Source organism: Candidatus Thermoplasmatota archaeon (genome assembly GCA_030018475.1).
Lineage (GTDB): Archaea > Thermoplasmatota > JASEFT01 > JASEFT01 > JASEFT01 > JASEFT01.
Genome location: JASEFT010000004.1, coordinates 1 through 46,559 on the forward strand (window position 1 = coordinate 1; position 46,559 = coordinate 46,559).

A 46,559-nucleotide genomic window follows, 5' to 3' on the forward strand; every position below is an offset into this window, starting at 1 on the left:
CCTAACGATTTAGTAGTTTTTCCAGATAACTGAACAGCTCCCATTGTAGAGAGAAGAAGCATTGATATTATTAAAACAAAGCATAAGGTAGCAACGATGAATCTCAGCTTTTTTTGATAACTCTTCATTAATTTGATTATTGGTTTTAGTATGTAATAAACATTTCCGCAAAAGTACACCATATTTTTCTCTCGTCACCATATTTTTTCAGATGCTTTGTTGCACAATTAAGCGATTTTTAGTCTTTCACTTAATCTGAGTTAGAGTGGGCGTATATCGAGATACCGTACGATCCGAATACTCCGCCTGCGGGTATAAAGAAGCAGAGCTTAGAATGTACTATTGGACTGGCTCAGAATGGAAGAAATGCAATAATACAAATGTTGACACAGAACGAAATGTTGTATGGGCAAATGTGACCCATCTAACAATATTCGCACCAATGGCTGAGAAAATATCCGCCGAACCTATGGCACCAGCTTGGATGCTCTACACAGGTATCGTGGCGATTATAGTACTATTAGCAGTATCTTTTGCAGTGATTGCGAAGAAGAGAAAGAAATTAAAAGGAACAAAACAGTAAACCATCTGACCGCCCACAAGTTGTATAGAAAGTTTGAACTTTTTATATGTATAAAAAATTAGTAAGTTTCTGCCCAGAGATGTATAGTTATTCTGTGAACAATATATACCAATCTGAAAGTTAAATTTAATAACCAAAAAGAAGATTTACGAACATGCCAGAAATTTCTAAACTTGAAGAAAAGCTAGCTTTGAGAAAGGAGAGCATTTGGCTGAAGGCGGACAAAGCGAAAAAGAATAAGATATTCGAGTTTGCAGAGTGCTATAAAAAATTTATTGATGAATGCAAGACAGAGCGTCAAGCAGTAAAATATATTGTTGAGCTTATAAGAAAGAAAGGTTTTAGAGCTTTGAATGAATTAAAAGAATTAAAGCATGGCGATAGAATTTATGAAGTCAATCGTCATAAAAATATCATTCTAGCAGTTATTGGTACTGAAAGTTTAGAAAAAGGTCTTAATATAATAGTTGCTCATTTAGACGCCCCCAGATTGGATTTGAAGCCAAATCCTCTTTACGAAGATAAAGATTCTTATCTAGGGCTTTTCAAAACCCACTACTATGGTGGTATAAAAAAATATCACTGGGTGAATATACCGCTTGCTTTGTATGGTAAAGTAATTAAAAAAGACGGTAAAGAGCTAAATATCAAAATAGGCGAGGATAATGACGAGCCTGTACTTGTCATTCCTGATTTATTACCTCATCTGTCTAAAAAAATTCAAGATGAGCGCAAACTTAGTGAGGGTATAAAAGGTGAGGAGCTTAATATAATTGTAGGCAGTATTCCTGTGAAAGATAAAAAGGTAAAAGAGAAAATCAAGTTGCAATTGCTCAACGAGCTAAACAAAAAATACGGCTTGGTTGAAGAGGATTTTGTATCTGCTGAGTTAGAGTTTGTACCCGCAGGCAAATCTAAAGATGTGGGATTCGATTGCTCTTTAATAGGCGCTTATGGGCAGGATGACAGAATATGCGCTTATACTTCATTACAAGCTATTCTTGAACTGAAAAGCCCTAAAAGAACTTGTATTGGTTTGTTTGTAGAGAAGGAAGAGATAGGCAGTGAAGGCGCTACAGGTATGAAATCAATGTTCTTTGAGGATTTTGTGAGTAGACTATTAAGCCTAACCGGAAAATATGACGAATATATTTTGAAAAATGCGCTTGCAAACTCAAAAGCAATTTCTGCAGATGTAAATGGGGCACTTGACCCTTCTTTCAAAGAAGTGCATGAAATTGCAAATGCAGCCAAACTTGGCTTAGGAGTTGTTATTACAAAATATACGGGTGCCGGTGGCAAGTTCATGGCTAGCGAAGCTACTGCAGAATATGTTGGCGCAGTTCGTAACTTGCTAAACAGAGAGAAAATCGCTTGGCAGGCAAGCGAACTTGGTAAGGTAGATGAAGGCGGTGGTGGCACAGTAGCTAAATACCTTGCAGAATATAATATGGACGTTATAGATATGGGGCCACCTATTTTGAGCATGCATTCGCCATTCGAGATTTCTAGTAAAGCAGATATTTACGAAAGTTATAGAGCTTACAGAGCTTTTTTCAGTTCGATGGAGTAGAAAGGTGACTGATTATTACAAGCGAATAATTCCATGTCTTGACACGCACCATGGTAAATTGGTTAAAGGTGTGAGATTCAAAAGTTTAATAGAAATAGGCGATCCTGTAGAATATGCCGAGCTATATGAAGAGCAAGGAGCTGACGAACTCGTGCTTTTAGACATAGCTTCAACTCCTGAAGGCAAGCCTACATTGTTAGAACTCGTTCGAAAAGTAGCAAGCATAATTTCAATACCATTAACAGTGGGCGGTGGTATAAGGAGCATAGAGGATGCTAGAGCGATTCTAGACTGCGGGGCATCTAAAATCTCAGTTAACACTGCCGCAGTAAAAAGGCCCGAATTAATAAGAGAACTTTCTGACGAGTTTGGCACACGCTCTGTGGTTTGCGCTATTGACGGCAAACTTGTAAGGGAAGGCAAGTGGGAGGTATATATCTCAGGAGGCTCAGAGGGTACAGGTATAGATATGCTCGAGTGGGGTAAGCAAGTTAAAACTTTAGGCGCTGGTGAGATTCTTTATACAGGTATACATACAGACGGCACTGAGGAAGGCTACGATGTAGAAGGTACTCGTGCGCTGGCAGTATTTACAAATCTGCCTATAACCGCCTCGGGCGGCGCAGGTAGTTTAGAGCATATTTTTGAAGTTTTAAGTGAAGGCAAAGCATCAGCGGCACTTGCAGCTAGCATTTTCCATCACAGAAAATACACTGTAAAAGAAGCAAAGGAATACTTGCACAAACGAGGAATTCCAGTTAGACTCTAGGAACGAAAAACTTAAACTCTTTCAAATTGATATTTCCTAAACATGAGAGTTAAAGAGCCAGAAAATTTAGATATAGAAGATTTTATAAAAAGGAAGGTGGAGGAAATTTCTTCTGCTGTTGGAAACGGTATTGCGATTAGTGCACTCTCAGGAGGCGTAGATTCTTCAACAGCTACTTTATTAGGCTATAGAGCTTTGGGCGAAAGACTTAAAACTTATTTTATTGACAGTGGTTTAATGCGCGAGAACGAGCCTCAAAAAGTAGCTGAGCTTTTCAGAAAGCTTGGCGTGAAAGTTGAAATAATAGATGCGAAAGAGCAATTTTTTAAAGCTTTAAAAGGGGTAGTGGACCCAGAAGCTAAAAGGGAATGTATCACACAAACTTTTTACAAAAATGTATTTGCCAAGCTCATAAAAGAAAGCGGCGCTAAATATCTTCTGCAAGGTACTATACTCACAGATATAGAGGAGACTGTAGCAGGTATAAAGCGCCAGCATAACGTTTTCGAGCAGTTGGGCATAAATCCCAAAGAGGCTTTTGGATACAAAATCGCAGAGCCTCTTAAAGAGCTTCGTAAAGATGGCGTAATAAAAGTAGCTAAAGCTTTAGGGCTGCCTGAAGAATTATATGCAAGAATACCTTTTCCAGGACCAGGCTTGGCTGCAAGAGTTATAGGCGAAGTTACTCCTCAAAGAATAGAGCTTGTAAGGAAGGCAACGAGCATTGTCGAAGAAGAGTTAGCACATACAAAAGCATTCCAGTATCTAGCAATCTTGCATGAAGATAGAGTTACAGGAATAAAAGAAGGCAAAAGAAAATTTGGCTATCAGATTGAGGTAAGATGCTGGGAAAGTAAAGATGCAAGAGTGGCAGCGCCTACAAAAATTAAGTTTGAAACTTTAGAAAAACTAGCTAAAAGAATAGTAACCGAACTGCCTGAGATAGTTTCCGTCACCTATAACATAACTCCCAAACCACCTTCAACTATAGAGGCAGTATAGGAGCTTAAAAATGACCGGATTGTTTGGAGTTGTTAGTAAAGAAGACTGCGCTAAAACGCTGTTTTATGGTACTGACTATCACACTCATTTAGGCGCAGGCTACGGGGGATTAGCGATATGGAGCGACAAACTCTACAGAAGTATTCATAACATATCACAAGCGCAATTCAAATCTAAATTCGTTGATGAATATAAAGAAATGAAGGGCAATATAGGGATAGGTGTTATTAGTGATAGAGATGTACAACCGATAACTCTAGCTTCACAATTCGGTACTTTCGCAATAGCTACCGCAGGATTGGTTGAGAACGCTGACGAGCTAGCCCAGTCTCTTCTAAAAAAGGGCGAAGCTTTTGCAGAAGTTGGTGAAGGTGTTATTAATACTACAGAGCTTGTTGGAAGGTTAATAGTTCAAAGCGATAGCATTGTAGAGGGCATTGAAAAAGCGCTCTCTTCAATTAAAGGCTCAATATCACTTTTAATTCTTGCTGAAGAAGGTATTTATGCGGCAAGAGACGAGAGAGGGCGCTTGCCATTAGTAATAGGAGAAAGAGGAAAAGACATTGCCATAGCTTCAGAATCCTGCTCTTTTTCAAATTTAGGGTTTAAAATAAAAAAATACATTCAGCCTGGTGAAACAATATTGGCAACTAAAGAAGGACTTAAAACTAAAAAAGGTGGTAGTGGCGAAGGCAAGCTTTGCGCGTTTTTGTGGATCTATACAGGCTATCCAGCCTCCAGTTATGAAGATGTGTGTGTAGAGTCAGTAAGGGAAAGGTGCGGAAGAGCGCTAGCAAAAAAAGATAATTTCAAGGCAGACCTTGTTGCAGGAGTGCCTGACTCAGGCACTGCCCACGCTATAGGCTATGCAATGGAATCAAAGCTACCTTTTAGAAGACCTTTAGTTAAATATTCGCCAAGTTGGGATAGGAGCTATACTCCGCCTTCGCAAGAAATCAGAGAGCTAGTTGCTAAAATGAAGTTAATTCCTATCAGAGAAATAATCGATGGTAATAGAATAGTATTATGTGAAGATTCTATTGTTAGGGGTACACAGCTAAAAAATCTAGCAATTCAAAAGCTCTGGGAGAACGGCGCTAAGGAGATACATTTAAGACCTGCATGCCCTCCTTTGCTCTATCCTTGCAAATTTTCACTTACTACTAGAACAATCCAAGAGCTTGTAGCTCGTAGAGCTATAAGAGCTATTGAGGGTAAGGATATAGAAGATATAACAGAATATTTAAATCCAGCCTCCAAAAAATATTATCAAATGGTAGAATGGATTAGAAATGAACTTAACGTTACTACTCTGAGATATCAAACTTTAGATGACATGGTAGAAGCAATAGGCTTACCAAAAGACAAATTATGCCTTTATTGCTGGTGTGGAGAGGAATAATTAGATATCTTAAAATATCGAGCTAGCTCTTGCTATACTCAATAATTCTAAGAGCGCACTCTATCCATCTCAAATATGAATTGATTGCAGCTCTTAAAGCGCTTGTATCATGCGCCTCTATTCTCACTAAAAATTTATTTTTTTCAGCTTTTATTTCTATTTTAGTTCTTGGAATCTCGCGTCTGCCTTCTGGTATTAGAGCTTGCCTTAAAATCTGAGCTTTATTATTGTCAAGCTCCAAAACAAAGTTTGCAATTTTCATATCTAATTTGTCTTGATCTTCTTCGTTCCGCTAGGTCTCTCTTTATAAAAAATTCTAGATCCGCATTTATCGCACTGTATACCAGGAATGTTTAAATCTATCTCTATAGGGTTTTTGCAAATAGCGCATTTATATCTATCCATTTTTATTTCCTCTCCTGCTCTTCTTCAACCTTTGCCATAGTTATTGGTGTATAGGCAGCGCCGGCAAATTTAGTATTGCAATGCCTGCACTTCCAAATGCCACTTGCCAATCTTTTGACTGCAATATAGTTGCAGGAAGGGCATAGATATTTTGAACGTGTTTTTTGCTCTATATCTTTAACTCGCAGTCTAACGCTGACGCCGTAGCGTGCTCCAAACCTAGCCACAGAACCTACTTTTTTAGCTGCACTCATTTTATTAACTTTCTAACCTCATTACTTCTTCGTTTAGAAATTTCAAGTATTTTATTGACTTCTTCTTGAGTGAAACTTCCTTTTAAGCCCTTCTGGGTAGCGCATATATTGTTATTTTCGTCTAGTACTACAGTAATTCTTGCTGAGGCAGCTCTTTCTTCGTCTAAGCAAGGGTCGAGCATTATTGCCTCACCCAATTTTATAGAGGTGCATGAAATTGGGAAATGCTCTAAAGGGAGATTAAAAGGTTCGCCGAGCCCGAATCTGTCGGCAGGTACGCGAGTAGTGGTTAGAGCTGCAATAGCTGCTAAAGCACTTGCATCGAAAAGGTTGCCGTCATAATCCAGCACATGGATATCTACAAACACTATCCAAACTTTTTCTTTGGGAGTTATGCAAAGCTTAGCTAAGTTTATACTTTCACTCTCTCTTATCCCTCTATCTACTACACGCGCAAGCTCTATAGCTTCCGGCGAGGGCGGACCAGACTCGAACGCCGGCGAAGCTATAGGTACCAGCTCTGCAGAGGTAGTCAACACTCCTTTTTCTGGTGCGTCTGGATAAGGCTCGCCCAACTCTAATTTTATTCCTACCAGTACGTCTGTATTGCCCAGCCCAACTCTTGCAGACCCTTCAGCATTAGCTATCAGGTTTTTTTCTAACGAAATTTTTCTGTACTCATCAAATTTTCTACCGTCCGCTCTTTTCCCACCCTCTACGAGTTCGTACAGATAATCTTTTTTAAGTTCTGCAATAGCCATTTTTATATTCCACTTGAGTACTTTTTTCTTAATGACTGCTTCTGTAGCTCGTATATTTTGCTGCAAGCCTCAAAGCCCATTTTCAATGCTCTATCAAATTCTTCAAAACTTAATTTTCCATCCATTTGCAGTAATAATATTTCTTTAGTTCTGGGAATTATTGCAAGTGGCATATCTGCTTCGCCATTATTATCTTCTTCTTTACAAAGGTCAACGACTAGCTTGCCATCTACTTTACCTACTGCGCAAGCAGGAATTAAATCGCGCATTGGCACACCAGCATCTGCTAGCGCAACACTAGCTGCAGTAATACCACTGCAACGAGTACCTGCATCTGCTTGTAAAACCTCTATAAAGAAGTCTATAGTAGTTCTAGGAAACTGCTCTGTAAATATCACGTTTTCAAAAACCTCAGAAATAATCTTAGAAATTTCTACAGAGCGTCTATCAGGTCCTGGCTTCTTGCGCTCTGTAACAGAGAAAGGTGCCATATTGTAGCGGCATTGCACCAAAGCCTTAGTAGGGTCTTGTAAATGCCTTGGATGCACCTCTCTAGGCCCGTAAACAGCTGCTAGTATTTTGTTTTTACCCCACTCTATGTATGCGGAGCCATCTGCACGCTTTAAAATTCCAGCCTCTATTTTAATAGGGCGAAGTTCGTCTAAATTACGGCCATCCAATCTTTTACCGTCTTTTATTAGCTCCATTTTTCACCTTTTACAGAAATTTCTAAAAATTTCTGTATTCTCTCCGTAAGCCCTGTTGTATAAGACTCTTTCTCTATTTTCTTTATCGCCATAACAGCAAGCCTTACGTTCTCAGCCCCTCCTTCAAGCCATATTCTACCGTTTTGAGCTACGAAAATCCTGCATTTAGTATAATTTTTAATAAGTGTGAGCATTGAAGCGCTTTTACCTATTACTCTAGGCACTCTAGAAGGCGCCACTTCTATAATCTGTCCTCCAACGAGCTTTTTACTGCCTTTAGTCATAGTAACTTGCACTCTTTTAGCTTCGTCTACAGAAAGTACATCGCAAAGTATTGTATCGTTAATATTCAAAAATTTTGCTGTATTGCCAAACTCGACTCGCCAAGGCACTTCAGTAATATACAAAACTGCAGTATAAGGTGAATTAATATCTACAATCCATAGATTTGGAGTAACATCTATAATTTTGCCTACCAAAGAATCGCCTACTTTAGGTATGTATCTGCCCTCTAAAGGTATAACACTCACATAATTCGCTCTTATATTTTTTATCCCTACTATAGAAGCATATATATTGTTTGCTACTTTATACGTGCCTGAGCCGTGCATGAGCTGCTCATTACCAATGAGTTCGCCGGGAAGTACAATTTCACGGCTCTTAAACTCTTTATCCTTATCACCCTCTTCTTCTGAAACTATCATTTTATAATCTTAGTCTCTATATTTCCTTTAGTGAACTGATTTAACTTATCATAGAACTCAGTTTGCAACCCAGCAGGTATTTCTATATGACAAATCAAAAACCCATCTTTAGTCCACTCTTCCTTCTTTATTGCTCCGCTTGCTTTTATATAGTTGTAAATTTTACCGTAGCTTGCAGCTTCTACTTTTATCTCAACAGTGATTTTTTCAAATCTTATCGGCAGTATTGGCTTTAGCGCATCTAGCACATCTTTTAGTTGCACTTCTGTAGCCTTAAAAGGGTCTATCCTAACTTTCGCCTGCTCGAATGCTAGCTCTATCCTTTGAATTGGATGCGGTAGATTCGTTCTAGGATCTATAGCATTTCTAGCAATTGTAGCTATAATCTCCTTTCTTTTGGTCTCTATCATTTTTCTTCTCTGCTCCGTTGTAATTTGCAACTCGCCCTTCAAAACTATTTCTCTAGCTACTTTCTCTATGTCCGTAGTCCCAAATATTTTTGCTAAAGATTCTTCAGAAGCTCTTGTGCCTTTGCTCGAATCTCTGAACACAGTATCAATCACAAGATTTTCAAGTATGTTGACAGACTCGTTGTTCCTTAATTTCTGAGCAGCTTCAGGCGCTATTAAAATTTCAAACTTTTCACCTTTAGCTTCATATCTTGCGATAACTGAGTCTTCTAACCTCACCATTTTTGGTTTATTCGCTCTTCTTTTTCAGTTTTGCGATGTACTCATGAACTTCTTCTGGGCTAAATTTTCTGAAAACCTCACCTTTCCTAATAATACCTATCTCTATTGTATGCGGCAAAAGCTCGCCTTCAGTTGCTTTACGCAAAGCTTCTAAAGCTAACAATATAACTTCTTCTTCACTTATTTCATCTCTATATTTCTTTTCGAAAATTTCTAGTACTGTATTTCTTCCCTCGCCTATAGCTCCAGCTTTGTAAGCCATTAGCGCTCCACTGGGGTCTGTCTCAAAAAGCTGTACACCTTGATCGTCAATACCTGCGATGAGGAGAGCTGTGCCGAAAGGCCTTACACCGCCAAACTGTGTATAAGTCTGCTTGAAGTCGCACAGCCTTTTCACTAGTAGTTCTACCGGTATTTTTTCATCGTAATAAATTTTGTTGATTTGCGCTTCTATTCTAGCCCTATCCACGAGCACTCTGGCATCTGCAACTAAGCCTGAGGTTGCGCATCCTATATGGTCATCAATTTGATAAATTTTTTCAATAGAGACAGGCTCTATAAGTCTTGAAGTTACTCTTTTATCTATTATGAGCACAGCACCGTCTTTGAATTTAGCACCTACTGCTGTTGTACCTCTTTTTACAGCTTCTCTTGCATACTCTACTTGAAATAGTCTACCGTCTGGCGAAAACACAGTTATAGCCCTATCATAGGCCAAATTTGCAGGTTGCATTTTCTATCACCTTTTTCAGTATCTATAAACACTGATTGGAATATAAAGGTTTTTGCCCCCTTTTAAGATATTTTCTAGTAGCGCATTTAATAGTTCCTGAAGTACCTATAGTCTTTATTTTAATTTCTTCGCTACCTAGACACCCTATCGAAGTTAGTATCTTTATGGCTTCTTCCTTTTTTGTATGCTTGCATCTAAGCAGGCCTTTGTTAGCTCTATATTTTACTACCCAAGGATTTATTTCATGCGCAAGTTTACCGAAAGCAGAGGCAACAAGCCTAACAATTTCCGCTTTACCTATCTTTCTAGCAGCAATAACTTCAAATGCAATGTATCTTTTCCTGCCTACTTTGTCTTTTACAACCACAAAAATATTAATAGTCTTCGAGGTTATTTATTTGTTTAGGCAAGCGAGAAATGAGAAAAATCATAATGCTAATGCTTACCACCGCTTTGATTTTTAGCTCCTGCACTTTTGTTTCTGATAAAGTGGAAGGAGCAGAGCAACAGCAAAGAACTGTTTTAGCAGAACTGTTTACAGGCACTTGGTGCACGTATTGTCAGGGTGGAGAAGGTGCTATGGACAGACTTGCAAAAGAGTATCCAAGAACAAAGCTAACGATCATTGAGTGGCATAATGGCGATGATTATGTTACTGCAGACAACTCAGGCAGTGAGAGGGAAGACTTCTATGACCCACGTATGTCATTTCCAACTGCATATTTCGATGGCACGAGTAGAGTTGTTGGAGGCTCAGAAGATCCTGATAATGGGACGGTATATAACAATTACAAAAGCAAAATAGAGGAGAGACTAGCCATACCCTCACCACTGGTTATAACTTCTACAGGCTATATTGAGGGAGCCAAGGCGGTAATAGCTGTAGAAATAAAGGCGATAGGCGATATAGGGCTAAGCAATCTTTATGCCCACTTTGTACTTTATAGTGATCATAATGAGACTGCATACGTTGATGGGAGAGAGTATAGATTAAGGTACACGGCGTTAAAAAGTGTAGCCGAGCCAATTTCGCTGTCAAAAGGAATGAGTTTAGCAATTTCGAAGAATTTCACGCTCCAAGTAGGTTGGGATAGAGACAAACTCGGTGTTGTAACATTCGTTCAAACACATGATAGGGAGACACACTCAGAGACAGATTTGCCACCATATTATTACACCGCAGAGATTTTACAATCAAACGATTTCAGATACATTAATGTTGAGCTTAAGCCTGACCAAACAGTTACTGAAGTTAGTATAGGAGGCACTGCTAATTTTAATGTAGTATTGAAGAATACCAGAAATGAGGCTGATACTTATACATTACGCTTATTAAAGTCTTTACCGCAGGGATGGAGCGCTAATCTCTGTATTGACGGCACTTGCTACCAATCTGTAGCATCTATATCTCTTGAGAGGCAAGCAAGTAAATCGATAAATATCAGCGTGATAAGCGCTTCCGATGCGGAAAGGGGGGCAATAGGTATTGTAGAGCTGATTGTAACTTCTAGCTTAATGCCTGAAGGTAAAAGCTCTGTTGTTTTAAAAGCTCTTACAGTTTCTGCACCTACACCTGTAGTACTTGAGTGCAAGTCAACATATAAAACGTCAGTAACTCTTTCTTGGAGCAGGAATACAGATGCCAATTTTCTTAGATATGAGATTCATAAAGGAACTGTACAGAACTTTACCATCAGCGATAATACTTTGGTAACTGCTATAACTACGCAGAGTAAAACTTCTTACGACGTTACAGGACTGCTTCCAAATACAGACTATTACTTCAAAATTAGAGTTGTAAATGATTATGGTTATAGCGATTCCGAGGAGGTTCATGCTAAAACTTTGCTTTCACCGAAAGGCGAAGTTGCTCTACCATTAACTATTTGGATAGTTGTAATAGCGATGGTCGCAATTCCTGTTATTGTAATACCAATTGTTTTAGTTAAAGTAATGAAAGGTACTAAAAGATAAAAAAAGAGTGAGCTAACGATATTTTCGCAGCAATAAAATTGCTGCTGCGCTGAGAATAATTGCTATCGCAGCTATTGCAACAGTCACAATAGTTTTGTCATCGAAATATATTAGATCTGTAGTTCACTTAATTTAGAACAGCTTCACCTCTACCTCTTCTCCCTTTTCTAAAACATCTACGTTTTCAGGTATTTCGATATAGCCTTGCGCTTCACTCATACTCGTAATCGCGCCTGACTCTTTGAATACAGGTATTGCAAGCCCTTTTTCTAATCTCACAGTTAAAAAGAATCTTCTCCCTAAACTGCCATGGACTCTTTTAGCCAGCTTAGCTTTTACAACAATTTCCTCTTTCTTAGGCAATCTAGCAAGCTTTCTTAGCGCGGGTGCGAGGAGAAGATAGGCGTTAAGTAAGCAAGAGGTAGGATAGCCCGGCATACCGAAAATAGGTTTTCCTTTAATTATACCAAAGAGTGTAGGCTTGCCAGGCTTCATCTGAATACCGTGAAATTTTATTTCGCCAAGCTCTTGCACTACATTTACGAGGAGGTCGCGCTCGCCTACAGAAGACCCTCCTGAGAATACTATCAAATCGCACTTCAAACTCTTAATTACTGCTTTTCTTAGAGCTTCAAGTTTATCAGGTATTATTGGAAATATCAAGCTCTTGCATCCGTTATTTTTTACAATAGCAGAAATTGTATGCGTATTAATATCATAAACTTGCCCTTCTTTTAGCTCTTTGCCAACTTCACAAACTTCTTCCCCAGTAGGTATTATTGCAACTTTTGGCTTTTGCCAGACTTTTATTTTACTAATACCTAATCCTGCAACTACTCCAATTTTGCTTGCAGTAATAAAATCCTCTTCCTTTATTACCAAAGAGCCTCTCTTTATATCTTCTCCTCTCAGCCCAATATTTTCTTTAGGCGCTACAGACTTGAAAATCTTTAATTTTTTATTTTTCTCCTCAGCGTTTTCAGCCATTACCACGGCATCTGTACCCTGAGGCAATTTAGCTCCTGTAGCTATTCTAACAGCCTCTCCCTTCATTACTTTGATGCCAAGAGTTTTTCCCACCTCTGCAGTCCCAACAATTTTCAAAATTTTAGGTCTGTATTGCAATGCCCCGAAAGTATCTTTTGCTCTTACTGCATAGCCATCCATAGCAGCGCGGTCGAATGACGGCAGATCAAAATTTGCATAGATATTTTCTGCATTTACTCTATCAAGTGCTTGAGAAATGGGAATGTTAGTTTTACTTTTTATTGGGTTGATATTTTCTAGAATTATTTTCTTTGAATCTTTAAAGCTTACTAAATAACCGAACAATTTCATCTTTGTAACGACCAAATCAAATGTTTCGCTTGCGGTAGAATTAATTTTTCTATTGCAAGCTTTACAGCTTTCTTGCTACCGGGTAGGCAGAAAATAAGCTTTTTATTTGCAACCCCTGCGAAAGCTCTAGATAGCATGCTTGCACTACCTATCTCTTGATAGCTTAACATTCTAAAAAGCTCTCCGAAGCCCGGAAGCTCTTTTTCGAGTAACGGCTTTATAGCTTCAACAGCAATATCTCTACTTCCTATACCTGTGCTGCCGTTCGTAATTATTATTTGGATTTTGTTAAAACTCAATAGCTTCTTTATTTCATCCTTAACATCTTTTATGTCATCTTTAACAATATTGTAATACTCAGTTTTATTGTTAGTATCCTCTACACTCTTCATAATTATCTCACCTGATTCATCGTTTTCTTTAGTTCTCGTATCGCTTATTGTAACTACTGCAAACCCCATGCTACTTAGTTTTAGAGCTTCATTTTCATGCTCTTTATAACTCATCTTTTCTTTTCCTTCCTTGTAACCTCTATGTTAGTTATTCTAGTAAATGGATATTGACCTTCTTTATCCTTTTCTAGATATTTCACAAGATCCCAAATAGTGAGAAGAGCTGTGGTAACACCTACTAGCGCTTCAAGCTCCACGCCTGTTTTGTATTCAGCTTTCACCTCGCATTTGCAGATTATTGAGCTTTCTTTCAAATCAAAATCAACTTTTACAGAGCTTAATGGTATTTGATGGCAGAATGGAATGAGTTGAGAGGTGTTTTTTACAGCGCTAATGCAAGCTACTTTTGCGCACGTTAATACATCACCTTTCTTTACAGTTTTTTTACTAATTGCTTCTATAGTTTCTTTTCTCAGTTTGATTTCGCCCTTTGCAACAGCGCATCTTGATACAATCGGCTTCTCAGAGATATCTATCATTTTGTTTCTTCCTTCCAAATAGGCACAACTTTCTTTAACTCATCGATAAGCCATTCACAGGCTTTAAAAGCTTGCTCTCTGTGCTCTGAGGCTACTGCTATAAGTGCAATATTATCAGAAACTTTTAGTTTGCCTATCCTGTGCACAATAGAAATCTTATGAATATCAAATCTCTTCTCAGCTTCTTGCACTAATTTTCTGAGCTCCTTTTTCGCCATTTTTTTATAACACTCTATCTTCATCGATCTTATTTTATCGTTTCTAACAATGCCTAAAAAGCAGACAATAGCGCCTGCTCTTGAAGATTTTATTTTTTCTATTATTTTTTCAACTGAAAATTTCTCGGCTGTGATTTTTATCATGACTTAATTATATCTAGCTCAAAAACTATCAATTTAACGTTTTATTGTAGTTTGCCTAAACTCGAGTAAAATTTAATTTTAACTCCGCAACTCTTGCACTTAGCGAACCTTTTTCCAATCATAAAATCTCCTTTGCATCTCAAGCATTTAGCGCTTTTAAAAAATTCTTCTAACCAAACTCTTCTTATCTCTTCCAAATCTTCAGCTTTTATTTTAGCAATAAGGTTTCTAAGCTCCTCTTGCATTTCAGCTATTTTCTCCAACTCTGCGAATTTTATTCCTTTCAGTTGAGCAGCCAATTTAAATTTAAGTACTGGTGCTATACAAATACCTGCAATTGCGCCGCCGAGATGTGCAATATGACCGATACTATCTGAGACGCGCATGACTGTATACAAGGTTTCTATTCCAAAATAAAGAGCTGCAACTATAATTATAGGAACTCTAGGAAGCCATACAAAGCCCAAAGGAGCTGCAACTTCATCTTTAGGATAGAGAAATGCGTAAGAGCACATAATTCCAAATATAGCGCCACTCGCTCCTATACCGAGATCGTCTTGCGCAATACTGCCTTGCGAAAGATAGAAAATTAATGCGTTGAACAATACCGCAAAAATACCTGATACAAAATATACGAATGCAAATCGTGGAGAGCCAACTCTTTCTTCAAAAGGCAACCCTATAAAAATCAAAAAAAGCATGTTTATCAGTATATGGAAAATACTGCCGTGTAAATATAAATGTGTTAACACAGTATAGAATTTAGCGCTTGAAATATAGCTAGGTTTGCAACCCAAAGTTAGTATAGCATCGTTTAAAAGCTCGTAATATTGTAAAAAATTTGCTGAGATTAAAATTAAAAAAATAATGAAATTTGCAATTACTATTGTAAGTGGGAGCGACAGCCTCTTTATTGCTGAGTAGATAAAGCTTCCAATTATTACTAAAATTATTGCTAAGAGTAGAGCATTCATTTTTATTTTTTCAAATCTCTGATTACGGAGAGAGTTATTATTACTATTAAAATTATCGTAATCGAGTAAGGCAGCGAAATTTTTTCGTTGTAATTGCTATCATTATCATTATTATGCTCTATTGTCCAATCGAAAATAAAAACATCTTCAAAATATTTTGCTGTATCTCTATTCTCTATAATCACACCTGCTTCTCTATTCTTAGCTACTGAGTTGTAATTCCAATTGATACTTGAAATCAAGACTTTTTCTCCATCCACAACTATACCTTTATTGTGAATTTTAGCTAAATAATTTTTTTCAAATACCAGTGCTTTCGCCTCTAAATTCAGATTTTCTCGCCGTGCAATTCCATTTACATACGCTACAGTATCTAAATTATCTTGCTTGTTTATTTCATTGCTTACATATTTTCCGTCAAGTAAAATTTTAACTTCGCAACCACGCCTTGCAGCATCAATTACGCTTTCTAAATATAAGTTTGGATAAGAGCTCCAATTAAGTTTGCACGATAGTAGCTCAATATAGATATATTTTTTAGCTGAATTGATTAGCCCAAGAACTGAGCTGTTTTCAAGTAACGAGCTGTCTGGCGAAAGTACGGGCGAGATATTAAATGAAGAGTTGGTTATTTTAACTCCAAATTTAGGTTTGTAGTGGGTAGTAGGTCTTCCTTCCTCGCTTACTACGAACCAGTTGGGGGGCAAGTAGCGCTCATCGTTTAAATTCATCTGGATAATATCGTTCTTGCTCAAATTAAAATCTTCAAAGAACACATCTGCAAAATATCTTGCTACTTGCGAGCTTTTTATAACAACTCCCCAGCCCCTATCGCCATAAGTATTATCCATAGGAATACCAGTAGGCTTCCAGTTTTCAGAAGAAATTATTAGTGTGTGATTATCGATAACAGCATATTTCGAGTGTAGATAATTGTAGCGTGTAGGAATATTTCTCTCGCTATCTGATACCATAAATCTAATCTCGCAACCTTTTTCGAGGAGCATGCTACAAATGTACTTCTCCAGATATGCCTCTCTATAAGCGTTTATTCCCTCGTAATACTCCTGCTCATCTACATTACTAAAATTCCAGCCGACTGGCGAGCCCTCAAGAAGTATTTTTATATCTACATTTCTTTCGCTTGCGTTAATTAAATATTTCGCTAGCTGATAGTTTGTCAACTGATAGAGGCTCAAATATACAGATTCTTTTGCTTTTTCTAACTCTTCTTTGACTACTTGGAAGCTACTATCAGGCGATACGAAAGCTACAACGGTAGTATTAAGTTGAAAAGTTTTATATTCGAAATTTGACTGCCCAACCTTATAAATTCTTGGGCTATCCCAATCGGACGCGCTATCGCTGTCTAAATATAGCCCAGAGACCTCAGAAATTTTCCTTTTCAGTATAGTGCCTTCACTAACCGCTCTAGCAGGCTTGCCAACCCAGCCTTCGCCATTATAATTTGAATTTCCATAAATGATAGCATCAATAACATTTCCACGTGCATCTTTGAGTATAACATCATCGCCAGAATTTGCAAGCTGAAATTTATTATTGACCTCGAAGTTTGCTGTAAAACCAAGCTCGCTGTTGAAAGCGCTACTATTCCTTGTAACGTAGATACTTTCTTTTGATTTTAAAATAGTACAGTTTGGAAATACAAAATTTCCTTCTAAATCAGTTAATTCCCAGTTACTAATATCAATATTATTCTCAGTAGGATTGTAAATTTTAATGTATTCTTCAGGCTCGTAAGGAAGATAAGTATCGTAATAGATTTCTATTATGAGAATTGAGCTCGTAGGATTTTGCAAATTAGCTTTAATACTGTAGGCAGAGCTTAAAGTAAAAAAGAGAATAACAATGCTGTAGATGGCTAATGAAGCTTTAGTCATTTAATAGCTGGATTTCTCACAAATGACAATTTAAACCTATCGTGTACAGAACTCTAGCAGAACATTGTATACCAATAAAAGCCCGAAGTGGAGATGGACCCGTCGGGAATCTCGATCTCCAGATGAAATACGATTTATTCTGCACAAAAATGCTTGCGCATTTTTGTGATTCGGATGAGAGCGGAGCTCTCATCCTCTCTCGCATTTCCTTCGGAAATGCTCGAACCCGAGTCCTCCACATATCTGGGAAAAGAATGGATTAACCACCGTTTTTCTTTCTTCCCCTGAAAGGTTCCTTTCTTGCAAGTGTGGCGATCTTCCACTGATCTACGGGCCCGAGCCCTTTCTTTCTCTTTTTCAAAGAGAAAGAAAGCGTTCACGGAAAGAAAGAGAAACTAGGTTATCCTGTAAGGGATAACCTTAACCATCGTTTGTTGCTACGCAATCAGTATTCGCAGTTGCATTAACAACCTTCGTATTCTCAAGGGTTACAAAGTAACCCTTGCTTCTCTTCTTTTTCCGTCAACGCTTTTTCTTCTCTTCTCAAGAGAAGAAAAAGGGCTGTAGCTGATAAAGATTTTCTAATATTAAATAGGTTTCTAGAAAAATATTTTAGTGGGCCCGATGAGATTTTCAAGCCGCAACTACGGGTTGAAAATGTAGTGGACGTAGTCCACGGCATTCGAACTCATGACCTCCCGGTCACTCACAGCCCTTTCTTACTAAGGAGTGGGAAGCACTCCTTACGTTCCTAGGAATTGCCTTAGGCAATTCCTGCGGATCTTTTTCACAAAAAGAAAGAAACTGACTGGCGTTTTTCTTTTCTCTTCCAGAGAAAAGAAAAAGGCTGCTATCAGCCGGGCGCTCCAACCATGCTAAGCTACGGGCCCACGTTAGCAGGTATGTATGCTATATATTACTAAGTTCTTTTAAACATTCTGTCAAGCTCTTTTCTACTCAGTTCTATAATTGTAGGTCTGCCGTGAGCACATGTATAAGGCTCTTCTAAAGAGCCCAGCTCTTTTATTAATTTCTCAATTTCTTGAATGCCTAGCTTTTCGTTAGCTTTAATTGCAGATTTACATGCCAATAGCTCTATTAGTTTGCGTCTCGTCCCTTCACCCGCTTCCAATTTGCCAGCACTTGCAAGTTCGTCAATAACATCTACAAAATCTTCTTTCTTCTTCAATTTTCCTAAGAGAATTGGCACTGTACTTAACTTATACATAGCTCTACCGAAATTTTCTATTTTAAAGCCAAGCTCTTCAAATATTCCTAAATTGTTTCTCAGTACAAACTCTTCCTTAGGGTTGAGTTCCAGGACCAAAGGCTCAAGTAACTCTTGAATCTCAATATTCTCACTTTGAGCTTTCAATTTCTCCAGCATTATTCTTTCATGAGCTGCATGCTGGTCTATAACTAAAATAGCGTTTCGAGCCTCTGCAACTATAAAACTATCCAAAGCCTGTCCAACAATTCTAAGTTCAGGCAGTTTGCGACCCTCTTTTAAAACAGTAATTCTTTCTTCCTGCAAATATTGTGGCTTGATAAGCTTTACACCTTCTTTGGGCAAGTGCGGCAATGGCTTTAGCTCAGGTGCTTTGTAAATTTCACTTATCAGTTTAATTTCTTCTCTTTTAGGCTCAGGAATTAATTTTTCATGGCTCAATGCTTCCCTAACGCAAGCGACTACAGAACCGTAAATTTCAATTTCATTGCTGAACTTGAGCTGGCTTTTTGTAGGATGTATGTTCACATCAACTAGTTTGGGATCAATTTTAATAGCCACTACTGCTACTGGGTATCTATCTTTAGTTACCAGTCTGAAATAGGCATCTTTAATTGCATCGCTAACTATCCTGCTCGTTATATACCTCCTATTTACATAAATAGATTGGTGCGAAGGAGTAGCTCTTGTAAGCGAAGGTTTTGATATATAACCTGAGATTGCAATTGTTTCTGTCTTGTAACTCAAAGGTATCAAAGCTCTTCCATACTCTTTTCCATAAATTGCAGTAATAGTTTCTAGCATGCTTTTAGAGCTTGGTGAGAATAGAAGCTCTTCATTGTTACTAACTAATTTAAATGTTTTATGGTAATGTATAAGCGCATATCTAGTAACAACATCAATTATATGACTCAACTCTATCCTTCTGGATTTCAAGAATTTTCTTCTTACAGGTACATTATAGAATAGATTTTTTACGGTAACAGTTGTGCCAACTGGCGAGCCTATATCTTTTGTTTCCTTCGGTTTGCCATATTCTACTGCAATGTAAGTGCCGACTTCGCATTCTTGCGTTTTAGTTACCATTTCCGTAAAACTCACAGATGCAATACTTGGTAAAGCTTCTCCTCTAAACCCTAAAGTTTCAAGTTTCTCTAAATCTTCTATTTTTTCTAGTTTGCTTGTAGAATGCCTTTCAAAAGCAAGCTTTGCGTCTTCTCTACTCATTCCGCAACCGTCATCGCGAACCAATATTTTTTTCAGTCCCGCATCTTCTACCTCAATATAAATTTTACTCGCGCCTGCGTCAAGGGCGTTTTCTACAAGCTCTTTCACGACACTTGCAGGTCTTTCTATAACTTCTCCGGCAGCAATTTTAGAAATTGTCTCGCTATCAAGGATTTTTATTTTCTGCATTTCTTTTTTAGCTCCCCAATTTTTATAAGAGCTTCTAAAGGCGTTAGTTTATTAATATCAAGCTCTTTCAACTCTTTGATTACTTCGCTATCTTCGCTACTAAGTGAAGGTAGTATAAGCTGGGTATATCTAGGAGAAATAGTCCTTATTTTTTTATCTTCGCTAACAACATCTATCATACTTTCATACTCTAATTTTTTTAATATCTCTTCAGCATGCTTTACTAATTCTTTAGGTAAGCCTGCAAGCGCAGCTACCTTTACTCCATAACTTTTATTTGTACCTCCTGGTATGAGCTTTCTCAGAAATATTATTTCGTCTTTCTCTTCTTTAACTGCAATATTGTAATTCACTACGCCATGGAGAACTTCTGCAAGCTCTGTTAAATGATGATAATGTGTGGCGAACATTGTTTTTGCACCTATTTTTTTGCTATGAATATACTCCGCAACAGCCCATGCAATGCTCAAGCCATCAAAAGTACTAGTTCCTCTACCTATCTCGTCAAGTAGAATCAAAGATTTAGAAGTTGCATTCTTTAAAATATTAGCAACTTCTGTCATTTCTACCATGAAAGTAGATTGCCCTCTAACTAAATCATCGAAAGCGCCAACCCTTGTGAATATTCTGTCCACAATTCCAATGCTGGCATATTTAGCAGGAACGAAACTACCTATCTGCGCAAGTAAAGTTATAAGAGCTACCTGGCGCATGTATGTAGATTTTCCAGACATGTTAGGCCCCGTGATAATCATCATTTTGTTCCCTCTGCAATCTAGCAAAGTATCATTAGGTACAAAGCTCTGAGTAGCACGCTCCACTACAGGATGTCTTCCATCTACAATTTTAATAATATCATCTTCGGTAATCTCAGGCTTGGTATAATTATTTGCAACTGCAGTAACTGCTAAAGAGTAAATAGTATCTATTACCCCGACAGCTTTTGCAGTCTCTAACACTCTATTAGCTTGCTCTGCTATACTTTTACGCACTTTCTGAAAAAGCTCAGCTTCTAAATTTTTCACACGCTCTTCTGCAGTTATTATGAGGGCTTCTTTCGCCTTTAGCTCTTCAGTTGTAAATCTTTCTGCGTTAGCTAGAGTTTGCTTTCTAATATAATCTTGAGGCACTAATTTTAAATTAGCCCTACTCACTTCAATATAATATCCGAAAATACTTGTATAGCCCACTTTAAGCGATTTTATGCCTGTTCTTGCTCTTTCCCTTGCTTCTAGCGTGGTTATCCAATTCTTGCCTCCTTGAAGCTCGTTCCTTAAGCTATCAAGCTCTTTATCATAACCTTTTCTGATAATACCAATTACTTCTTTGATGTGCGTGGGGGGCTCTTCAACGATAGCATTTTCTATAAGCTCAGCAATATCTTCAAGGCTATCTATTCGCTCAGCTAACTCCTTTAGAATGCTAACCGCCAATAAATTATCAGGAATGCTAAGAACGAGCTTTTTCAGCTCTTTCGAAAACTTAACTGAGTTTTTTAAGTTTATAATATCTCTAGGAGTAGCATTACCGTAAGAAATTCTAGTGATGAGCCTCTCTAAATCTTTTATTTTGCTCAACCGCTCTTCTAAATCCTTTCTTAAAAAAATATCTTTAACTAAAATTTCAACTGCATTCAAACGCTTTATGATTTCAGATTTGTCTATTAAAGGACAGAGAAGCCACCTTCTTAGAGTTCTTGCACCCATTCCTGTGAGAGTGCTATCTAAAACAGCAACTAACGTATTATTCTCGCTGCCGTCGCGCACATTTTGCAAAAGCTCTAAATTCCTTGCTGTGGTAGCGTCTAGCCCCATGTATTGAGTTGATAAATAATGTTTTATTTTAGCGATATGTGGAATTGATTTTTGAGTCTCTTCTAAATATGAAAGTACAGCTCCTGAAGCTCTTATAGCAAGCTCCAGATTCTCAATTTCCAAAATCTCTCCTTTAAAAAGCTCTTTTAGCTTTCTTAGCGCTTTCTCATACTCAAATTCTTTCTCAGAATATTCTGTTATGTATATGCTACGAGCTACGAAAAGCTCCTTCAACTTACTGTTCTCAATTATTGTGTGAGGTGCTATAACCTCAGAGGGCTTAAATCTAGAAATCTCAGAGCTTAGCTTCTCATAGCTACTATCTAGCTCTAGTTGAGTAGTTAGAAACTCGCCTGTAGAAATATCTACGAAAGCGACTCCTAAACCATTATTAGATCCCACCATCGCCATCAAATAGTTATTAGCTTTCTCTGACAGTATAGAATCTTCAAGTATCGTCCCTGGCGTAATTACTCTAACTACATCTCTTTTAACGACTCCTTTCGCTAGTTTAGGATCTTCTAACTGCTCACAAATAGCTACTTTATAGCCTTTTCTAACAAGTCTATTGAGGTAGGCATCGAGCGCATGATAAGGCACGCCTGCTAAAGGCGCATTTTCACGAGATGTTAATACAATATTAAGCTCTTTTGAAACGAGCTGAGCATCTTCATAAAAAGTTTCGTAGAAATCACCAACTCTAAACAATAATATTGTATTTGGATATTTCTGCTTGATCGCTTGATATTGCGCCATCATAGGCGTAAGCTTTACCAAATTATACTCCTACCCACTACCTATTCCAAAATAGATTTGAGAGTATTTATTGTTTAAGGATATTAACTACTAGAAAGCCACTCAAGCGCTATGGCTACAGTTGCGGAGAAGAACTTGCAAAAAGAATCGATATTGTTTGTAGTAGCGCATACATTATAAAAAGGAGAGCTATAGTCACTCACAGCTTTAAAGGTCTTGTGATTACGAGGTCTAAGTCTGAAGATCTTACAAATTTAGAAGTAGCTAACGGAGTTAGCCCTACTGAGTTGTCAAGATTATATTACGAACTTGTAAACTTAGATTTTTACAGCTGACTAGGGATCAAGTAACTGTGAGCGAATCAATACTACTATTACCTGTAAATCCTGCTATAGTGGAGGAAAAGGAACTGAGAATAACAGAGAGCGAGCTGAAGGTTATTGGAGTAGTTTACTTAAACTCAGCGGATAAACTCACCTAAAAAGCCGGTCAAAAAGGACTTCGTCGCTGAGTTTACTCTCCTATAATTTGAACTTCTATTCTTCGCTCTCTTGCACGAACATCAAGCTCAATAAAAACAATCTGTTGCCATGTGCCTAAAGTCAATTTGCCGTTCTTTACAGGTATTGTTAGACTAGGCCCTATAAAAGAAGCTCTTACATGGCTATGCCCGTTATAATCGTGCCATGTCTCGTGATGCTTGTACTCTATATCTCTAGGAAAAAGTCTCTCGAGCGCTTTAGGTAAGTCTTTAAGTAACCCTGGCTCGTATTCTAAAGTAGTCAGAGCGCCTGTAGAGCCAGGCACGAAAAGCACGAGAATACCTTTTTTTAGTTTAGCTTTCTCTATAAGCGAGGAGACTTTTTCAGTTAAATCTATAATTTCAATCTCGCCTTTGGTTTTTATAACAATTTCGTCGCTTACAATCATTTTTTCTTTCGTCCCTTCTCCTCCCTTTCTTTCATTTTCTTTTCGAAATACAATCTAACCCTTTCTAATCTTTTAATTTTAGTCCTTAGATTGCTTGCTTTCAGCGCCAGCGCTTTTTTTCTACGTTCTATCTCCGCTTTTATAACTTTGCCTTTGTATTTATCCTCTAGCTTATCAGCTTTCTCCTCCAGCTTGCCAATTTTAACCTCTAACTTCTTAATAATTTTACCTATCTTTTCTATTTTTCCTATCATTTACTCCACAACTCCTTTCTACGAGCTTCGAGCATGTTTAATGCTACTCCTAAATACTCAGCGCACGATTTCACATTACCTTTAGCATACACTCTGCTTAAAAGCTCTTTGTACCTTAAATCCCTCAGTAAATGGTGGTCCAGAATTATTTCGCAGTTCAGCTCTTTTATTATTCTAAGTAAGTTTTCTATAGCTACTTCTAAATTCTTGTAGCTGAACTTCCAGCCCAAAAATAGCGTTGGTGGGCCATCGACATAAAGCAAATCCGGCTTTTCTTTAATTATATACTCACAGCATTGCTTGCTTACAGGGCCTTGCACATCAGAAGTGTACAGGAACTTAAATTTGTTATTCTCTTCTATGGAAGTCATCAACACAAAACCGAGTCTTGTCCTTTCTACGCCATGATAGAAAGGCTCTGAGAATTTTATTTTAAGATTTTTAAATTCAAACTCTTGCGAATCGCAATAAACGAGTTTGCATTTCTCAATTACTCGCTCTTCAAAATATTTGCCTCTCTCTTTCTGGCTAAGATTTATGTTTTCCAATCTATTTTTGGCGAATACCTTTTTGCCTTTGTAAAAATCGCTGTTTGGGTCGTGATGATCGTAATGATAATGTGAGATTATCAAAACATCGCAGAGCTTTGCAACCCTGTCAATTTCTTGATATGCTTTGTCTAAAGCTTGCCATTCTTCTTTTGCAGGCGGCAAGCCGTAGCGTGAAGGTCCCAAAGCAGCGCCTGGATCAATGAAAATTTTCAATTCTTTTGTTTCTACATAGGTAGCCATTGAGCGCACTCCTAGGGAATCGGCAGCTATGGGTATGACTTTCATCTGAGTTAGCAAAAGTATTAGGGCGATAAAAATATATCGAACTCGTAAGAAAAATTAGTGAAAAAATTAAACTTTCAATTTTTAACTAGTAATCAGAATTTTTGCTCAGGCTGGCGAATTGCGAGCAAAACGCTTTGAATGATTTTTTTCTACTTACAATGACGAGGGGGTTGTAGAGGATTGGAGTTAATTGAAGTGGTTGGTTGATAGAAAGGCGGGAGTTTGAGCAAAGAGAATAAAAAATATTTGCGTGATGACGGGGGAGAGTTTCTCAAAACAGAGTCGGAGAACTTGTTAAATCATCTCAATGAGCAACGTCTATCTTATAATCAATCATCTTTTCAAACTTCTCACTAAAATAGAATCTTCCTACAAATTTTTTGCGCTTTAAAAGTAAAGGCACCCAAATTCTATCATCTTCCCACATCTCATCGTATGGTAAATTATCTTCGTCAAACCATTTCAATTCGCCTTCAAAATAATTATTTTTTAATTTTCTGCTAAAATCTGTTGTAAGAAAAACATAAACTATCCAGCAGGGCGTTTCGTTCTCATCAGTATAAAAAATCAATTTTCCAATTTTTTCTAGTTTATTTACTCTGAGCCCCGTCTCCTCAAAAACTTCTCGAACAGCACATTTTTCAGGAAGTTCATTTTCTTTTAGTTTTCCGCCTGGCGCATTCCATTTTCCACTACCAAATAATCCTTTGGATTTTTTCTGAAGTAATATTTTATTATCTTTTTTAATGTAACAAAGGGTCGCGAAAGTTGTCATGGAAGACTCATATATCGACAGATTGCCTTAGAAAGAGATAAAACTTTCAGAGCGAAAAGCGATAGTAAAGCACATTCTCACTAACGTCTAAAACAAATTCGTAAGTGTGCGTACTGTACGGTACACGCAACTAATAAAAATATCCAAATGCTACAATAGAAAATGTCGCGCTTCCCAGAAAATAAAGCGCTCTAAGGTGGGCTCTGAGAGAAGCGCAATAGATTTATTTTGTTAAAACGTTATTGTACCAATATGCTTCAAGGCGCGCTAAACGTATTAAAAGTAGTATTGAGTTTAAGTGAGAATGAAAAAGTGCTCGTAATTACGGATGAGAAGAAAAAAGAGATAGGGCAGACTTTTTGTGAAGCTTCTGAGAAATTGGGTGCGAGCGCTAAGATTTATATTATTCCTGAGAAGTTGCGCCCTCTCAAAGAATTGCCTAAGGAGCTGAGCGCGCTTATTCCCAATAACGATGTAATAGTGAACGCATTTGAAGGTTTTGCAGAAGAGACCCCTTTCAGAATAAAGTTAATAAAAGCTGAGATTGCAACAACTGCTAGAGTAGGTCATGCGCCCGGTATAACAAAAGAGATGATGCTAGGTGCTATGGGCGCTGATTACCAAAAAATTGCTGAAAATGTCGATGCTGTAATAAAAAAATTTAAAAATGCAGAAGAAGTTCACATTACAGCGCCAAGCGGTACAGATATTGTTTTGAATATAGCCGGCAGAGCATTTGAGAGTGATGTAAAAATCAAGCCAAGTACTTTTGGCAATTTGCCTGCAGGCGAAATATGGTGCGCGCCAGTAGAGGATAAAGCTAATGGTATTCTCGTTTGCGATGGTAGTATCGGTGATTTAGGGCGGGTAAAAAATAAACTGAGAATAGAGGTGAGAGGCGGCAAAATTGCAGCTCTTGAGAGCGAGGACAGAGCACTCGTTGATAGGGTGAGAGAGCTAACTTCTATTGATGACGAGGCAAGCGTTATTGGCGAGCTCGGTATCGGTTTAAATCCTAAAGCAAAGCTTTCCGGAATTTTGCTAGAGGATGAGAAGGCAGGCGGCACTGCTCATATTGCTTTCGGCAATAACGAGAACATGCCTGGCGGTAGAAACAAATCAAAAACACATAGAGATTTCCTTTTCTACAAACCTACTTTTGAAGTGCGTGATAAGAGCGGAGAGAAGAAGATTATAATAAAAGACGGTACGATTAGTTTTTAGTAAATCGAGTAACCACTCTTAGAGATAGTCCTCAACCTTTAGCTTCATTGGCAATGCTGGCTTCTTGAAGCCCTCTTTATCCATTTCCCAAGGTATTGTTGCATCAAAGCCGACTTTAGTAGTTTCGCGTGTGGCTAAATCTGAAGAAGGGTCTAACGAAGAGCCTTTCTCCTTGACTCTCACAACTAAATCTTTAGAGCCTTGGAATCTTGTAGCCATCGCCCATTCTACCTCGTTTGGATTGTGTATGTCTATATCGTCATCCACAATCCAAACATGTTTTAGAGAAGCATGCCCCCTAAATGCAGCTTCTATAGCTTTTTTACCGTCATCAGCATTTTTTTTCTTTATACTCACAACTGCATGCAGCCAAGAGCAACCGCCTGGCGTAATAAGAACTTCTTTGCATTCGCATACTTTATTTACTTCTCTAAATATAGTAGGTTCGCGCGGCATGCCCATAAGTATTTTATGCTCTAAGCCACCAGGTAGAAGAGCATGAAAAGCAGGATTCTTTTTGGTAAAGATTTTTTTTATTCTAGCAACTTTTTGCTTTCTCACAATGTCAGGCGTCTCTGTCAAATCAAGGAACGGACCCTCATCGTGCTCTTCACCGGTCATTTCTGCAATCATTATTATCTCAGCCTGAGGAACTTTATGACCGTCAAGCAAAATCAGATTTGTTTCCTCCAAAGCATTTGCTATGCTCAGCTCGCTTTTTCCTAGCTCTGCAGAAACTGCAGAAGCAAGTAAGACAGGCATGCTGTTGCCTATACAAATTGCAAACTCAGTATTTCCTCTTTTCAAAAATTCGTCAAAATGTCTTGGAAGTATTCTGAGCACGAGTTTATCTTTTCCCAGAACCATCATTCTGTGATAAGATGCATTCAAGCCAAGCTCTTTATCATTTGCTATAACAATGCCAGATGTTATATAGGGTCCGCCATCAAATGGATAATATGTTAGGATAGGAATTTTTGTTAGATCAGGTGCAATTTCTTCATAGCCTTTCCCTTCTACAATTTTCGGCTCTTTTGGATTATCAATAGCTTCTGCTAGCTTAGATACAAGCTCATTTTTACTTACACCCAATCCAAGCGCGATAAGCTCTCTTGTAGAGCATATATTCGCTACCACTTTCATCGAAAAACCTTTAACCTGCTCAAACAAAATTGGTTTCCCATCAAGGAGCTTCATTAATGTTGATATCTCATACTTTACATCTACTGGCCTCTTGATTTTTACCAAAACTCCTTTTTCATCCAGAACGTTAACAAACTCTCGTAAGCTCATTTTATCACCTCATCATACCTTCTTTACCACAAGATGGGCATTTGACTTTAAAAGGCTTTTCTCTGGATTCAACTTTAAAAGTTGTCTTGCACTGAGGGCAGCGGAGAGTTAGAGTTGGTACTGCGGCTGGAGGAGGCCAAACTTCTTCTACCGGTTTTTTAAGTTTGGCTTTAGCTCCGCAAACGGGACATTTAGCGGTTATTCTCTCCCTATATCGCATACTAATCGGTATACCGAATATAGTAGTGGCACTACCTGTCGCCCATTTTCTACCTGCTCTAGTATCAATTAACGCGCCGCAAATTTCACATCTTATCTTCGTTACTTGAGGTGCTTCTAGTTTCTCACTGTGCCTTACTCGCAAGCCGTAAGTAATTATCACAGCACCAGAGATTGCTAAAATAATTGCTGGGATGAGCCCACCCAAAGATAAAATAACTTCCCAAGGGCGCTTTGCTCCTGACAACACACCGATTAAGGATAAAATACTACTCCATATAAATATCGCTCCTACTGCTACGATCATTTTCCCTTTTGTCCATTCCATAGATATCACCCTATCCTCGTTCTAACAACTTCAAACCCTTCTCTTTCTATAGCTTTCGCAACTTTTTCCTGTAGCTCTTTACCAGGTGTTAGCGCAATCATATTGCCTCCTAAGCCACCGCCAGTAAGCTTTGCACCATAAGCTCCATGCTCAAGCGCTAACCTAACCAAGAAATCAAGCTCTTTAGATGAAACCTCTATTTGCTGTAATAACAAATGATTTTTATTCATCAGCTCGCCAACTTTTCTCAGATCAAAAGCCTCTAACGCTTTTCTTGCTTTATAGGCCAATTCCTCAGCCTCTTTAAATAATTGGCTATACTTATCAACTTCTTTCTCTTTTCTTTCGCGCACGCCAGCAACTGCTTTGCTCGTATCAGCAACTCTACCAGTATTGCCAAGAACTATCTCAACAGGTTTCTTCAAACTAATTCTCTCAATCACGTTAGGCTCTCCTTTCTTAAACCAAACTAATCCTCCGTAAGTAGCTACTGTATTATCAATCCCAGAAGGTGTACCATGATACCCTTTTTCACCTTCATATGCAAGCTCGTTTATTTTATCATCGTCAAAGTTTAAATTGAAGTAGGCTGATAATGCACGAGCAATTGCAACACAGGAGGCAGCCGAAGCGCCAATACCACTAGCTGCAACTAAATCCCCTCCAAGAGCGATCTTAATCGGATTTTGCTCTACATCAATTCCAGCAGCTTTTAGTATTCTTTCCACAGAATCTTTCTGCTGCTCTAGCTTCTCTTCCTTGTAGCCTGGGGTAGCGAGTCTCTTATCACTTAAGCTCCAGCCTTTGCCTTCAAAGCGCTCTATAGTAGCTGTGGTCTTCAAATCAATAGCACTTGCAATTGCAGGTATTCCATAGACAACAAAATGCTCGTTAAAAAGAATGACTTTGCCGTAACCTAAGCCTTTAGCCATGAGACAAAAATAATTTTCCTGGATATTAACCCCTTCCCCAAAAGGCTTCTTTCAGTAACTTTATTAGTTTGAAAAATATTATTCTAAATGAGTGACGGAAATTGAGGACAGATTTAATGAAAGCACTGAAGCGAAAAGACCTTGAAATTCAGAAGCTCCGCAATCTTTGCGCAGAATTAAGGGAGAGAATAGCTAAGTTAGAAGTAGAAAATGCAAGACTGAAAAAACGACTATAAAAGAATGTACTCGTGTGTTTATGTGACTACAAAAGCTAAAAAAGAAGCGCAGGCAATAGCAAAATATTTGCTGACGAAAAGGTTAGTAGCATGCGCTAATATTTTCCAAATAAACTCTCTTTACAGATGGAAAGGAAAACTAGAAAGTGCAAATGAGTATGCAATGATTTTGAAAACGAGAACTGCAAATTTAGATAGTGTAATAAACGAAATTAAGAGCAAGCATTCCTATGAAGTCCCATGCGTAATTTCTTTTGCTATTAATAAAGGTAACAAAGAATTTCTAGATTGGATTTGCAGCGAGACCTCAAAGCAGTAATTAGCTTCTCAGCCCATTTTAATTTCTTTAGCTTTAGTGTTCTTTTCTTTCCCCTACAAAGCTCTCCAACTTTTTTAAAATCAAATCCTACAAGAAAAATCTTTTTAGCTTTAAAATGCTCTGCAAGAAAGACAGCTCTATCGCCGTCAGTAAATCCTCCGAAATTATAGATACCGTCGAAAGGACTGGCTTGAGTAGTACCAATAACCTTACCTTTAAATTTACCCACATACTTCTTTAAAATTTCTATATTATCGCCATGCGCATGAATGATCGCTATAGAACCTTTTTCATTTGCGCGAAGCAAATCTTTAATGTTGCCATCAAGGTCGGTAACTATAATGTCAGGAATTTTGTTGTCATTGATTAATAAAGAAGTTGCAGCGTCTGCGGAAATAAAAACATCTTTTTCAGATCTATGAGTTTTATTGATACCCAACTTTAAGCTATTGGCAGCACCGAACACATATACATTTTTATCTCTGATTAATTTCTCTAGCTCTTTAATAGTTACTTTCAGCTTAGGGCTTAAAAGCTTTGCTAAAACTCTAGCTGCAAACTCATCCTTAGCTTTTGAGTACCCAAAATCATTTAAAATTTTATTATACCAAGGTAGCCAAGCAGAGTAGTTCATTAATAACGCCACGCAATATCTCTTTCTTCTTTGGTCATATGCCTCCTCATGTACTTATATGTTATGACTCCTACAGAGCCTATAACTATTGCCAAAGAAAATTTTCCAACCAAATACCAGAACAGAGGAGGTTTAATTAAAGCGCCTATACCTCCACTTATATTATCTACCACGTCCTTGACCGCAAGAACAACCAATCCGAAAGTAACAAGTGAGAAAGGTACGATCCAGTAAGACCACAAAATCTCGCCTTCCACTATGTATTTATCAAATATTCTGCCGGAAATTCCCACTATTAGTGCGCCAACAGTCCACAAAATAATTGTAGTAAACGCTGAGAAGACCATTTGAAATGACAAAGGGCTATTAACGTTTTCTGTATAGGCGAAAGCAAATCCCACTAAAATCATAAATCCTGCAAGCACCCAAGTAAACAAAGAGAGTCTTCCTGCAACAAGACCTTCTTTAAAATCTTTAGCAGCCCTTGCTAGAGCGGGCTCTAAATTGAAGGCACTCACTAGCAGATATATACCAATTACGAAGCATACAGTAGCTAAGCCTATTACAGGATATCCTAAAATAGCGCTTATAGAAATAATAAGTAAAAACAGTCCTAATGGTACGATAAATTTTCTCTGTACCCTTTCATCTTTCAAAGCTTTTGCCAAAAAGTAATAAGAAGACTCAATATTTTGTGCCTGTCTCATTACTACTCTTTTTACAGAAGCAACTTTCACTCTTGAAGTTATTATTGGAAGTACATGCTCGTCATCGGCGCCGTCCGATACAAAAAAAGCCTCTTCAGGCATTAGCTTAGTCAGTACCTCCTCAAGTTGCCTCGCTATCGTTTGATCTGAGACAAGCCCTACTTGGGGAGCGCCACAAATAGTAGCAATCTCAACCTCTCTGCCACTTTTTACAAGCTCATCGTAAATTTTTATTGCGCTGAGAGCTGTGTTTGCATCAGGCTCTTCTGGATCAGCGAGTCCGAGCGCAATAGCGGCGTTAAGATTAGCCTCCCTACCAACGATCGGCGATTTTATACCTGCTTTTGTACCGAAATCATCGTCTCGATCTATGCATAGTATGAGAGTAGTCACAATAGCCAATATTGAGCTACAGTATATTTAAATTTCCTGAAAGCAGAGCGAAGATTATAAATATAAGTTATTACATAATATAAGACAGCTAAAAAATCGCAACCAGCTGTGTAAAATATTGAGAGTAGGCCTGAAAAAGCTATCGATGAGTATTCAAAATCCAGGTTGCGATAAAAGTGAGATGGGGATTCGAGAAAGCAAGTCTTCTTAGTTTAGGGCTTGGTACCTCTTGAATCTGACGTTTGGAAGCTCTGTGTAAAACCCCACCAAATCTAAGTGTAGTGATCGTATTGAACTCTGGTTGATCCTGCCAGAGGTCGCCGCTATTGGGATACGCTTAAGCCATGCGAGTCTAAGGAACGCAAGTTCCTTGGCGTACTGCTCAGTAACACGTGGATAATTTACCCTTAGGTGGGGAATAACTTCGGGAAACTGAGGATAATACCCCATAGGCTTAGAATGCTGGAATGCTTCTAAGCTCAAAGCTTCGGCGCCTAAGGATAAGTCTGTGGCCTATTAGGTTGTAGCAAGTGTAACTTACTTGCTAGCCTACGATGGGTACGGGCGCTGAGAGGCGTTGCCCGGAGATGGACTCTGAGACATGAGTCCAGGCCCTACGGGGCGCAGCAGGCGCGAAAACTCCACAATGTGCGCAAGCACGATGGGGGAATCCCAAGTGCCTATACTTAATGTATAGGCTGTTCCCTTGTCCAAAAAACAAGGGGAGTAAGGGCTGGGTAAGACGGGTGCCAGCCGCCGCGGTAATACCCGCAGCCCAAGTGGCGATCACTTTTATTTGGTCTAAAACGTCCGTAGCTGGTTCAGTAAATTTTTGGGTAAATCGAAATGCTTAACATTTCGAATTCCGAGAAGACTGCTGGACTTGAGACAGAGTGGGGTCAGAAGTACTCCTGGGGTAGGGGTGAAATCCTGTAATCCTAGGAGGACTACCAGTGGCGAAGGCGTCTGACTAAAGCTGCTCTGACAGTGAGGGACGAAGCCCTGGGGCGCAAACGGGATTAGATAGAAGCCTTTCTTTCTCTTTTCGGAAAAGAGAAAGAAACTCTTCAGGGAAAGAGAAAAGAAAATTTCTTTTTTCTTTTCCCCTGAAGGACTTCCTAGATACCCCGGTAGTCCAGGGTGTAAACGCTGCAGACTTGGTGCAGGGGAAGCTACGAGCTTGCCCTGTGCCGGAGAGAAGTTGTTAAGTCTGCTACCTGGGGAGTACGGTCGCAAGACTGAAACTTAAAGGAATTGGCGGGGGAGCACCGCAACGGGTGGAGCGTGCGGTTTAATTGGATTCAACGCCGAGAAGCTTACCGGGGGCGACGGATATATGAAGGTCAAGCTAACGACTTTACCAGATTATCCGAGAGGTGGTGCATGGCCGTCGTCAGTTCGTACCGTAAGGCATTCTGTTAAGTCAGATAACGAACAAGACCCCTGCTTTTAGTTGCAAACCGGAGCTCCGGCTCTGGTGCGACACTAAAGGGACTGCTGGCGCTAAGTCAGAGGAAGGAGGGGGCTACGGTAGGTCAGTATGCCCCTAATCCCCCGGGCTACACGCGCGCTACAAAGGCTGGGACAATGGGCTACGATGCCGAAAGGCAAAGTCAATCCCTAAACCCAGTCATAGTTCGGATTGAGGATTGCAACTCATCCTCATGAAGCTGGAATTCGCAGGAGTAAACTCCTTCTCTCAGCAGTTTGCTCCGCAAACAGCAGATCCGTAGTAATCGCGTATCAAAAATGCGCGGTGAATATGCCCCTGCTCCTTGCACACACCGCCCGTCAAGCCATCCGAGTTGTGTCTAAGTGAGGGTGAAGTTATTGCTTCGCTCAAACTTGGGTTCAGCGAGGAGGGCTAAGTCGTAACAAGGTATCCGTAGGGGAACCTGCGGATGGATCACCTCCTACGTTATAGAAAGGTGTGATTCGAAGCTGCTTGCAATGCAGCTAATGACGCAGGTCTGCCTTGAATTGGTGGGTAAAAAGCTTTCAAACGTCAGTGTATTTTTTCAAGCGTCCGGCGAATCGGCGTTTAGAAGTTTGAACACTAGGTTAAGGTATAGAAAAATTTGCGATTTAACACTCAAAAATTATCTTTTTCGTCTCCGATTTTATTCTACTAAATCTCACTAATTCTCCTCAGGACATCTCTGTAAAGCAGTGCGTTTATTCTAAAATCACTTTCAACTAATTTGTGAATTATATCTAATGCTTTCTTCTTTTTAACTTTCTTACTCTCAACAGCGCCAACTATCAAACCTAACAGCTCCGTGTACTCTCTCTTTTCAATATCTGCTATCCGCCTTGCACTTAATTCATCAATAATTAGTCTATTGCCTTTAGGAGTAAGAAACAGTGTAGCTTCACCTTTATCAAGACCGTATTTCGTAAATTTAGTTACATTGACACTAGTTATTACTGATATTATCCAATCACCAATCGCACTCTTGATACGCTCGTTTTCCGGAAAATCGTAGCGCAAAAGCCCTTTCTCAATCGTTTTCGTTATATACACCTTACCAAACAACTCTTTTAAAAACTCGAGCTCTCCAATTTTAGCTAATGCAATTAGAGTGGAGGAATCTACAAAAGTACGCATAATCACCGCTTAAGCCACTTTTTAGATTTTTCGATATCGCGCGCTAATTCAGTTGCAGAATATCTAAAAAACGGTATTTCCCTTCTCGCTAGGTAATCACACATCTCCTGAATACTTACATCTGCAAACTCTGCAGCTTTACAAAGAGTAAATTCGTTACTCAGATATTTTTTCATTGCAATTTCAAGTTTCAAAGCTTTTATACCCTCATGAAGCGCATTGCGAGCCACTTCCGATTTTGACATATGCAGAACTTTTGTAAGCTCTTCTACGTCCTCAACTTCCTCTTCCGGCAATCGTATCTGTAAATTCTCCATTTTAATCCCTCATTACAATATAATCATTTGTGATGATATAAAGATCGTGGTTTGGCGCACTAAAATCCAAAATTCTCCTTACTCCACTTCTCATCTATCCCCTCCCAGAGTAGTAAGCTTGCTATCAACAATAGTCCACAGCCAAAAACAATAAAAATTATTGCAATAAAGCTTGGTGCGAAAGAAAGTATAGCCAAGGGCACTTGCGGTAATAGCGCGAAAACACAGAATTTTACTAAAATTTTAGGGTTGAAAAGATAAACATTTACTCTCAATCCAGTAAGCCATGCAACCGCAAGCGAAATATAAACAAGGTTAGAGAAGCCAACGAATAGCGCTATAGGTAATAAAAAAAGCTCATTAGCAACAGCGCTAACTCCCAAAATAAATACTGGTATGAACAGCAGAGCAATGTAAAAATGGGCTTTCACTTTAGTTTTTATAATTTCAGGCACAGATATAGGCAGTAAATTGTAAAACTCGAGCGCTTCAATATTGTTCAACCATGAATAAATCACAAGGCAGAAAAAGCCTGTGAAAATAGCGTAAGATACTGAGCTAAAGCCAATTTTAATATTCCTTTCTATAAACCAGAACAGCAAGCTCAAAAATATTAAAGGAAATAAAAAAGAAAATAAAATCTTGGGTAAAGTATTGCTTCTTTTCAAATCTAGAAATTCTTTTATTAGAAAAGGAGAAATTTTTAGTTTGAGATATTTTGGAGCTACTACCTGCGTAGGCTTAAACTTCTCAATTTCTTCTTCACTAATTGCAATTGTCCCTATTAAGGAATTAAATAAAATAAAAGCCAGAGCGTAAATGAAGTCTCCAATTTCCCTCAGAAGTAAAGTATTATAGAGCTTGAAGATAAGAGTTGAAAGTATAATTGAAAGTGTGTAAGCACCAGTTAACAGCAGATAAAATTTTGAGTGCCTTCTGTAGAGGTTAGCGATAAAATAAGAAAATGACATTCCAGCAATGAAAGAAATGCTTAGCATAGCAAAAAATACTAGCACAAAAATCAAGGAGAGTTTAGATAGCGGTAAGGAGAGCGTTAGCCCAAGAGTCAATGGAACTACAGTTAAAGATAGGTAAAATAGAATCTCTCTTATGTACAACGATAGAAAAATTGTTCTGAGGTTTAGTGGCAAATGCTCATGGGTATGAACTAAAAATTTTACGCCAGAAAATCTCTTCATGGATTCCTTACCCAAAAATCCGAAATAGCCTGCAACTAGCCCATAAAAGAAAATTGAGATGCTAACTGAAAGTTGTAGTTGAGGAATTGCTACATGTTTGGCTAAGTCACTAACGCTTGCTCCTGCAAAAAAGCCGATGAGCATTATGATAAATGGGAAGAACAAGAATGCCAATTTACTAGTATAGCTTGTATGGAATCTGTATTCTTCTTTTAGCATTAATTTGATTAAATCCTGAAATTTCATCGCTCGCCTAAGATAACTCTTTGAAATATCTGCTCTAAGTTCTCATGCTCATGAGTTCTCAAATCTTCCACTCTACCTATTGCTACAATTATGCCATTATTGATAATGCCTATTTTAGAGCATAGCTTCTCTGCAACCTCAAGCACATGAGTGCATAGAAAAATAGTCTTCCCACTATTTACAAATTCTTTAAAATAGTTTTTTAGTTTAGCTTGATGCAAAGGGTCAAGATTGGATAAGGGCTCATCTAGAAATAAAATTTCAGGCTCGTGAATCAAAGCGTTTGCAATTTGCAGTTTCTGTCTTGCACCTCTTGATAAATCTTTAATCAACTTGTTTTCCTCGCCTTCCAACTCAAAGAATTCTAGCCAGTACTCTATTTTATCAAACCTCAAATTCCTAGCTCTACATACGAACATAAGGAATTCTTCTGAGGTTAAAAAGCTAGGTAGAGCCTCTATCTCAGGCACTACTCCTATTCTGCGCTTTAGCTCTAGTTTATCATTTACATTTATACCTAGAACATAAGCCTCGCCGCTCGTTTGAGCTAAACTTCCTGATAAAATTTTTAAAAGTGTAGTTTTACCTGCGCCGTTAGGACCAAATAGCCCGAAAAAATCGCCAGCTTCTATTTCTAGATTTATGTTTTGTAGGGCAGTAATTTCACCGTACTTCTTGCTGATATTTTCTGTTTTTATTACAGGCATTCCATTCTTAAAATGAAATTGGCGTAATTAAGGTTTTCTTTTCTTTAATGAAAGAAGAATGATAGCTACTATCTATCGCGCTTACGGAATTATACAGAAAGTTAGGTAATGAATTAAAAGCCAGAGAGGTAGAGAAAGAGCTTGGGCTATAAACTTTTCCGCTCCCAAACTAACTCATTATCATAAAATATTTTTCTAATTCTGTGATATGGTATACTAGCTTCACCGGTCTCGAAAAATGATTTACCAAGCGCTAAAATTTCACTGCCAGAAATTATTTTAGTATCGTTTTTCGCACCCCTATGCAAATACCAAATTTCTGCTTTCTTTATATCCTTAGTCCATTTGAGTTTATTTAGTATCTCTTTTGCAGTCATAAAGCAGAAAAAAATAAGGAAGTTGAGCTAGCCTTTATCACGGACGCTTCTAACTTCTCTATTCTGAACGCATCGCCCCTTTTCTCCAGTTTTGCCATTTTTACCATTGAAGGATATATTTTTCAGAGTATTAACATTTTCTAAAATCCTTCTAAAAACTCTAATGCAAGCTTTATATGCTCTTTACCATTACCTTCTACAAACCTACCATGCCCAGGGTAGAGATTCTCAACTTCGAGCAAAGAGAGCTTTTTTACTGAGCTCAATAACGCTTCATAACCACCGGTAGGCAGATCCCATCTACCTGTAGCACCATCTGCAAAAACAGTATCGCCGGAAAACAGAGATTTATTTTTATTATCGTATAAAGAGACACTTCCTTTTGTATGCCCTGGAGTATGAATAACCTTAAGTTTTATATTGCCCACTTCAATCTTTTCGCCTATCTTCTTTACTTCCAAAGGCTCTTGACTGCCACCAAACCAACGAGCGCCTGTAATAACGTTATCACCTATTCTTATTGCATTAAAATCTAGCTCGTGAATTAAAACATCAGCTTTTGTTAAATTCCGCAGTTTCTCAGCACCTCCGCAATGGTCAAAATGGCAATGGGTCAAAATTATTTTAGCTATTTTTTGCAGATCGCAAATTTTCTCAATGCCCCCTGCCAATTTCTTAAAATGAGCTCCTTGACCTGTGCCTGTATCTATAACGACAGCTTCTTTATCCAAAATCAAATAAACATTGGAATCGTAGCCAGAACTAATATATTTATGAATTTCCATATTTGAAAAGAAAGCGAGGGACAATATTTGCTTTTCTAGAAAATTTTATATAGAAGGGCAAATATATCAAGTTAGGGTGACGAAAATATGATAGGTCAAGGCACTCCTATTTTAGTATTAAAAGAAGGGACTACTAGAGAAAAAGGCAAGAGTGCGCAGAGCGCAAATATCACAGCTGCAAAGGCAATTGCAGACGCTGTAAGAAGTACATTGGGTCCTCGCGGTATGGATAAAATGCTTGTAGATAGTATGGGCGATGTTGTGATAACTAACGACGGAGTAACTATACTTAAAGAAATAGATGTAGAGCACCCAGCTGCTAAAATGCTCGTAGAAGTTGCTAAAACACAGGATCAGCAATGCGGTGATGGTACAACCACAGCTGTAATACTCGCTGGAGAATTGCTGAAAAACGCAGAAAGTTTGGTTGATCAGAACATTCATCCAACAATAATAGTTAGCGGCTATAGACTTGCATCTAACAAAGCTTGCGAAATACTAGATAAAATTGCAGAGAAAGTAAGTATTAAAGACAAAGAAATACTGCCTAAAATTGCAGCTACTGCAATTATGAGCAAGAGCGCTGCAGCAAGTAAAGACTTACTTGCAGATATTGCAGTAAAAGCGGTTACGAGCATTGTTGAAGAGCGCGACGGAAAAATAATTGCAGATACAGATAACGTGCAGATAGTGAAGAAGCATGGCGGCTCTATAGACGATACAGAGCTTGTTGAGGGCATTATTGTAGATAAAGAGGTAGTGCATGCAGGAATGCCTAAAAGAGTAGAGAATGCGAAAATAGCACTGCTAGATTGCGCTCTTGAAATAAAGAAGACAGAAGTAGATGCTAAAATAGAGATTACAGATCCAAAGCAGTTACAAGCGTTTCTTGCAGAAGAAGAGAATATGCTGAAGAGAATGGTTGATAAAGTCAAAGCCAGTGGCGCAAACGTAGTGTTCTGTCAGAAAGGAATCGATGATCTTGCTCAGCACTATCTTGCAAAAAATAATATCTACGCAGTAAGAAGAGTAAAAGAGAGTGATATGAAGAAACTTGCAAAAGCGACTGGCGGTAAGTTAGTTACTAGAATTGACGATTTAACGAAGGAAGATTTAGGCAATGCGAAGGAAGTTTATGAAAAGAAAATAGGCGAAGATAATCTTACTTTCGTTACAGGCTGCAAGGAAGCGAAAGCAGTTTCAATATTGCTGAGAGGCGGTACTGAACACGTGGTTGACGAAATGGAGCGCTCGGTACACGATGCACTCAGTGTAGTTTCCTGCGCTCTAGAAGACGGTAAAATAATAACAGGCGCTGGAGCTGCAGCTACAGAAATAGCATTAGCGCTTAGAGATTATGCCTCCACTGTTGGTGGCAGAGAGCAAATGGCTATCGAGAGTTTTGCAGATGCAATTGAAGTAGTGCCTAGAACACTTGCTGAAAATGCAGGTATGGATCCTATAGATACACTTATAGAGCTAAGGAAAGCGCATAAGGAAGGTAAAGGGACTGTAGGCGTAAACGTGCTTGCAAACAAAATCAGTGATATGAAAGGTATTGTGATAGAGCCTATTCGTGTAGGCAGACAGGCAATACTCTCTGCTACAGACGCTACGGTAATGATCCTTAGAATTGACGATATTATTGCTGCTAAAGCGCCTAAAGCGGAGGCTCGTCCTCCAACGCCTCCAGGAGGCCCAGGAGGCCTGGGCGGGGAAGAAGAATACTAAATTATTTTTTTGCATATTTACTTTATAATGGCAACTAGTGAACCGAAAAAGGTAAGTAGCTACCAGCGTATCAAATCGAAGTTTGCAGAAGCAATAAAAGGGCTGGAGGCACAGAAAAAACTTAGCAATGAGTATTTAGAAAAGCTACAGTGGGCTCAGTCAGAGCTTGAGAATCTAAGGAAGTGTTTCGAAAAGGAGAGAGAAAACTACTTGAGAACTGCTACTGATAAGTTAATCTTAGAGCTCCTGCCTGTGCTAGACGGTTTCGATAGAATAATTACTAATCCTGTAGGTATAGAACGAAAAGCTCTTGAAGGTTTGGAGTTGCTGTATAAAGAGCTATTGGGAGTTTTAGAAAAAGCAGGCTTAGCGCCTGTAAAGGCAGTGGGCGAGAAATTCGACCCTTTCATGCATGAAGCTGTAATGCAGGTAGTTGATAATAATTGGGAAGATAACACTGTAGTAGAAGAGTTACAGAAAGGGTATACGTTAAACTCAAGAGTTCTAAGAGCTTCTAAAGTTAAAGTTTCAAAGAGGGGATAAAAATGGCAAAAGAGGAGCTTAAGAAAAGAGAGAAGATTATTGGTATAGATATAGGCACTAGCAACTCAGCAGCAGCTGTTATGATCGCAGGAAAGCCTACAATCATACCAAGTGCTGAAGGCACAATTGTTGGCGGCGGTAAAGCATTTCCATCATTCGTTGCCTTCACCAAAGATGGTCAAAGGCTACTTGGCGAGCCTGCGCGCAGACAAGCTATCACAAATCCTGAAGGTACAGTTACTGCGTTCAAGCGTAAAATGGGCACTGATTACAAATACAAGATTTACGGTAAGGAATATACTCCCCAGCAGCTTACTGCTTTTTTATTACAAAAGATAAAGCAAGATGCAGAAGCTTATATTGGCGAGGAAATTAAGAAAGCGGTTATTACGTGTCCAGCTTATTTTGACGATAACCAGCGCACTGCTACCAGAGATGCTGGTATTATTGCAGGCTTAGATGTCGTGCGCGTAATAAACGAGCCTACAGCAGCATCTTTAGCTTACGGTATCGATAAACTAGAAAAAGAGCAGCGCATATTGGTATTTGATTTCGGTGGCGGTACCCTTGATGTGACTGTAATGGAGTTTGGCGGCGGCGTTTTTGAAGTTAAATCGACAGCGGGCGATACCCAGCTCGGCGGCACAGATATGGATAATACTATCGTTGATTATCTAGTAGCCCGATTTAAGAACGATACTGGCATTGACTTAAGCAAGGATAAAATAGCTATGCAGCGCTTGCGCGAAGCTGCGGAAAGGGCAAAGATAGAGCTTTCTACAACTCTAACTGCTGATATTAATTTACCTTATATTACGGCAGATGCTACAGGGCCTAGGCATCTTACTACAACGCTTACGAGAGCGAAGCTAGAAGAGCTTGTCATGCCTACAATTAATCGCTGTAGTGGGCCTGTGGAGCAAGCTTTAAAAGATGCTAAAATAGAGCCTAAAGATATAGACAAAATAATTTTAGTTGGCGGGCCTACAAGAATGCCTTGCGTGCAAAAATTTGTAGAGGAAGTTATAGGTAAGAAGGTAGAGCGCGGTATCGATCCCATGGAATGCGTAGCACTAGGCGCTGGAATACAAGCTGGCGTTTTGGCAGGTGAAGTAAAAGAATTATTATTGCTTGACGTAACGCCTCTTTCGCTTGGAGTAGAAACTTTAGGAGGTATTTTCACTAAACTTATCGAGCGCAATACAACTATACCTACAAGGAAATCGCAAATATTTTCTACAGCTAGCGATTTCCAGACTGCTGTTACAATTCATGTGCTACAGGGAGAAAGACCAATGGCACAAGATAATACTTCTCTGGGAATGTTTAATTTGGTAGGCATACCTCCAGCACCAAGAGGTATACCGCAAATAGAGGTAACTTTCGACCTGGATGCAAGCGGTATATTGAACGTTACTGCAAAAGATTTGGGTACAGGCAAAGAGCAGAAAATCACAATTACAGCTTCAACCAAACTCCCCAAAGAGCAGATAGAAAAAATGATGAAAGAAGCAGAGCAATTTGCAGAGAAGGATAGGCGTAGAAGGGAGGAAGCAGAACTCAGGAACAACGCTGATTCTTTACTTTATACAGCCGAGAAAACTAAAAAAGATTTGGAGGAGAAACTAACCAAAGAGCAGAAAGCCCAGATTGATAAAGAATGTGAAGAGCTGAGAAAAGCGCTTGAAGGCAAAGATATTGCAGAGATTAAGCGCAAAATGGAAGCACTATCGAAAACTCTGCAAGAAGTAGGCGCAAGTATTTACAGAGAAGCAGCTGAGAAATATGTAAAAGAGAAAGCAAGAGAGCCTGAGGAAGGTAAAGTCTGGAAGGGTAAGCCTAAAGGTGAAGAAGAAGAAAAGAAAGAAAAAGTAGTAGAAGCAGAGTACGAAGAGGTAAAGGAAGATGAGGAGAAAAAGGGTGAAAAGTAGTTCTCAACAAGCCTCTACCACGAGCTTATGCTTGCCACCTATCGTCACAAAAACCTCTTTGCCTTTATCTAATTTTAGAAATTTTACTATATCTTTTGGTATCCTAACCACCAAAGAATTACCTGCGTAAGCGAGCTTTGTTTTTCTACCAATTATCTGTATATATTATTTTTGTCATATTCTTTTTCATCATTAAACCCCGTTATAAGCAGAGAATGAAGAGGTAAAGGAAGAAAGTAAACAATTAATGTGCAAATAAATTGTCAAACACAAACAGAAAAACAAAACCTTTTTAAGCCAGACAATACCTATAATTATTAAGAGAATATGCCAAAAAGAGATTATTACGATATACTCGGCGTACCTAAAAATGCGAGCAAAGAAGAGCTTAAAAGAAAGTATAGAGAGCTAGCTAAAAAATATCATCCTGATTTGTGTAAAGAAGCTGATGCTGAGGAAAAATTTAAAGAAATTTCAGAAGCGTATGCAGTCCTTTCTGATGACGAAAAAAGAGCGCAGTACGATATGTACGGTCATGAAGGTATTGCAGGGCGCTATACCTACGATGATATCTTCAGAGATTTTGATTTCGATATATTTCGCGACTTTGGCTTCGGCGACGTAGACAGAATATTTGACATGTTCTTTGGAAGGAGCCCTACTTTCTATAGCTATCGTGAAGGTTCTGTACGAGGCGAGGATTTAACTTATAATTTAGAAGTAGAGCTTGAAGATGTTGCGTTCGGCAGAGAAAAATTTTTTTCAGTTTTGAAGAGGGAGCCTTGCGGTGCCTGTAATGGTAGCGGAGGCAAGAGCTTTACAACATGCAGTTACTGCCAAGGCACAGGGCAGTTAAGAGATGTTAAGACAAGAGGCTTTTCACAGTTTATAACTATCCGTACATGCCATAAATGCAATGGCGAAGGTAGAACTATTGAAGAGCTTTGTAGCGATTGCAAAGGCAAAGGGTTAATTAAAAAAGAAAAAAAGCTAAAGTTAAAAATTCCAGCAGGTGCAGAGAGCGGTAGTACACTGAGAATACCTAAAGAAGGAGGAGTTATTAAAGGCTCTACTCCGGGCGATTTGTATGTGGTACTAAAGGTGAAGGAGCATCCCGTCTTTAAACGCGAAGGTAGTAATATTTTATGCGAAATGCCAATTTCTTTCGTACTAGCTGCTTTGGGTGGTAACCTGGAGGTGCCTACACTTGACGGTAAGGCAGAGATTAAAATCCCAGCAGGCACGCAGAGCAATACAGTGTTTAGGCTCAGAGGTAAGGGCTTGCGCGAGTTAGCGTCCTCTCACAGAGGCGATGAGCTTGTTAAAGTTGTAGTTACAGTACCAACGAAACTTACAAAAGAGCAGGAAAGATTGCTGAGAGCCTTTGAAGCGGCATCTGAAAAAACTTAATATTGAGAATGAGTATTCCTGTTATTAGCTGTTAAAATAGTTGAAAGAAACGAACAGAGTAGGTGAGGCAAAATGGCTAAAAAGGGAGAAGAAAACGATAACAATGAAGAATGGCCTTTCTGGCGAAGGAAGAAGCGAAAACAGCGCTGGCCTTTCAACGAGTTTGACGAGCTTTTCGGCGATGAGTTTGAGCGCGAGTTCGAGCGAATGCGCAAGCATTTAGATGAACTAATGGAAGAGCTCTATAAAGCCGAAGTTAAACCAACTCTACTTGGACCTTTTGTATACGGCTTTTCTATGAGAATAGGTGCTGACGGCAAGCCTCAGATTCAGCAGTTTGGTAGCACTCCTAAGAAAGGCTTGGAAATTGCAGAGCGTGAGCCTCTAACTGACGTACTTGAAGGTGAAGAAGTAGTTACTGTCACTGTAGAGCTTCCAGGGGTGGCGAAAGAAGATATTGATCTTACTGCTACTGAGGATGTGCTAACTATAGATGTAGCTGCCGAGAAAAGAAAATACCATCGCGATATTAAGCTACCTTGCAGAGTATTGCCTGACACAACAACTGCAACTTATAAAAATGGAGTTCTCGATATAGTAATAAAGCGTGCTGAGAAGAAGGAGAAGAAGCCTGGTAAGAAAGTAGAGATAAAGTAAACTCAGCGACGAAGTTCTTCTTGACGAGCTTTTTAATGGTATCATTGACAAGAGCACAAAACGGTATAACTAAAAATCTTGGGAGTACTGTTTATTTAACTTAGCTTTTCTTTACAAAACTCATTTCTCGCGTCTCTAGACTTAGTAGAATCTATCTTTAGTCTGGATAAAAAACGATAATTTTCTAATCATTTTAATATCCATACTTGGATTAAATGAAAGAAGCCCTTTTCTTTTTCTTCCAAAGAAAAAGAAAAGTCCTTCAGGGGAAAAGAAAAAGAATAGAACAATATGCGAACTTGATTAGAAGGATATTAAATGAAATATCTAATTATTACATGTGGAGTAATAGGTACGGGCAAGAGTACAATTGCAAAAGCTCTTGCAAAGAGGACAGGTATGAAAGTCATATCCTCAGATTATGTCAGAAAGAGCATTGTTGCAGGTATTCCACCTGAAGCTCATAGATATGAAAAATTTGGTGAAGGCATATACTCGAAAGAATTCTCAGAAAGAACTTATCTAAAAATGCTGGAGCTTGCAAAAGTGCAATTAACCAGAAACAAATCTGTTATTTTAGATGGCGCTTTTAGCAAAAGATGGCAACGCGTTAAAGCTTATGAGACTGCAAAAGAAACTGATGCAAGATTCTTGTGCGTTGAGTTCATATGCAGTAAAGAAGAGCTGATAAAGAGGCTTGAAAAAAGAGCTCTGAGCAAAAGAGGCGTTTCAAACGGAAGGATTGAGATACTAGCTGAGCATGAAGCTAGCTTTGAAAAGGTATCGGAATTTTCGGAAGAGCTGCACATTATAATTGATACCACATGTAGGAAAGAAGATTGCGTACAATCTGTTTTGGCTAGGCTGAACGAAAAGTTAAAGTTGAAACATTGCTATTAATAAAAAAGTGGTAAAAAATGGAGATAAGAGCGGCTAAAGAAAGCGACAGAAGCGCTTTAGAGCTATTGGCTTCTGAAAACGGGTTAAAGTTCAAATCTTCTATAGAGCATACTTTGATAGCTGAGCAGAATGGCAAAATTATAGGATATGTTTCATACACCCCCGAGCTTAAGCAAGACAAATGGTTTGGAAAGCATTACGAAACCAACGCTTTAGTTGTAAAAGAAGAATATTTAGGTGAAGGTGTAGTTACTAAACTTATAGAAGAGGTTACTGAGCTCGCAAAGAGTAAAGGAGTAAATCTAAAACTAAGGCACTAGCTAAACCAAAATCAATATTTGTTTTATTTACAATGGTAAAATGCCATAAATGCGGTTATGAGTTTATAGCTGAAGAAAAACTTACTATCTGCCCTCAGTGCTTCTATCAGTTTGATACAGGCAAAGAGTATAGAATCGAGCCTAAAAAGAGCTCTGCAAAACCAATTATAGCAGGAATTTTATTAATTATAGTCTCTCTGTCCACATTATTTATAGTAATTGCCTTATATGCAGCTCCTACTTTGCTAGAGCATTATCATTTGGAGCAAATGCAATCTTCGCTTTACGGTAGGGTAGTCGATAAAAATGGTACTGGTATAGAAGATGTAACTATAGAACTTAATGATTTAGTAGTTAAGACAAACTCTACAGGCTATTACAAGCTGGAAAATGTCCATGGTGGGCTACACAAAATAAAAATTTATAAGCCCAATAATAAAACAATTATTGCTAAAATATTTGTTCTGCCTAGAAATGAGGCTGAGAATTTCGAACTCATACCTGGTGAGGGGATTATAGAAGAAGACCGTACTTTAGAACTATTTGCAGTTTTGTATAGCTGTGCAACTATAGAACTAATATTCTCTGTTTTTGCTTTGGTTGGAGGCGTGCTAGCAATTAAAAGAAGACATTTTGCCGTTTGCGTTGTAGGCTCTGTAGTTGGATTGCTGTCGTTATTAGTAGTTGTTGGTACAATCATGAGCATCGCTGCCCTAATATTGCTTGCACTTTCAAAGGAGGAGTTTAAAAGTTGATATGAGCAACGAAAATCGACTTTCAATTCCAAAACTGCTCTTCTATTTAATATGCCTTATTTGGCTCCTGCTCCAGATTGTAGCACCGCTAACGCTCAAGTCGGGCTCTTTAAATTTAGGCGAAGAAGGTAGAGTAGGAACTCGCGAATATGAGGGAGTTTATGAAAATTTTAATCCAGTTGCAAAATTTATGTACTCTAGTGGCGACACTCTATGCCATCAGAAAGCCAGCAGGTCTTTCTTTATTAATGGAAATCAATTGCCGTACTGCGCAAGATGTACTGGGATATTCTTAGGCGTTCTGCTAGGCTCTTGCATTGGAATATTGCTGACCGTCGAGCTCAAATGGTATTGGGTTGTACTAGGCCTTTTGCCAATAAGTATAGATGGGACAGGCCAATTGTTTAATTTATGGCAAAGCTTTAATTTGATAAGACTTATTACTGGCATTGCTATTGGTATAGTAGCAGGCTTGGCTGTATGCATGCTAATCCAAGAACTTTCAGGTAAAAGAAAAAATGATAGCTTTGGATAAGAAAGAGCGTAGGATATTAAGGGTACTCCAAGAGAACTGCAGAAAAATCAACCAAGCAAATGGCCTAGAGATTTGGTGTGCGGAACATTCCGTGTTGGTGAAATTTTCTGATTTTTAGAGCCTTAAAACCGAATGAGTAGTCTGTTGAGTGTTTTTGCATTGTTCTATAATTTCACGCC

At 38.6% G+C, this 46,559-nt stretch carries 50 protein-coding genes, 2 tRNA genes and 1 rRNA gene; 19 read left to right on the top strand and 34 right to left on the bottom strand.

The genetic code is table 11. The annotated features are described in order from the left end of the window. Positions 1 to 334 precede the first annotated feature (334 nt). From QMD21_01210 to QMD21_01230, 5 genes are all read left to right on the top strand, one after another. Positions 335 to 583: a hypothetical protein gene (locus QMD21_01210; GenBank protein MDI6855391.1), complete on the top strand. Its 249-nt coding sequence runs from the start codon at positions 335 to 337 to the stop codon at positions 581 to 583. Positions 584 to 737: 154 nt separating this feature from the next. Further along, positions 738 to 2,156, top strand: coding sequence for an aminopeptidase (locus QMD21_01215; GenBank protein ID MDI6855392.1), 1,419 nt, complete (start codon positions 738 to 740; stop codon positions 2,154 to 2,156). Positions 2,157 to 2,160: 4 nt separating this feature from the next. Further along, entirely contained in the window at positions 2,161 to 2,925 is a 765-nt protein-coding gene (gene hisF / locus QMD21_01220) for an imidazole glycerol phosphate synthase subunit HisF (protein ID MDI6855393.1), read from the top strand. Between the two features lie 42 nt (positions 2,926 to 2,967). Beyond that, the gene (locus QMD21_01225; protein MDI6855394.1) at positions 2,968 to 3,927 is read left to right on the top strand and encodes an asparagine synthase-related protein; all 960 of its coding nucleotides are present in this window, start codon (positions 2,968 to 2,970) and stop codon (positions 3,925 to 3,927) included. A 10-nt stretch (positions 3,928 to 3,937) separates the two neighbouring features. Further along, on the top strand, positions 3,938 to 5,329 hold the full coding sequence (locus tag QMD21_01230; GenBank protein MDI6855395.1) for an amidophosphoribosyltransferase: 1,392 nt from the start codon (positions 3,938 to 3,940) through the stop codon (positions 5,327 to 5,329). A gap of 22 nt (positions 5,330 to 5,351) precedes the next feature. Here the strand turns inward: QMD21_01230 and QMD21_01235 are convergent, their stop codons facing one another. From QMD21_01235 to QMD21_01275, 9 genes are read right to left on the bottom strand one after another with little or no spacing between them, the layout of a single operon-like run. After that, entirely contained in the window at positions 5,352 to 5,591 is a 240-nt protein-coding gene (locus QMD21_01235) for a KEOPS complex subunit Pcc1 (protein MDI6855396.1), read from the bottom strand. 2 nt (positions 5,592 to 5,593) lie between these two features. Further along, positions 5,594 to 5,734, bottom strand: coding sequence for a DNA-directed RNA polymerase subunit P (locus tag QMD21_01240; protein MDI6855397.1), 141 nt, complete (start codon positions 5,732 to 5,734; stop codon positions 5,594 to 5,596). A gap of 2 nt (positions 5,735 to 5,736) precedes the next feature. Continuing rightward, positions 5,737 to 5,988 carry a 50S ribosomal protein L37ae gene (locus tag QMD21_01245; GenBank protein MDI6855398.1) on the bottom strand — a complete coding sequence of 84 codons (252 nt, stop codon included), beginning with the start codon at positions 5,986 to 5,988 and terminating at the stop codon, positions 5,737 to 5,739. After that, positions 5,985 to 6,749, bottom strand: a complete 765-nt coding sequence (rrp42, locus tag QMD21_01250; protein ID MDI6855399.1) for an exosome complex protein Rrp42 — start codon at positions 6,747 to 6,749, stop codon at positions 5,985 to 5,987. The genes QMD21_01245 and rrp42 overlap by 4 nt, the downstream gene beginning before the upstream one ends. A 2-nt stretch (positions 6,750 to 6,751) precedes the next feature. Continuing rightward, a complete protein-coding gene (rrp41, locus tag QMD21_01255) occupies positions 6,752 to 7,456 on the bottom strand; it encodes an exosome complex exonuclease Rrp41 (protein ID MDI6855400.1) in 705 nt (234 codons plus the stop codon). Beyond that, positions 7,447 to 8,160, bottom strand: a complete 714-nt coding sequence (gene rrp4, locus QMD21_01260) for an exosome complex RNA-binding protein Rrp4 (GenBank protein ID MDI6855401.1) — start codon at positions 8,158 to 8,160, stop codon at positions 7,447 to 7,449. Before rrp4 ends, rrp41 begins: the two co-directional genes overlap by 10 nt. Continuing rightward, positions 8,157 to 8,852 (bottom strand): ribosome assembly factor SBDS, encoded by a 696-nt coding sequence (locus tag QMD21_01265; GenBank protein ID MDI6855402.1) that lies wholly within the window; start codon positions 8,850 to 8,852, stop codon positions 8,157 to 8,159. The genes rrp4 and QMD21_01265 overlap by 4 nt, the downstream gene beginning before the upstream one ends. A 7-nt stretch (positions 8,853 to 8,859) precedes the next feature. Further along, a complete protein-coding gene (psmA, locus tag QMD21_01270) occupies positions 8,860 to 9,585 on the bottom strand; it encodes an archaeal proteasome endopeptidase complex subunit alpha (protein ID MDI6855403.1) in 726 nt (241 codons plus the stop codon). 22 nt (positions 9,586 to 9,607) lie between these two features. Further along, positions 9,608 to 9,952 carry an Rpp14/Pop5 family protein gene (locus tag QMD21_01275; protein ID MDI6855404.1) on the bottom strand — a complete coding sequence of 115 codons (345 nt, stop codon included), beginning with the start codon at positions 9,950 to 9,952 and terminating at the stop codon, positions 9,608 to 9,610. Between the two features lie 122 nt (positions 9,953 to 10,074). Here QMD21_01275 and QMD21_01280 point away from each other — a divergent pair, with 122 nt between their 5' ends. Next, on the top strand, positions 10,075 to 11,559 hold the full coding sequence (locus QMD21_01280; protein MDI6855405.1) for a fibronectin type III domain-containing protein: 1,485 nt from the start codon (positions 10,075 to 10,077) through the stop codon (positions 11,557 to 11,559). A gap of 132 nt (positions 11,560 to 11,691) precedes the next feature. Here QMD21_01280 and QMD21_01285 read toward each other — a convergent pair whose 3' ends face one another. From QMD21_01285 to mutS, 10 genes are all read right to left on the bottom strand, one after another. Next, a complete protein-coding gene (locus tag QMD21_01285) occupies positions 11,692 to 12,912 on the bottom strand; it encodes a molybdopterin-binding protein (protein ID MDI6855406.1) in 1,221 nt (406 codons plus the stop codon). Then, positions 12,894 to 13,403 (bottom strand): MogA/MoaB family molybdenum cofactor biosynthesis protein, encoded by a 510-nt coding sequence (locus tag QMD21_01290; protein MDI6855407.1) that lies wholly within the window; start codon positions 13,401 to 13,403, stop codon positions 12,894 to 12,896. The genes QMD21_01285 and QMD21_01290 overlap by 19 nt, the downstream gene beginning before the upstream one ends. After that, positions 13,400 to 13,828 (bottom strand): cyclic pyranopterin monophosphate synthase MoaC, encoded by a 429-nt coding sequence (gene moaC / locus QMD21_01295; GenBank protein MDI6855408.1) that lies wholly within the window; start codon positions 13,826 to 13,828, stop codon positions 13,400 to 13,402. The genes QMD21_01290 and moaC overlap by 4 nt, the downstream gene beginning before the upstream one ends. Further along, entirely contained in the window at positions 13,825 to 14,190 is a 366-nt protein-coding gene (locus tag QMD21_01300; GenBank protein ID MDI6855409.1) for a molybdenum cofactor biosynthesis protein MoaE, read from the bottom strand. The genes moaC and QMD21_01300 overlap by 4 nt, the downstream gene beginning before the upstream one ends. A 41-nt stretch (positions 14,191 to 14,231) precedes the next feature. Next, positions 14,232 to 15,164 (bottom strand): rhomboid family intramembrane serine protease, encoded by a 933-nt coding sequence (locus tag QMD21_01305; GenBank protein ID MDI6855410.1) that lies wholly within the window; start codon positions 15,162 to 15,164, stop codon positions 14,232 to 14,234. A 2-nt stretch (positions 15,165 to 15,166) separates the two neighbouring features. Next, the gene (locus tag QMD21_01310) at positions 15,167 to 17,065 is read right to left on the bottom strand and encodes a phospholipase D-like domain-containing protein (GenBank protein MDI6855411.1); all 1,899 of its coding nucleotides are present in this window, start codon (positions 17,063 to 17,065) and stop codon (positions 15,167 to 15,169) included. A gap of 94 nt (positions 17,066 to 17,159) precedes the next feature. Further along, positions 17,160 to 17,402: transfer RNA gene (locus QMD21_01315), tRNA-Ala, on the bottom strand. 279 nt (positions 17,403 to 17,681) lie between these two features. Further along, positions 17,682 to 17,955 (bottom strand) — tRNA-Ile (locus tag QMD21_01320). A 29-nt stretch (positions 17,956 to 17,984) separates the two neighbouring features. Continuing rightward, on the bottom strand, positions 17,985 to 19,709 hold the full coding sequence (gene mutL / locus QMD21_01325; GenBank protein ID MDI6855412.1) for a DNA mismatch repair endonuclease MutL: 1,725 nt from the start codon (positions 19,707 to 19,709) through the stop codon (positions 17,985 to 17,987). After that, a complete protein-coding gene (gene mutS, locus QMD21_01330; protein MDI6855413.1) occupies positions 19,697 to 22,282 on the bottom strand; it encodes a DNA mismatch repair protein MutS in 2,586 nt (861 codons plus the stop codon). Before mutS ends, mutL begins: the two co-directional genes overlap by 13 nt. Before the next feature lie 349 nt (positions 22,283 to 22,631). On the opposite strand from mutS, the gene QMD21_01335 reads away from it, so the two are divergent. Next, on the top strand, positions 22,632 to 22,760 hold the full coding sequence (locus tag QMD21_01335) for a hypothetical protein (GenBank protein MDI6855414.1): 129 nt from the start codon (positions 22,632 to 22,634) through the stop codon (positions 22,758 to 22,760). Between the two features lie 32 nt (positions 22,761 to 22,792). Here QMD21_01335 and QMD21_01340 read toward each other — a convergent pair whose 3' ends face one another. From QMD21_01340 to QMD21_01355, 4 genes are all read right to left on the bottom strand, one after another. Then, a complete protein-coding gene (locus QMD21_01340; protein MDI6855415.1) occupies positions 22,793 to 23,209 on the bottom strand; it encodes a secondary thiamine-phosphate synthase enzyme YjbQ in 417 nt (138 codons plus the stop codon). Next, a complete protein-coding gene (locus QMD21_01345) occupies positions 23,206 to 23,463 on the bottom strand; it encodes a hypothetical protein (protein MDI6855416.1) in 258 nt (85 codons plus the stop codon). The genes QMD21_01340 and QMD21_01345 overlap by 4 nt, the downstream gene beginning before the upstream one ends. Beyond that, positions 23,460 to 24,299 (bottom strand): MBL fold metallo-hydrolase, encoded by an 840-nt coding sequence (locus QMD21_01350; protein ID MDI6855417.1) that lies wholly within the window; start codon positions 24,297 to 24,299, stop codon positions 23,460 to 23,462. The genes QMD21_01345 and QMD21_01350 overlap by 4 nt, the downstream gene beginning before the upstream one ends. A gap of 304 nt (positions 24,300 to 24,603) precedes the next feature. Continuing rightward, on the bottom strand, positions 24,604 to 25,074 hold the full coding sequence (locus QMD21_01355; GenBank protein MDI6855418.1) for an 8-oxo-dGTP diphosphatase: 471 nt from the start codon (positions 25,072 to 25,074) through the stop codon (positions 24,604 to 24,606). Between the two features lie 252 nt (positions 25,075 to 25,326). Between QMD21_01355 and QMD21_01360 the strand changes: the two genes are divergently transcribed. Next, complete coding sequence (locus QMD21_01360) at positions 25,327 to 26,298, top strand: aminopeptidase (protein MDI6855419.1); 972 nt, start codon at positions 25,327 to 25,329, stop codon at positions 26,296 to 26,298. 18 nt (positions 26,299 to 26,316) lie between these two features. On the opposite strand, the gene QMD21_01365 is transcribed toward QMD21_01360, so the two are convergent. From QMD21_01365 to mvk, 3 genes are read right to left on the bottom strand one after another with little or no spacing between them, the layout of a single operon-like run. Beyond that, positions 26,317 to 27,591 carry a UbiD family decarboxylase gene (locus QMD21_01365; protein ID MDI6855420.1) on the bottom strand — a complete coding sequence of 425 codons (1,275 nt, stop codon included), beginning with the start codon at positions 27,589 to 27,591 and terminating at the stop codon, positions 26,317 to 26,319. 4 nt (positions 27,592 to 27,595) lie between these two features. Further along, positions 27,596 to 28,138 (bottom strand): hypothetical protein, encoded by a 543-nt coding sequence (locus QMD21_01370; GenBank protein ID MDI6855421.1) that lies wholly within the window; start codon positions 28,136 to 28,138, stop codon positions 27,596 to 27,598. Between the two features lie 5 nt (positions 28,139 to 28,143). Then, entirely contained in the window at positions 28,144 to 29,070 is a 927-nt protein-coding gene (gene mvk / locus QMD21_01375; protein MDI6855422.1) for a mevalonate kinase, read from the bottom strand. 240 nt (positions 29,071 to 29,310) lie between these two features. On the opposite strand from mvk, the gene cutA reads away from it, so the two are divergent. Then, positions 29,311 to 29,625: a divalent-cation tolerance protein CutA gene (gene cutA / locus QMD21_01380; protein ID MDI6855423.1), complete on the top strand. Its 315-nt coding sequence runs from the start codon at positions 29,311 to 29,313 to the stop codon at positions 29,623 to 29,625. On the opposite strand, the gene QMD21_01385 is transcribed toward cutA, so the two are convergent. Together QMD21_01385 and QMD21_01390 are read right to left on the bottom strand one after the other, a co-directional pair. Beyond that, positions 29,567 to 30,259 (bottom strand): DUF115 domain-containing protein, encoded by a 693-nt coding sequence (locus QMD21_01385; protein MDI6855424.1) that lies wholly within the window; start codon positions 30,257 to 30,259, stop codon positions 29,567 to 29,569. The two genes, cutA and QMD21_01385, sit on opposite strands and share 59 nt — an antisense overlap. Then, on the bottom strand, positions 30,259 to 31,359 hold the full coding sequence (locus tag QMD21_01390; protein MDI6855425.1) for a DUF373 family protein: 1,101 nt from the start codon (positions 31,357 to 31,359) through the stop codon (positions 30,259 to 30,261). Before QMD21_01390 ends, QMD21_01385 begins: the two co-directional genes overlap by 1 nt. Positions 31,360 to 31,653: 294 nt before the next feature. Here QMD21_01390 and QMD21_01395 point away from each other — a divergent pair. Beyond that, a 16S ribosomal RNA gene (locus QMD21_01395) occupies positions 31,654 to 33,274 on the top strand. Between the two features lie 213 nt (positions 33,275 to 33,487). Here the strand turns inward: QMD21_01395 and QMD21_01400 are convergent. The 6 genes from QMD21_01400 to QMD21_01425 form a co-directional block, all read right to left on the bottom strand. Next, complete coding sequence (locus QMD21_01400) at positions 33,488 to 33,967, bottom strand: hypothetical protein (protein MDI6855426.1); 480 nt, start codon at positions 33,965 to 33,967, stop codon at positions 33,488 to 33,490. A gap of 2 nt (positions 33,968 to 33,969) precedes the next feature. After that, a complete protein-coding gene (locus QMD21_01405) occupies positions 33,970 to 34,284 on the bottom strand; it encodes a UPF0175 family protein (protein ID MDI6855427.1) in 315 nt (104 codons plus the stop codon). Between the two features lie 59 nt (positions 34,285 to 34,343). Continuing rightward, a complete protein-coding gene (locus tag QMD21_01410; GenBank protein ID MDI6855428.1) occupies positions 34,344 to 35,729 on the bottom strand; it encodes a hypothetical protein in 1,386 nt (461 codons plus the stop codon). Then, a complete protein-coding gene (locus QMD21_01415) occupies positions 35,726 to 36,436 on the bottom strand; it encodes an ATP-binding cassette domain-containing protein (protein ID MDI6855429.1) in 711 nt (236 codons plus the stop codon). Before QMD21_01415 ends, QMD21_01410 begins: the two co-directional genes overlap by 4 nt. A 146-nt stretch (positions 36,437 to 36,582) precedes the next feature. Further along, positions 36,583 to 36,813 (bottom strand): RNA repair domain-containing protein, encoded by a 231-nt coding sequence (locus QMD21_01420; protein ID MDI6855430.1) that lies wholly within the window; start codon positions 36,811 to 36,813, stop codon positions 36,583 to 36,585. Between the two features lie 140 nt (positions 36,814 to 36,953). Beyond that, on the bottom strand, positions 36,954 to 37,598 hold the full coding sequence (locus tag QMD21_01425; GenBank protein MDI6855431.1) for an MBL fold metallo-hydrolase: 645 nt from the start codon (positions 37,596 to 37,598) through the stop codon (positions 36,954 to 36,956). A gap of 87 nt (positions 37,599 to 37,685) precedes the next feature. Between QMD21_01425 and thsB the strand changes: the two genes are divergently transcribed. The 9 genes from thsB (at position 37,686) to QMD21_01470 (ending at position 46,380) form a co-directional block, all read left to right on the top strand. Next, a complete protein-coding gene (gene thsB / locus QMD21_01430) occupies positions 37,686 to 39,329 on the top strand; it encodes a thermosome subunit beta (GenBank protein MDI6855432.1) in 1,644 nt (547 codons plus the stop codon). Between the two features lie 27 nt (positions 39,330 to 39,356). Next, entirely contained in the window at positions 39,357 to 39,872 is a 516-nt protein-coding gene (locus QMD21_01435) for a nucleotide exchange factor GrpE (GenBank protein ID MDI6855433.1), read from the top strand. 2 nt (positions 39,873 to 39,874) lie between these two features. Continuing rightward, the gene (gene dnaK / locus QMD21_01440) at positions 39,875 to 41,803 is read left to right on the top strand and encodes a molecular chaperone DnaK (GenBank protein ID MDI6855434.1); all 1,929 of its coding nucleotides are present in this window, start codon (positions 39,875 to 39,877) and stop codon (positions 41,801 to 41,803) included. A 327-nt stretch (positions 41,804 to 42,130) separates the two neighbouring features. After that, positions 42,131 to 43,213 (top strand): molecular chaperone DnaJ, encoded by a 1,083-nt coding sequence (gene dnaJ, locus QMD21_01445; GenBank protein ID MDI6855435.1) that lies wholly within the window; start codon positions 42,131 to 42,133, stop codon positions 43,211 to 43,213. 72 nt (positions 43,214 to 43,285) lie between these two features. Further along, positions 43,286 to 43,870 (top strand): Hsp20/alpha crystallin family protein, encoded by a 585-nt coding sequence (locus tag QMD21_01450; GenBank protein ID MDI6855436.1) that lies wholly within the window; start codon positions 43,286 to 43,288, stop codon positions 43,868 to 43,870. 318 nt (positions 43,871 to 44,188) lie between these two features. Beyond that, a complete protein-coding gene (locus QMD21_01455) occupies positions 44,189 to 44,770 on the top strand; it encodes an ATP-binding protein (protein MDI6855437.1) in 582 nt (193 codons plus the stop codon). Between the two features lie 17 nt (positions 44,771 to 44,787). Next, on the top strand, positions 44,788 to 45,090 hold the full coding sequence (locus QMD21_01460; protein ID MDI6855438.1) for a GNAT family N-acetyltransferase: 303 nt from the start codon (positions 44,788 to 44,790) through the stop codon (positions 45,088 to 45,090). Between the two features lie 32 nt (positions 45,091 to 45,122). Next, positions 45,123 to 45,845, top strand: coding sequence for a hypothetical protein (locus tag QMD21_01465; GenBank protein ID MDI6855439.1), 723 nt, complete (start codon positions 45,123 to 45,125; stop codon positions 45,843 to 45,845). A gap of 1 nt (position 45,846) precedes the next feature. Next, entirely contained in the window at positions 45,847 to 46,380 is a 534-nt protein-coding gene (locus QMD21_01470) for a DUF2085 domain-containing protein (GenBank protein MDI6855440.1), read from the top strand. Positions 46,381 to 46,559 lie beyond the last annotated feature (179 nt).

What these genes read in the sequence shown, in the direction of transcription:
- QMD21_01210 (MDI6855391.1), top strand. Translation starts at nt 335, where the DNA reads ATGTACTATTGGACTGGCTCAGAATGGAAGAAATGCAATAATACAAAT.
- QMD21_01215 (MDI6855392.1), top strand. Translation starts at nt 738, where the DNA reads ATGCCAGAAATTTCTAAACTTGAAGAAAAGCTAGCTTTGAGAAAGGAG.
- QMD21_01225 (MDI6855394.1), top strand. Translation starts at nt 2,968, where the DNA reads ATGAGAGTTAAAGAGCCAGAAAATTTAGATATAGAAGATTTTATAAAA.
- QMD21_01230 (MDI6855395.1), top strand. Translation starts at nt 3,938, where the DNA reads ATGACCGGATTGTTTGGAGTTGTTAGTAAAGAAGACTGCGCTAAAACG.
- QMD21_01235 (MDI6855396.1), bottom strand. Translation starts at nt 5,591, where the DNA reads ATGAAAATTGCAAACTTTGTTTTGGAGCTTGACAATAATAAAGCTCAG.
- QMD21_01240 (MDI6855397.1), bottom strand. Translation starts at nt 5,734, where the DNA reads ATGGATAGATATAAATGCGCTATTTGCAAAAACCCTATAGAGATAGAT.
- QMD21_01245 (MDI6855398.1), bottom strand. Translation starts at nt 5,988, where the DNA reads ATGAGTGCAGCTAAAAAAGTAGGTTCTGTGGCTAGGTTTGGAGCACGC.
- rrp42 (MDI6855399.1), bottom strand. Translation starts at nt 6,749, where the DNA reads ATGGCTATTGCAGAACTTAAAAAAGATTATCTGTACGAACTCGTAGAG.
- rrp41 (MDI6855400.1), bottom strand. Translation starts at nt 7,456, where the DNA reads ATGGAGCTAATAAAAGACGGTAAAAGATTGGATGGCCGTAATTTAGAC.
- rrp4 (MDI6855401.1), bottom strand. Translation starts at nt 8,160, where the DNA reads ATGATAGTTTCAGAAGAAGAGGGTGATAAGGATAAAGAGTTTAAGAGC.
- QMD21_01265 (MDI6855402.1), bottom strand. Translation starts at nt 8,852, where the DNA reads ATGGTGAGGTTAGAAGACTCAGTTATCGCAAGATATGAAGCTAAAGGT.
- psmA (MDI6855403.1), bottom strand. Translation starts at nt 9,585, where the DNA reads ATGCAACCTGCAAATTTGGCCTATGATAGGGCTATAACTGTGTTTTCG.
- QMD21_01290 (MDI6855407.1), bottom strand. Translation starts at nt 13,403, where the DNA reads ATGAGTTATAAAGAGCATGAAAATGAAGCTCTAAAACTAAGTAGCATG.
- moaC (MDI6855408.1), bottom strand. Translation starts at nt 13,828, where the DNA reads ATGATAGATATCTCTGAGAAGCCGATTGTATCAAGATGCGCTGTTGCA.
- QMD21_01300 (MDI6855409.1), bottom strand. Translation starts at nt 14,190, where the DNA reads ATGATAAAAATCACAGCCGAGAAATTTTCAGTTGAAAAAATAATAGAA.
- QMD21_01305 (MDI6855410.1), bottom strand. Translation starts at nt 15,164, where the DNA reads ATGAATGCTCTACTCTTAGCAATAATTTTAGTAATAATTGGAAGCTTT.
- QMD21_01310 (MDI6855411.1), bottom strand. Translation starts at nt 17,065, where the DNA reads ATGACTAAAGCTTCATTAGCCATCTACAGCATTGTTATTCTCTTTTTT.
- mutL (MDI6855412.1), bottom strand. Translation starts at nt 19,709, where the DNA reads ATGCAGAAAATAAAAATCCTTGATAGCGAGACAATTTCTAAAATTGCT.
- mutS (MDI6855413.1), bottom strand. Translation starts at nt 22,282, where the DNA reads ATGATGGCGCAATATCAAGCGATCAAGCAGAAATATCCAAATACAATA.
- QMD21_01340 (MDI6855415.1), bottom strand. Translation starts at nt 23,209, where the DNA reads ATGATTGTAAGCGACGAAATTGTTATAAAAACCAAAGGCGAGATTGAA.
- QMD21_01345 (MDI6855416.1), bottom strand. Translation starts at nt 23,463, where the DNA reads ATGATAGGAAAAATAGAAAAGATAGGTAAAATTATTAAGAAGTTAGAG.
- QMD21_01350 (MDI6855417.1), bottom strand. Translation starts at nt 24,299, where the DNA reads ATGAAAGTCATACCCATAGCTGCCGATTCCCTAGGAGTGCGCTCAATG.
- QMD21_01355 (MDI6855418.1), bottom strand. Translation starts at nt 25,074, where the DNA reads ATGACAACTTTCGCGACCCTTTGTTACATTAAAAAAGATAATAAAATA.
- QMD21_01360 (MDI6855419.1), top strand. Translation starts at nt 25,327, where the DNA reads ATGCTTCAAGGCGCGCTAAACGTATTAAAAGTAGTATTGAGTTTAAGT.
- QMD21_01365 (MDI6855420.1), bottom strand. Translation starts at nt 27,591, where the DNA reads ATGAGCTTACGAGAGTTTGTTAACGTTCTGGATGAAAAAGGAGTTTTG.
- QMD21_01370 (MDI6855421.1), bottom strand. Translation starts at nt 28,138, where the DNA reads ATGGAATGGACAAAAGGGAAAATGATCGTAGCAGTAGGAGCGATATTT.
- mvk (MDI6855422.1), bottom strand. Translation starts at nt 29,070, where the DNA reads ATGGCTAAAGGCTTAGGTTACGGCAAAGTCATTCTTTTTAACGAGCAT.
- cutA (MDI6855423.1), top strand. Translation starts at nt 29,311, where the DNA reads ATGTACTCGTGTGTTTATGTGACTACAAAAGCTAAAAAAGAAGCGCAG.
- QMD21_01385 (MDI6855424.1), bottom strand. Translation starts at nt 30,259, where the DNA reads ATGAACTACTCTGCTTGGCTACCTTGGTATAATAAAATTTTAAATGAT.
- QMD21_01400 (MDI6855426.1), bottom strand. Translation starts at nt 33,967, where the DNA reads ATGCGTACTTTTGTAGATTCCTCCACTCTAATTGCATTAGCTAAAATT.
- QMD21_01405 (MDI6855427.1), bottom strand. Translation starts at nt 34,284, where the DNA reads ATGGAGAATTTACAGATACGATTGCCGGAAGAGGAAGTTGAGGACGTA.
- QMD21_01410 (MDI6855428.1), bottom strand. Translation starts at nt 35,729, where the DNA reads ATGAAATTTCAGGATTTAATCAAATTAATGCTAAAAGAAGAATACAGA.
- QMD21_01415 (MDI6855429.1), bottom strand. Translation starts at nt 36,436, where the DNA reads ATGCCTGTAATAAAAACAGAAAATATCAGCAAGAAGTACGGTGAAATT.
- QMD21_01420 (MDI6855430.1), bottom strand. Translation starts at nt 36,813, where the DNA reads ATGACTGCAAAAGAGATACTAAATAAACTCAAATGGACTAAGGATATA.
- QMD21_01425 (MDI6855431.1), bottom strand. Translation starts at nt 37,598, where the DNA reads ATGGAAATTCATAAATATATTAGTTCTGGCTACGATTCCAATGTTTAT.
- thsB (MDI6855432.1), top strand. Translation starts at nt 37,686, where the DNA reads ATGATAGGTCAAGGCACTCCTATTTTAGTATTAAAAGAAGGGACTACT.
- QMD21_01435 (MDI6855433.1), top strand. Translation starts at nt 39,357, where the DNA reads ATGGCAACTAGTGAACCGAAAAAGGTAAGTAGCTACCAGCGTATCAAA.
- dnaK (MDI6855434.1), top strand. Translation starts at nt 39,875, where the DNA reads ATGGCAAAAGAGGAGCTTAAGAAAAGAGAGAAGATTATTGGTATAGAT.
- dnaJ (MDI6855435.1), top strand. Translation starts at nt 42,131, where the DNA reads ATGCCAAAAAGAGATTATTACGATATACTCGGCGTACCTAAAAATGCG.
- QMD21_01450 (MDI6855436.1), top strand. Translation starts at nt 43,286, where the DNA reads ATGGCTAAAAAGGGAGAAGAAAACGATAACAATGAAGAATGGCCTTTC.
- QMD21_01455 (MDI6855437.1), top strand. Translation starts at nt 44,189, where the DNA reads ATGAAATATCTAATTATTACATGTGGAGTAATAGGTACGGGCAAGAGT.
- QMD21_01460 (MDI6855438.1), top strand. Translation starts at nt 44,788, where the DNA reads ATGGAGATAAGAGCGGCTAAAGAAAGCGACAGAAGCGCTTTAGAGCTA.
- QMD21_01465 (MDI6855439.1), top strand. Translation starts at nt 45,123, where the DNA reads ATGGTAAAATGCCATAAATGCGGTTATGAGTTTATAGCTGAAGAAAAA.
- QMD21_01470 (MDI6855440.1), top strand. Translation starts at nt 45,847, where the DNA reads ATGAGCAACGAAAATCGACTTTCAATTCCAAAACTGCTCTTCTATTTA.